Source organism: Paracoccus sp. PAR01, from assembly GCF_014851995.1.
Classification (GTDB): Bacteria; Pseudomonadota; Alphaproteobacteria; order Rhodobacterales; family Rhodobacteraceae; genus Paracoccus; species Paracoccus litorisediminis.
Window position 1 is genome coordinate 1 of the sequence record NZ_JACVAW010000020.1, and the last position, 54,661, is coordinate 54,661.

Genomic DNA, 54,661 nt, shown 5'->3' on the forward strand with positions numbered 1-54,661 from the left:
ATTCCCGAGCTGACCGAGAAGCTCTGACGCCTCCTTCCTGCGCAAATATCCCGCAGGGATCGAGGGCAGAGCCCCCGAAATGACGTTCCGAAACCGCCCGGCCGCCGGGCGGTTTTTACATTGAACGAAAGCGCGTTCTGCCCCTATCGTCGCGGCGGAGTTGAAGGGGATGGAACCATGACGATTCAATCAGTGGGCGTGATCGGCGCCGGGCAAATGGGCAATGGCATCGCCCATGTCTTTGCGCTGGCCGGCTACGACGTGGTCCTGACCGACATCTCGGCCGAGGCGCTGGACAAGGCCATGGTCCTGATCGGGAAAAACCTGGACCGTCAGGTCAGCAAGGACAAGATCTCGGCCGCCGACCGCGAAGCGACGCTGGGACGCGTCCGCACGACGGTGACGCTGGCCGAACTGGGGCAATGCGATCTGGTGATCGAGGCCGCGACCGAGCGCGAATCCGTCAAGCACGCGATCTTTGCCGAGCTTCTGCCGCATCTGAAGCCCGAAACCATCCTTGCCTCGAACACCTCGTCGATCTCGATCACCCGGCTGGCCAGCCGCACCGACCGGCCCGAGCGTTTCATGGGTGTGCATTTCATGAACCCGGTCCCGGTCATGCAACTGGTCGAACTGATCCGCGGCATCGCCACCAATGAAGAAACCTTCAGCGCGCTGATCACTGTCGTCGAAAAGATCGGCAAGACCGCGACCCGCGCCGAGGATTTCCCCGCCTTCATCGTCAACCGCATCCTGATCCCGATGATCAATGAAGCAGTCTATACGCTGTATGAGGGCGTCGGCTCGGTCAAATCCATCGACGAATCGATGAAGCTGGGCGCCAACCATCCGATGGGGCCGCTGGAGCTGGCGGATTTCATCGGGCTGGATACCTGCCTTGCCATCATGAACGTGCTGCATGACGGGCTGGCCGATACCAAGTATCGCCCCTGCCCGCTGCTGGTCAAATATGTCGAGGCCGGTTGGCTGGGCCGCAAGACCGGGCGCGGTTTCTATGATTACGCAGGCCCCGAGCCCGTGCCGACGCGCTGATTTCAACTGGGGCTGCCGGGGCGCTGCCCCGGACCCCGGGGTATTTCCGGAACGGTGAAATCAGCCCTTCTTGCCGATCCGGGGCTCGGTTCCGGCAAGGATACGGGTGATGTTGGCGTGGTGGCGGATGAAGATCAGCACCGTCATGAACGCCGTGACCGCAGCCATCAACGGCCCGTCCAGCCATAGCGCAACCAACGGCGTCAGCGCCGCTGCGACCAGCGCCGACAGCGACGAAATACGCCCGATCAAGGCAGTCAGCAGCCAGATGCCGCAGGCGGTCAGGCCAAGCCGCCAATCCAGCGCGAGCAGCGTGCCGAGGAAGGTGGCGACGCCCTTGCCACCCTTAAAACCCAGCCAGACCGGGAAAAGATGGCCAAGGAAGGCGGCAGCGCCTGCGGCCAGCGCGGCCTCGGGTCCGGCCAGTGCCCGGGCCAACAGGACCGCAATCGCGCCCTTGCCGGAATCGAGCAGCAAGGTTGCCAGCGCGGCGGGTTTGTTGCCGGTGCGCAGGACATTGGTGGCACCAATATTGCCCGAGCCGATCTTGCGCAGATCGCCCAGACCCAGCGCGCGGGTAATGACGATGCCAAATGGGATTGAGCCCAGCAGGTAGCCGATGACGGCCCAAAGGAGGACGGTCATGCCGCTTCTCCGTGGACGCGCGTGCCTGCGACCCAAGTGCCCAGCACCCGGCCCTGCATCCGCGCCCCGTCAAAGGGCGTGTTCTTGGATTTCGACAGCAGCGTGAAGCGGTCCAGCACGAAGGGCGCATTCGGATCGAACAGAACCAGATCCGCGGGCGCACCGGTGCCCAGACGTCCGGCCTCCAGCCCCAGCCGTTTCGCCGGGTTCAGTGACAACGCCCGCCACAGCTGCGGCAGGCTAAGCCCGCCGGAATGGTAAAGCCGCATCGCGGCCGGCAGCAGGGTCTGCAGGCCGACAGCGCCGGGGGCTGCCTCGGCAAAGGGCAGGCGCTTCGATTCCTCGTCCTGCGGGGTGTGGAAGCTGGCGATGACATCGATCACGCCATCGGCAACCGCCTCGACCATGGCCAGCCGGTCATCCTCGGCCCGCAGGGGCGGGGTGAAGCGGAAGAATGTCCGGTAATCGCCCACGTCGAATTCGTTCAGCGTCAGGTGATGGATCGAGACCCCGGCGGTCACGTCAAGTCCCGCCTCGCGCGCGCGCTTGAGCGCCGGAAGGCTGGCCGCGACGGTGATTTGGTCGGCATGATAGCGCGTGCCGGTCATGGCGACCAAGGCAAGGTCGCGGTCAAGACCCATCACCTCGGCCATGGGCGAGACCGAGGGCAAACCGTAAAGCGAGGCGAATTTTCCGCTGGTCGCCGCCGCCCCTTTGGACAGCATTGGCTCTTGCGGATGGCCCACGATCAACGCGCCAAGGCCCCGCGCATAGGTCATGCAGCGCGACATCAGCCGGGTGTCGGAAACGACGCGCACGCCATCGGTAAAGGCCACCGCGCCTGCATCTTGCAGGAAGGACATCTCGACCATCTCGCGGCCTTCGCGGGCGCGGGTGAGCGAGGCCATATGACGGATGTTCACCGGCGCATCCGCTGCGCGACGGGTGACGAATTCCAGCGATTCCGGCGTGTCGATCGGCGGCATCGTGTCGGGGCGCGCGATCACGGTCGTGACGCCACCAGCGGCAGCGGCCAGTCCGGCACTGCGGAAGCTTTCCTTGTGACGCTCACCCGGCTCGCCGATCTTGACACCCCAATCGACCAGACCGGGGGCCAGATACTTGCCGCCGCAATCGATCACTTCGGCCCCTTCGGGGGCCTCGGCACCCACCGCATCAATACGGCCATCACGGATGGTCAGGGTCGATTCCTCGACCGCCTGCGCCTCGGGATCGATCAGGCGGGCATTCTGGAAGTGCAGGATCATGCCATCAACTCCGAGGCTTTGGCGCCACGTTCGGCACGAAGATTGCGCGCCAGCAGGTCCATGGCGGCCATGCGGACGGCCACGCCCATCTCGACCTGATCCTGAATCACGCTGCGATTGATGTCGTCGGCAATGGTGCCGTCGATCTCGACGCCGCGATTCATCGGGCCGGGATGCATGACGATCGCATCCGGCGCGGCCAGAGCCAGCTTTTCGGCGTCGAGCCCCCAGCGGTGGTAATATTCGCGTTCCGACGGAATGAAGCCGCCATCCATGCGTTCGCGCTGCAGGCGCAGCATCATCACGACATCGGCACCCTTCAGACCCTCGCGCATGTCCTCATAGACCTCGCAGCCCCAGTCGCGGGCACCGGCGGGCATCAGCGTCGCGGGACCGACCAGACGCAAGCGGTTCTCCATCTTGCCCAGCAGGAACAGGTTCGATCGCGCGACGCGGCTATGGGCGATATCGCCGCAGATCGCCACCGTCAGGCGGTGCAGCCGCCCCTTGGCGCGGCGGATGGTAAGCCCGTCCAGCAGCGCCTGCGTCGGGTGTTCATGCCGCCCGTCGCCCGCGTTCAGGACGGCGCAATTCACCTTCTGGGCCAGCAGATCGACCGCACCCGATTGCGGATGCCGCACCACCAGCAGGTCGGGATGCATGGCGTTCAGCGTCATCGCGGTGTCGATCAGGGTCTCCCCCTTCTTCACCGAGCTGTTCTGCATCGACATGTTCATCACATCGGCACCCAACCGCTTGCCCGCCAGTTCGAAGCTGGACTGGGTGCGGGTCGAGTTCTCGAAGAACATGTTGATCTGGGTCATCCCGGCCAAGGCATCGGAATGTTTCACCGTGCGGCGGTTCAGATCGACATAGGTTTCGGCTAGGTCAAGAAGCGTGGTGATCTCGGCCGGGGCGAGAGGCTCGATCCCCAGAAGATGACGGGCTCGGAACATGGATGTGATCCCCAGGGTCTCGGATGCGCGCTATATGGCAAATGCAGCGCGATGCGGCAAGTCGCCTGTCCATCCACGCACCACCCCCTTGCCTTGACGGCGATTTTGCCGCATCGCGGAAACATGAGCGATCCGAACGGCATGGTCAGTTTCGTTTCCTCGGGGCCGGGCGACCCCGAGCTTTTGACGCTGCGCGCTATCCGCCGCCTGCAGGACGCGGATGTGGTGCTGTTTGACGATCTGGCCTCGGGTCCGGTGTTGGATCAGGCCGGACCGCAGGCCCTGCGCATCGCCGTCGGCAAACGCGCGGGTCGCCCCTCGGCCAAGCAAGAGCACGTGAATGCGCTGCTGGTCGAACATGCCAGCGCCGGTCGGCATGTGGTGCGGCTGAAATCCGGCGACTCGGGTGTCTTCGGGCGGCTTGAGGAAGAAATCACCGCCCTTCGCGCCGCAGGCATCCCGTTCGAGATCGTCCCCGGCGTCCCCTCGGCCATGGCGGCAGCGGCGATGGCGGGGATTCCGCTGACCCGACGCCTGACAGCAAGGCGGCTGCAATTCGTCACCGGTGCCGATGTCACCGGCGGCTTGCCGGGCGACCAGAACTGGGCCGCTTTGGCCGATCCGCATGCGACGACGGTGGTCTTCATGGGGCAGCGCACCTTCCCCGACATGGCCGCACAACTGGTCGCGAATGGCCTGCCGCCCGATACCCCGGCCCTGCTGGCCGAGGCCGTGGGGCACCCGCATCAACGGCTGCTGCGCACCACCGTCACCGGGCTTGCGGCCCTTCTCAAGGCGGAAGGTCCCAGCACGCATCCGGCGCTGATCCTGTACGGGCCGCTGGCCGAAATGGCCTGAGGGCTTCACCATTTCTTAAATACCCAATGTTGCGCCCACCGCAGCCGGGGCTATTCTGGCCACCTTGAAAGGGAACGCCGATGCTTGGCTTCGTCACCATCACCGACACTGCCGGTTCGGCCGACAGGCTGCTGGCCGAAACCGCCCGCGCCCTTGCCGCGCAAGGTCTCCGGCTGGCGGGGGCGATCCAGAAGAACATCGACCGCGGCCCTGATCAGGTCTGCGACATGGAATTGCGCATCCTTGGCGATGACGGACCCGAAATCGGCATCACGCAGGATCTGGGCAACTGCTCCGAGGGTTGCCGCCTTGATACCGACGCGCTTGCCCAAGCCGTTGGCCGGGCCGAGGCAGCGCTGGCCCAAGGCGTCGATCTGGTCATCGTCAACAAGTTCGGCAAGCAGGAATCCTTCGGCGGCGGCTTTCGCGACTTCATCGCCCATGCACTGGCGCAGGACGTGCCCGTGCTGCTCTCGGTCCCAACCGAGCAACTGGACGATTTTCGCGCCTTCGCCGGCGACATGGCCGAGGAGATCGTCCCCAGCGACCTGATCCCGTGGTGCCTTGCAAGGGTGCAGTCCCCGGCATGACCCTGACCATCGACGCGCGCGGCCTGTTGTGCCCCCTGCCGGTCCTGCGCCTGCGCAAGCATCTGGTGGGATTGCCTCCCGGGACGCGGGTTACCCTGATCGCCACCGATCGTGCCGCCGTGATCGATGTCCCGCATTTCTGCGCCGAATCCGGGCATCATCTGCTGTCCAGCACGGCGCTGCCCGACGGGGCCACCGAATATCTTGTCGAACGCGGCTCCGATGCTTGAGATCTTCCTGAAGACCCTGCCCTTTTTCCTGCTGATCGGAACCGGCTGGCTGGCGGGATGGACAAGGTTCTTTCCGCAGGAAGCAACCGGCTGGCTGACAAAATTCGTCTTTTACTTCGCGCTATCGGCGATGCTGTTCCGCTTTGCCGCCAGCGTCGATGTCCAGCGCCTGTTCGATCCCGCCTTTGTCATGGCCTATCTGGGCGGCTCACTGGCGGTCTGGGCGCTGGCCATGACTGTCGCGCGCTGGCGTGGCCTGCCCTTAGCCGAGGCCGCGATGGAGGCCCATACCGCCATGATCGGCAATACCGGCTTCCTGGGCGTGCCGATGCTGGTGGTACTGCTGGGCGAAAGCGCAATCGGGCCGGTACTGATGGTGCTGACGATTGACCTTGTCGTCTTCTCGACCCTGATCACGCTGTTGGTCACCGGGGCGCGGCAGGGGCGGATCACGCTGGCGACCATCGGGCCGCTGGCGCGCGGCATTGTCGCCAATCCGATGATCGTTTCGATGGTGGCAGGGCTGCTTTGGGCGCGGCTGCATCTGCCCATGCCCGCTGCCTTGGACGAATTCCTGTCGCTTCTGGGGGCCGCGGCGACGCCCGGGGCGCTATTCGCGATCGGCGCAAGCCTTGCCGGACGCTCGGCCGAGCGGCTGGGCCCGGCGCTGTGGCTCAGTGCTGCCAAGCTGATCCTGCATCCCTTGGCCGTGGCCATCGCCGCGCTGCTGATCTTTGATGTCGAACCCTTCTCGGCAGGGGTGATGATCACCGCCGCCAGCCTGCCGGTCGCGGGCAATGTCTATATACTGGCGCAATATTTCGGGGTGGCCGCGCATCGCGTCTCGACCGCCATCCTGATTTCCACCGCGGCCAGCATCGCCACGCTTCCCGCCGTCATTCACTGGATCACGAAAGGCTAGACCATGCTGGGCATCTCGGAATTGCGGCTTGAGAACCTGCTCTTCGACATCGACGACGAGGGCATCGCCACGCTGACCCTGAACCGCCCGGCCAAGCGCAATGCGCTGGACGCCCAGACAATCGAGGAGCTGATCGGCGTCTTCACCGCCCTGCCCTCATCCGGGGCGCGCGCCGTAGTTCTGAAGGCCGCAGGCCCGCATTTCTGCGCCGGACTGGATCTGGTCGAACACGGGCGCGAGCAACGCAGCCCCGCCGAATTCATGCGCATCTGCCTGCGCTGGCACGAAGCCTTCAACAAGATCGAATATGCCGGTCTGCCGGTCATCGCAGCGCTGAAAGGCGCGGTCGTCGGCGGCGGGCTGGAACTGGCGTCATCCGTGCATATCCGCGTCATGGATGAGACGACCTATTTCGGCCTGCCCGAAGGCCAGCGCGGCCTGTTCACCGGCGGCGGCGCGACGATCCGCGTGCCCGCCCTGATCGGCCGCGCCCGCATGGTCGACATGATGCTGACCGGACGCCTTTACTCTGGGGATGAGGCGGTCAGCGTCGGCCTTGCGCAATACCGGGTGCCGGACAGCGAGGCCAAGGCCTATGAGCTGGCCCGATTGGCGGCGCAAAACACGCCTTTGTCGAACTTCGCGGTCTGCTCGGCCATTTCCCACATGCAGAACATGTCCGGTTTCGACGCCGCCTATGCCGAGGCGATGGTGGCGGGCATCGTGAACACGCAGGATGCGGCCAAGGGGCGGCTGGATTCATTCGCCCGCGGCACGGCGGTCAAGATCAAGCCGGAATAGCGGCTTACTCGACCGGACGGATCAGTTTCTTTTCCAGCACGCGCAGGACATTGGCCAGGTCATGCCCGCGTTTCAGAATACGCCCGTCCATGGCGATCACCGCATATTGCCCCTGCGCCGCCCGCATCTTGGGGCGCTTTTCGATACGGTACAGCGGATGTTCGGCGGCGCGGCGAAAGACCGAAAACACCGCGACCTCGCGTAGGAAGGACATGGCATAGTCGCGCCATTCGCCCGCAGCGACCATCCGGCCATAGACGGACAGGATCATGCCAAGCTCGGCCCGGTCAAAGGCCACGCGATCTTGCGGCTGGGACATCCCAAAGGCTGCATTCATCATGACCGAATGGTGACATCGCAACCGTTGGCGATCAACGAAAAATACGTCTTCAACCCCGCGGACGGCCCGCCATGCGCTGAAGCGTGCCATCGCGCCACATGGCCTGGTGCAGGCCGACCATGACGACATGCCCCGCGATCAGCGCCAGCATCAGCCAGCCCAGTTCGCCATGCAGCGCGTCGCCGATCCCCACCATCCAGCCGATTTCGGGCTGCTGCGCGGGAAATATCTGGAACCCGAAAGGCGCAAAGACCCGCTCCGAGCCATAGGCCCGCAGGATCGCTGCCGCAGGGACGATCAGCATCACCAGATACAGCGCCATATGCCCTGCGCGCGCCGCCAGCCCCAGCAGGCCATCGCCATGCGCAGGCCGATGACGGCGATTGCCCATGGCCCAGAGCACGCGCGCCAGGATCAGCACGAAAAGCACCGTCCCGACCATCTGGTGCGACCCGGTAAAGAACGACACCAAGGGCGTGCGCCCCAGCGTCAGCTTCAGCCCCATGCCCAGAAACTGCCACAAAAGCAGTGCCGCCATGCTCCAATGCAGGATGCGGCTGACGAGCCCATAGCGTTGTATCGTGTCGCCAAGCGGCAGCGGTTCGGATTGTGGTGTCGGCATCGGCACTCCTGCAACTGGGGAATGCAGGCAAATTATGTGCTGGCGCCCCTGTCCGACAGGCAAGGGCGGCCGCGCTCACGTCAATTTGCGATGATATGCCCGTTCAGTTGGCACCGTGGCGCGTGCGGAAGGGTAGCGGAGCGACCGGTATCCCGTCCTCAAGCAGCTTGCGGGCATCCTCAAGCTTGGCCTCGCCATGGATCGCGCGTTCCGGGGCGGTGCCCTCATGCATGGCGCGGGCCTCGGCGGCAAAGGACATGCCGACATAATCCGAGCTTTCCTCGACCTGGCGGCGCAGCTTGTCCAGCGCGGCCTCCTGCGGGTTGCGAGGGCTGTGCAGGTCGGATTTCACCTCGGATACCGCGATCCCCGGCGCCATCAGCGCCTTTTCGACCGTGACCGAACCACAATGCGTGCAGGCGACCTGACCCGCCTTCTTCAGGGTCTCAAACCCCTCGGACGAGCGGAACCAACCATCGAATTGATGGCCTTTTTCGCAGCGCAGGTCATAGCGGATCATGGTCGGCTCCTTTCCCGACAGATATCAGGTGTGGGGCGGGGTTATGCAAGCCTGCCGCGCGCCAGATCCATGATCCGTCGCAGCAATGGCGCGGGATCACCGGCCCGCGCAAGCAATTGATCCCGCGCCAGCTTGCCCATGCGGCGCTGTGTTTCAGGATCGCGGGCAAGCCGGGTCAGCGCCTGAGCCAGATCCGGTCCGGAGGCAGCCATCGCCGCCCCCGCCGCGTCCAGATCGGCGTAATCGGCAGCATGGTTCGCGACATCGGGACCGTGCAGAATGGCGCAGCGCCATGCCGCGGGCTCCCACGGTGTATGGCCACCCCGGTCGGAATAGGAACCGCAGGTGATGCAGATCCCGGCGCTTCTATACCAATCAGCCATCTCGCCCAGCGTATCGGCCAGCAGGACCGCTGCTTCGGGACCGCCGCCTTGGCTGCGCCGCACGAAATCCAGCCCGCGCTGCTTGAGGATCGCGGCTACCGCATCGCCGCGCTCGGGATGGCGCGGGGCAAGGATCAGGCGCAACGCCGGCACCGCCTGCCGCGCCGCCAGATAGGCGTCGACAACCAGTTCATCCTCGCCCTCATGGGTCGAGGCCGCCAGCACCGTCAGCGCCCGCCCCGGTCCGTCCGGTCCCGGCTGAACCCGCGCCGGACCCAGCAGCTTCAGGTTCAATCGCGCGCAGACCGCCTGCGGCTGCAGGCCCAGTTGCAGCAGCCGTTCCTCGCTGCCCGCATCCTGCGCCGACAGCGCCGACAGTCGCGCCAGCATAGGATGGATCAGTCCCGGCACCTTAGCCCAACGCGCCGCAGAGCGGGCCGAGATCCGCGCCCCCACCACGACCTGCGCCACGCCCCGCGCATCGGCCTGCGCCGAACGGTTGGGCCAAAGCTCATTCTCGACGGTGACCAGAACCGAGGGCTCGACCCGATGCAAAAACCGCTCCAGCACCTGCGGCACGTCAAGCGGGGCCAGCACGGCGCCATAGCCCAGCTTGCGCGCCAAGGCCCGGCCGGTGCGGCTGTTGGTGGTGACGGTCAGCGGCAGTTCGCCCGCCAGCGACTCGATCAGCACCTGCGCTGAGTTCAGCTCTCCGACGCTGGCGGCATGCAGCCAGATCCCGCCCGGAATCACCTCGGGGCCGGTCAAAGCCAGACGTTCATGCAGATCCGGCCCCGAAAACGGCGCAGCAAGGCGCAGGGCGGAACCCGCAAGGGCTGTCGCGCCGCGCCAGATCAAAGCCGGTTTCCCTCGTGAACAGTCAGGGCCACGCCCTCCGGTTGGAACAGGGGAATCCTAGACCCCCGTCCCCGCAGGATCAACGCAAGGCGGCCTCGGCGGCAGCCCGGATGGCGCGGATGTTATCGCCGTAGGGGGTGCTGTTCGACACCGAGCCGCCCTTGAACACGGCGGAACCTGCGACCAGCACATCGGCACCGGCCTCGGCGACCAGGGGTGCGGTGGTCGGATCGACGCCGCCGTCGATCTCGATATGGACGGGACGGTCGCCGATCATGGCACGCAAGGCGCGGACCTTCTCGATCTGGCTGTGGATGAATTTCTGCCCGCCAAAGCCGGGGTTCACCGTCATGATGCAGACCAGATCGACATCATCCAGCAGACCCTTGGCCGCCTCGACCGGCGTGCCGGGATTCAGCGCCAGACCGGCCTTGGCCCCGGTCGCCCGGATCGCCTGCAAAGTGCGGTGGATATGCGGCCCGGCCTCAAGATGGGCGGTGATGAAATCAGCGCCCGATTGCGCGAAAGCGTCGATATAGGCATCGACCGGCGAGATCATCAGGTGGACATCCATCACGCCCCGGATATGCGGGCGGATCGCCTTGCAGGTCGCGGGACCAAAGGTGATGTTCGGCACGAAATGCCCGTCCATCACGTCGACATGGACCCAATCTGCGCCTTGATCTTCGACTGCGCGGATTTCCTGCCCGAAATTCGCGAAATCAGCCGAAAGGATCGAGGGGGCGATCTTGATGCTGCGGTCGAAGCTCATGGCAAATCCTTCCTGCGGCTGCCGTCAATGTCGAGCCCGCCGGAAAAGACGCGGCTCGCACGAATATCGGCCTCCGTTATCGTGGAAAGCGTTTTCGCGTCAACCACGCCCGCGCCGGAAAACAGCCGATTTGCCTGACGTAACCGCGCCCGGTCCAAGGCATTGCGGATGCTGCGCGCATTGGCGAAATGCGGCTGCTCGCGGCGCAGGCGGACATATTCGGCCATCGCGGCCCGCCCGCCCGCATCCATGACATAGCCCTGCCCCGCCAGCATCGCGGCCGAGATCCGCTCCAACTCCTCATCGCTGTAATCGGGGAATTCGATGTGATGGGCAATGCGCGAGCGAAACCCCGGATTGGCGGCAAAGAAGCGGTCCATCCGGTCGGCATAACCGGCCATGATCACCACCAGATCGTCGCGATTGTTCTCCATCACTTGCAGCAGGATCTCGATCGCCTCCTGCCCGTAATCGCGCTCATTGTCGGGCTTATAAAGGTAATAGGCCTCGTCGATGAACAGGACACCGCCCATCGCCTTCTTCAGCACTTCCTTGGTCTTGGGAGCGGTATGGCCGATATATTGCCCGACCAGATCGTCACGGGTCACGCTGACCAGATGCCCCTTGCGGACATAGCCCAGGCGATGCAGCAACCCCGCCATCTTCAGCGCAACCGTGGTTTTTCCGGTGCCGGGATTGCCGGTGAAGGACATGTGCAAGGTCGGCGTCTCATGCGCCAGACCCATCTGCCGCCGCGCCCGGTCGACCAGCAGCAAAGCGGCAGTCTCGCGGATGCGTTCCTTGACCGGAGCCAGACCGATCAGCTCGCGGTCCAGCTCATCCAAAATCTCGCGCACGCCCGAGCTTTCATACTCCGCCTTCAGATCGACCATCACCGGCGCCGCGTCGTCCATGACCCAACCCTTCTCCGTTTCGAAAATACCCTCGGGGGGTGCGGGGGGCAGACAGCCCCCCGCCCTTGACGTCATCCAACCATCTCATGCGTGTAGCGGATGCTGCGCCCATCGACCTCTTGCCGCCAGCTGCGGAAACTCGGCTCGCGTGTCGGGCGGTTGACGATAAAGGACATCATCACCGTCTCCCAGCCACGGGTGCTGTCAAAGGCGTTGATGCGGATATAGGCGTCGCCATGCGCTTTGCGGCAATCGTCCAACTCCATCATCGCGCCCTTTGCGTCTTTCAGGTCGAACATCGGATGGCCCCACATCTCCCAATAGGTGTTGCGGGGATGAGGCTCGTCGGTGAACTCGATCCCGACCGCCCATTCACGAGACAGGATATATTCGACCTGATCGCGGATCTGCTCGTCGGTCAGATCGGGCAGAAAGGAAAAGCAGCCCTGAGTGATACGCATCTTTCTCTCCTTCTCAGCTGACGGATGCGGTCGGAACGTAATCCGAGGTGTCGGTGGGCGTGTAGTTGAAGGTGATGTTGCCCCAGGTATCCAAGGCAGCCTCCAGCGGCTTGCACCACTTGGCAGCCTTGCGCAGCACTTCCGGGCCCTCGTTCTTGATATCGACGCCCTCGTTGCGGGCCAGAACCATCGCCTCCAGCGCCACGCGGTTGGCGGTTGCGCCAGCCTGAATGCCCATCGGATGCCCGATGGTGCCGCCGCCGAATTGCAAGACCACGTCGTCACCGAACAGGTCGATCAACTGGTGCATCTGCCCGGCATGGATGCCACCCGAGGCGACCGGCAGGGTCTTTTTCAGGTTCGCCCAATCCTGTTCGAAGAAGATCCCGCGCGGCAGGTCGACCTCGTTCCGGGTCTCGCGGCAGACGTTGTAGTAACCCTGCACGGTCATCGGATCGCCTTCCAGCTTGCCGACGGCAGTGCCGCAATGCAGGTGGTCGACCCCGGCCATGCGCAGCCATTTCGCGATCACGCGGAAGCTGATGCCGTGGTTCTTCTGGCGGGTATAGGTGCCATGCCCGGCCCGGTGCATGTGCAGGATCATGTCATTCTGCCGCGCCCAGTTTGATATCGACTGCGTCGCCGTCCAGCCGATGATCAGATCGACCATGATGATGACCGAGCCGAGTTCCTTGGCGAATTCCGCGCGGCGATACATCTCCTCCATCGTGCCGGCGGTGACGTTCAGGTAATGGCCCTTGATCTCGCCGGTCTGCGCAGAAGCCTTGTTCACCGCCTCCATGCAGTAAAGGAAGCGGTCGCGCCAATGCATGAAGGGCTGCGAGTTGATGTTCTCGTCATCCTTCATGAAGTCGAGACCACCCTTCAGCCCCTCATAGACGACGCGGCCATAGTTCTTGCCCGACAGGCCCAGCTTGGGCTTGGTCGTCGCCCCCAGCAACGGACGGCCGAACTTGTCCAGCCGCTCGCGCTCGACCACGATGCCGGTGGGCGGACCGGCGAAGGTCTTCATATAGGCAACGGGGAAGCGCATATCCTCAAGCCGGGCGGCCTTCAGCGGCTTGAAGCTGAACACGTTCCCGATGATCGAGGCCGTCACGTTCGCAATCGAGCCTTCCTCGAACAGGATCAGGTCATAGGCGACATAGCAGAAAAACTGCCCCGGCGTGCCGGGAACCGGCTCGACCTTATAGGCCTTGGCGCGATACTGGTCGCAGGCGGTCAGCCGATCGGTCCAGACCACCGTCCAGGTCGCAGTCGAGCTTTCACCAGCAACGGCAGCTGCCGCCTCGATGGGGTCCACGCCCTCCTGCGGGGTGATGCGAAACAAGGCAAGGATATCGGTCTCCTTGGGCTCGTAATCGCCGTCCCAATAGCCCATCTGGGCGTATTTCAGCACCCCCGCCGCATAGCGTTTCTTGGCGTCGGTGATCTCGGTCTTGGACATCTCGTTCATCGCAACTCCTCCCTGTTTCAAGCGGCTTTGGAACCGGTGATGGCCGGGTCCAACGCCCCCGACGCGTAGCGTTTGGCCATCTCGTCCATCGCGATGACCTTGATCTTGTGGGCCATGCCCGCCGTCCCGAAACGCTCGAACCGGTCGCGGCACAAAGCGGTCAATTCGTTCATCGCCGGGATCATGAATTTGCGGGGGTCGAACTCATCGGGGCGGTCGCGGGCGACCTTGCGGAAATGCCCGGTCATCGCCATCCGGCAATCGGTGTCGATATTCACCTTGCGCACGCCGTGGCGGATGCCGCGCTCGATCTCCTCGACCGGGACGCCATAGGTCTGAGGCATCACGCCGCCGGATTGGTTGATCAGATCCTGCAGATATTGCGGCACGCTGCTGGACCCGTGCATGACCAGATGCGTTCCGGGCAGGCGCTGATGGATCGCCTCGATCACATGCATGGCCAGAATGTCGCCATCGGGCTTGCGGGTGAACTTATAGGCGCCGTGGCTGGTGCCGCAGGCAATGGCCAAAGCGTCGCAGCCGGTCCGCAACACGAAATCCACCGCCTGATCGGGGTCGGTCAGAAGCTGGCTGTGATCCAGCTTTCCTTCCGCGCCCGAGCCGTCCTCGGCAGCGGCCTCGCCGGTTTCCAGAGAGCCCAGCACACCCAACTCGCCCTCAACGCTGGCACCGACGGCATGGGCGGCTTCCGCGACCTTCGCCGTCACCGCGACATTGTAGTCGTAATCCGCGGGGGTCTTCATGTCCTCCAGCAGCGAACCGTCCATCATGACGCTGGTGAAGCCGTGCCGGATCGCGGACATGCAGGTCGCGAGGTTATTGCCATGATCCTGATGCAGGCAGATCGGGATGGCGGGGTTCATCTCGGCCAAGGCCTCGACCATGCGACGCAGCATGATATCGCCAGCATAGGACCGCGCGCCGCGGCTGGCCTGCAGGATGACCGGCGCATCGGTTTCCGCCGCCGCCTTCACGATGGCGAGGCCCTGTTCCATATTGTTGATGTTGAAGGCGGGCACGCCGTAGCCATGCTCGGCTGCGTGGTCCAGAAGCTGTCTCAGCGTGATAAGGGCCATCACTTTCCTCCCCGGATCAGTTGATTGGCAAGTTCGCAAGCCGCATCGGCGGTGATGCCGAAATGGCGGTAAAGTTCGGGGGCAGGCGCCGAGGCGCCAAAGCCGGTCATGCCGATGAAGCCGTCGCCGGGGCGCAGGAACAGACCGTCCCAGCCCTGCCGGATCAGCGCCTCGATGCCGATGCGGGGGGCTTGGCCCAGAACTGCCTCGCGTTCGGAGGCGGGCCGGGCAGCGAACAGCTCAAACGAGGGGGCCGAGACCACGGCAGCCTGCACCCCCTGCGCGGCCAGCAGATCGGCGGCGGCAAGGGCAATCTCGACCTCGGAACCCGTCGCGATCAGGGTCACGTCGCGTGGGCCGTCTGTCTCACGCAGGGTATAGGCCCCTTGCCGGGTCAGGTTTTTCGACGCGGCATCCCTGACCGTGGGCAGGTTCTGCCGCGACAGGCACAGGACCGAGGGCGTGCTGGGCGCGGTCAGGGCGATTTCCCACGCCTCGGCGGTCTCGATCGCATCGGCAGGACGGAAGACCTGCAGGTTCGGGATGGCGCGAAGCGCCGCGACCTGTTCGACCGGCTGGTGGGTCGGGCCATCCTCACCCAGACCGATGCTGTCATGGGTCATGACATGGATGACCGGCACCCGCATCAGCGCCCCCAGCCGGATCGCCGGCCGGGAATAGTCGCTGAAGGCAAGGAATGTGCCGCCATAGGGGATCAGCCCGCCATGCAGCGCGATGCCGTTCATCACCGCCGCCATGCCATGCTCGCGGATGCCGTAATGGATGTAGCGGCCTGAACGGTCAGCAGCGGTCACCGCTGTCATCCCCTTGGTCCGGGTGTTGTTCGAGCCGGTCAGGTCAGCCGAGCCACCGACCGTATTCGGCAGGGTCGCGTTGACCACCTCCAGCGCCATTTCGCTGGATTTGCGGGTGGCAACCTTGGGCCGGTCGGCGGCCAGCTTGGCTACATGACCCGCAATCGCTTGGCGCAATGCAGTGGCATCGGGCGCGGCCAGCATGGCAGAAAACTCGGCTGTCAGGGGGGATCGGGTCAGCCGTTCCTGCCATGCCGCCCGCGCCGCCGCCCCTCGCGCGGAGACAGTGCGCCAGGAGTCGAGGAGAGTTTCCGGCAGCACGAAGGGTTCATGTGTCCAGCCTAAGACTGCGCGGGCAGCGGCGATTTCGGCCGCACCCAGCGGCGCGCCATGCACGTCATGGCTGCCCTGCTTGTTCGGCGCGCCAAAGCCGATCACCGTGCGGCAGGCTATCATCGAGGGGCGCTCGTCCTCGCGCGCGGCCTGAATGGCGCGGGCGACGGCCTCGCGGTCATGGCCGTCCACCGCCTGCACATGCCAACCAGAGGCCGCGAACCGCGCCCTCTGGTCGGTCGAGGTGGAAAGCTCGGTGCCGCCATCGATGGTGATGCGGTTGTCGTCCCACAGCACGATCAAGCGGCCAAGGCGCTGATGACCCGCAAAGTCGATGGCCTCGTGACTGATCCCTTCCATCAGGCAGCCATCGCCGCAGATGACATAGGTCCAGTGATCGACCAACCCGTCGCCGAAACGCGCATTCATCATCCGCTCGGCCAGGGCCATGCCCACAGCGGTGCTGATGCCCTGACCAAGGGGACCGGTGGTGGTCTCGATCCCCTTGGCATGGCCATATTCCGGGTGCCCCGCCGTGCGCGAGCCAAGCTGGCGGAAGGCGCGCAGTTGCTCCATCGGCATATCGTCGTAACCCAGCATGTGATGGATCGCGTAGACCAGCATCGAGCCATGCCCCGCCGACATCACGAAGCGGTCGCGGTCGGGCCATTTGTCGTCGGACGGGTCGATGGTGATGAAGCGGTTGAACAGCACCGCCGCGACATCGGCCATGCCCATCGGCGCGCCGGGATGGCCGGATTTCGCGGCCTCGACCGCATCCATCGCCAGCACGCGGATGGCGGTGGCCATCTGGGCCTCAAGATCGGGGTGAACGCTTGCCATCTGGTTCATCGCTTCGCTCCTTTCAGGCGCGTTTGGATTCGCTGATCATCCGCAGGATCATCGGCGTCAGGATCAGCTGCATGGCGAGGTCGAGCTTCGGCCCCGGAATGACGATGGAATTCGCACGGCTCATCCATGACCCCTGCATCATCGAGGTCAGGTAGGGGAAATCGATCCCACGCGGATTGCGGAAGCGGATGACGACAAGGCTTTCGTCATGCGTCGGTATCCAGCGCGCGATGAACGGGTTCGAGGTATCGACCACCGGCACGCGCTGGAAATTGATGTCGGTATGGGTGAACTGCGGACAGATGACATGCACATAGGCGTGCATCCGGCGCAGGATCACATCGGTGACGGCTTCCGTCGAATAGCCCCGGCTGGCCTTGTCGCGGTGGATCTTTTGGATCCATTCCAGATTGATGACCGGAACGACCCCGATCTTCAGATCGGCCAGCCCCGCAATGTCGATGCCGTCGGATTTCACCGCGCCATGCAGCCCTTCGTAGAACAGCAGGTCCGAATCCGGCGCGAATTCCGCCCATTCAGTGAAGGTGCCGGGCGGCGTACCGCGGACCGCGGCCTCGCGGTCGTCATGGATGTAATGACGGGTGCGGCCGGTGCCGGTCTCGGCATAGCTGCGAAAGACCCCTTCCAGCGTCTCCAGCTCATTCGCGTCGATGCTGAAATGGCTGAAAGTGTGGTCGCCCGCCTCGGTGCGCCGGGTCAGTTCGGCCTTCATCGCGGCTCGGTCGAAGCGGTGGAAAGCATCGCCCTCGATCGAGACGGCCTTGATCCCTTCGCGGCGAAAGATCTGGTCGAAGGTGTTCTTGATCGTGGTCGTCCCCGCGCCGGACGAGCCGGTGACCGAGATGATCGGGTGTTTCTTGCTCATTCTTGTCCCCCCTCAGGCACGGAAAAGGCCGCGATGACCGAACAGGGCCGAGACCTCGGATTCGGGCAGGTCGTGATAGGCGGCGATGCGGGCAACCTTGTCGGTCGAGCCAAAGACAATGGGCGTGCGCTGGTGCAGCGTTTCGACCCGTTGGTCCAAGATTGGCTCGCAGCCGTCGGTGGCCTTGCCGCCCGCCTGTTCGACAAGGAAGGCGATGGGCCCGCATTCATACAGCATCCGCAGACGCCCGCGCTCATAGCCCTTGCGGGCGTCGGACGGATACAGGAACACGCCGCCACGGATCAGGATGCGATGCGCCTCGGCCACCAGAGAGGCGATCCAGCGCATGTTGAAATTCGTCTCGCAGGGGCCGTCGGTCCCGGCCAGACAATCGTCGATATAGGCCCGGATCGGCCGCGCCCAATGCCGGTAGTTCGAGGCGTTGATGGCAAATTCCGACGCAGCCTCGGGGATCTCCATCCGTGCCGCGACCGGGCGGAACTGGCCCGAGCGGGGGTCCAGCGCGTAATGCTGCAACCCGTCGCCAAAGCTGACCATCATCGCGCAGCGCGGGCCATAGATGATGTAGCCTGCCGCGATCTGTTCGCGCATCGGGCGCAGGAAGCTGGCCTCGGCCGTGGCTTCGGCCGGATAGACCGAAAAGATCGTCCCGATCGAGACATTGGTGTCGATGTTCGACGATCCATCCAGCGGATCGATGGCGATGGCCATCCGACCCGAGGGGTTCATCTCGATGGCGCTGTCCTGTTCCTCGGATGCGAACCAGCGCAGCCCGGCCCGGCCCAGCGTGGTGCGGAACAGATCGTCCGCCATCACGTCCAGCGCCTTCTGGCCATCGCCGTCCGAATTCGTGCCGACCGGGCGGGCCAGATCGCCGCCCTGCCGGATCAGTTCCGAAAGCTTGACCGCAGCTTCCGAGATGGCCTGCATCAGCGGGCGGAATTCGCCCGGAATCAGCGCGGTGTCGATGCTGGTGGCGGTCATCGGCCCCTCCCGTGGCTGGTTCCCACCTCTTTGTTGACACGGGCTTACATTCAGGAACATTTAATAAACTGAAACCATCTTTCAGGAATTCCGAATGTCGCGCATCGATGCCGTCACCCTGCGCCAGCTGCGCGCCCTGCGCGCGGTCATCGACAGCGGTTCGCTGACCGGGGCGGCAACCGACCTTGGTCTGAGCCCGCCCGCGATTCATGGCCAGTTGCGCGCGCTGGAGGACCTGATGTCCGCCCCCCTTGTCATCCGGGCGGAACACGGCGCCTTCCGACCAACGGAGGAGGGTCGCGCCATGCTGGAGGCCGAGGCCCAGATCGCGGTCGCGCTGGAAACCTGCGCGCGCCGGGTCGCGGCCCTGCAAAGCGGTCATACCGGGGCAGTGTCGCTGGGCGTGGTCTCGACCGGGAAATACTTCGCGCCGCATCTGGTGGCCGTGCTGCGCCGCGCCCTGCCCGATGTCGAGGTGACCCTGCGCATCGGCAACCGCGAGGCGGTGATCCAATGGCTGGGCGCAAGGGCCGTCGATCTGGCGATCATGGGGCGTCCGCCGCGCAGCCCCGCCGTCGTGGCAGAACCCGTTGGCCCCCATCCCCATGTCATCGTCGCCGCCCCCGACCATCCGCTGGCCGATGCCGATCCCGCCTTGCCGCAGGACCTGCTGGGGGAAACCTTTCTGGCGCGGGAACGCGGTTCGGGGACGCGCATCCTGATGACGCGGTTTCTGGACCGGATCGGCGACGGCACGCCCTGGCGCATGGTTGAGATGGGCACCAACGAAACCATCAAGCAGGCGGTGATCGCGGGGCTTGGGATCGCGCTGATCAGCCTGCATACGGTGACCGAGGAATTGCGTTCGGGGCGGCTGGTTTCCGTCCGGGCGATCGGGCTGCCGATCCAGCGCAGTTGGTTCCTGCTCAAGCGCGAGGACACCCAGCTTTCGCCTGCCGGGATGCGGGTGCATGACCATATCCGCGACATGAAGGGCTCATTCCTGCCGCAGGTCTGAGCGCCCCCCCTTGGGCTTTTCGGTCCAAGCTCTATATTGGGGGCAACGCGCGCCGCCAGAAGGCCGGGTCGCGCCCCTCATTCCGAAGGACATATCATGGCTCAAACGAAGGATCTTTCCTGGGACGACAGCGTGTTGCCCTTTCAGCTTGAACTCTCGGGCGTACGTGGACGCGTCACTCGGGTCGGTCCGCTGCTTGAGCATATCCTGTCGCGTCACGACTACCCGCTGGCCGTCAGCGCCATGGTCGCGGAACTGGTCACGCTGACCGCGCTGATCGGCCCGACCATCAAGCTGCGCTGGAAGCTGTCGCTGCAAGTGCGCGGCAATGGCGCGATCCGCACCATCGCCACCGATTACTACGCCCCCGAGACCGAGGGCGGCCCCGCCCGCATCCGCGCCTGGGCCAGCTTTGACGCGGCGCGCCTCAGCAACGACCGCCCCGCCTTCGAGCAGATCGGCGAGGGCTATTTCGCCGTGCTGATCGATCAGGGCGAGGGGAACACCCCCTATCAGGGCCTGACGCCGCTGGCCGGTGGTTCGCTGTCGCATTGCGCGCAGGCCTATTTCGAGCAGTCCGAGCAGCTGCCGACCAAGTTCGAGGTGACCGTGGGTCGCTCGCGTCTGGCCGGTCAGGCCGAGGATCACTGGCGCGCGGGTGGCATCATGCTGCAGACCCTGCCCGCCCAGCCCCGCGCCATCGCCGAGAATGGCGAGGAACTGGAATCGGCCGACATCCTGCAAGGCGCGCAATCCGAGGACTGGAACCGCGCCAACATACTGCTGGCCACGGTCGAGGCGATGGAACTGGTCGATCCCGGCCTACCGCTGCCCAACCTGCTGTTCCGCCTGTTCCACGAGGAACAGCCGACCGCGTTCGAGCGTCAGGGCCTGCATTTCGGCTGCTCGTGCAACCCGGACCGGGTGCGCGGCACGCTGTCGATCTATTCGGCCAAGGATATCGGCCACATGACCACCGAAGACGGCATCGTCACCGCCGATTGCCAGTTCTGCGGCGCGCATTACGAGTTCGACCCGCGCAGCCTTGGCTTTGAGGCGACGCTGGACGAGCATGGCAAGCCGCTGCCCCGCGCCGATCAGGCGGCGCAATGACATGCTGACCGCGCCGCAATCCCTGCTGCGCGAAAGGCTGATCAAGGCTCTGTCGGTTCCGGCGGGGCCTTCCTCGGATCATGATCTGGACAGCCTGCCCCTGGCCGCGACCGAGCCGCGCCCGGCGGGCGTGCTTGCCGCATTCGACCGGCAGGGGCGGCTGGTCCTGACCAAGCGGGCCAGCGGGCTGCGCCACCATCCCGGCCAGATCGCCCTGCCCGGCGGCAAGGTCGAGCCGGGCGATGACGGCCCGGTCGGAGCGGCGCTGCGCGAGGCGCATGAGGAAATCGGCCTGCCACCCTCGCAGGTGGAAGTCCTTGGCGTGCTGCCCGCCCATCGCACCGTCACCAATTTTGCCATGACCCCGGTCATCGGCCTGATCCGTGGCGATTTCACCCCGATCCCCGAGTCCGGCGAGGTCGATGAGGTCTTTGCCGTCCCCTTCGCCCATATCGCGGACCCGGCCAGCTACCGCATCGAGCGTCGCCGCTGGCTGGGCGGCTGGCGTTCCTATTACGTGGCGCCCTGGGGTCCTTATTACATCTGGGGGGCGACGGCGCGGGTGCTGCATGCGCTGGCGCTGCGGCTGGCGCAATGACCCGGATTTCCGCACCTTTCCTTGACGATTCCGGACTGCATCGCGTGCTGGCCGCGCTGACCGGTGCGGGTCATCAGGCGCTGATCGTCGGCGGCGCGGTCAGGAACGCCCTGCTGGGCGAGCCTGTTTCCGATATCGACATCGCCACCTCGTCCCTGCCCGAACAGACCGTCACCCTGACCGAAGCAGCAGGTCTGCGCGCCGTGCCGACCGGGATCGAGCATGGCACCATCACCGTGGTCGCCGATGGTCATGGCTATGAGGTCACCACCTTCCGCCGCGATGTGGAAACCGATGGCCGCCGCGCTGTCGTGGCCTTCTCGGACCGGATCGAGGAAGACGCGCATCGCCGCGATTTCACCATGAACGCGCTTTACGCCGATGCCTCGGGCGAGGTGATCGATCCGGTCGGCGGGTTGAGCGATCTGGCGGCGCGACGTCTGCGCTTTGTCGGCGAACCCCGCGCCCGCATCACCGAGGATTACCTGCGCATCCTGCGCTTTTTCCGCTTCCACGCATGGTATGGCGCCAAGGGCGCCGCCGATCCGGAAGCGCTGGCCGCCTGCGCCGAACTGGCCTCGGGGCTTGGCGGAATCTCGCATGAGCGGATCGGGGCCGAGACGCGCAAGCTGCTGGCCGCCCCCGACCCGACCGAAGCCGTGGCACTGATGGCCCGAGCCGGTGTCCTTGCCCACATCCTGCCCGGTGCCGACACCCACGACCTGTCCGCGCTGATCGCGGCCGAAGCCACGTTGGGACTGCCCGCGGAATGGCCGGTCCGGCTGGCGCTTCTGGGTGCCGATAACGCCGCACAGGCCCTGCGCCTGTCCCGCGACGAGACCCGCTTGCAGGACCAGATCGCCACCGCCCTGACCCTGCCGCTGCCTGCCGCCGCCTATCGCTTCGGCCCCCATATCGCGCGCAGTGCCGCGCTGATCGCCACTGCGCGCGGCACGCCGCCCGCGCCCGATTGGCAGCAACAGATTGCCCATGCCGCCGATGCGCAGCTGCCCATCGCGGCCCGCCACCTGATGCCCGAACTGTCCGGTCCCGCCATCGGCGCGGCATTGCGGCAGGCCGAGACTGCCTTTATCGACAGCGGCTTCTCGCTTTCGAAACACGAGCTGCTTGCCTTGGCCCTTGGCCAGGACCGGCAGCGCAAGAGTGACTGAATGATGCATGACCGCTTCGCCCGCATGATCGACGCCTTCCGCCCGGCGGACGGGCCACCGCCGCGCACCTTGCTGGCCTTTTTCCGCTGGTGCCTGGCCGGGGCGTGGACGGGGCTGACCATTGCGGGCATCGCCTCGGCACTGGGGGGCGTTGCCGATGTGATGACAGCGGTGCTGCTGGGCTGGGTCATCGACGCGGTGGTCGCGACCTCGCCCGAGCAGTTCCTGTCCCAGCATGGCAGGCTGCTGGCCGGGTTCGTGCTGTTCTTTCTGGTGGTCCGTCCGGCCATTGGCTGGCTGTCGACCGCCAGTTCCAGCGTGATCATCAACCCCAATATCATGCCCTTGGTGCTGTCGCGGCTGCATCGCTGGACCATGGGCCATTCGGTCACCTTCTTTGACAATGATTTCGCCGGGCGCATCGCGCAAAAGCAGATGCAGACCGCGCGGGCAGTGACCGAGGTCGCATCGGAGATGGTCAACGTGGTGGCCTTTGCGCTGGCCTCGGTGCTGGGCTCGGCGGCGTTTCTGGTCTCGGTCGATGGCTGGGGGGCACTGGCGCTGCTGGTCTGGCTGGGCTCATACTTCGCGCTGATCCGCTACTTTTTGCCCCGCATCCGGCAAAGCTCGGCCGGGCGGGCCTCGGCCAGAGCGCTGGTCACCGGTCAGGTCGTCGACACGATCACCAATATCAAGACCGTCAAGCTGTTCGCCCATGCCGAGCATGAGGACCGCGCCGCCCTTGGCGCGATGGCCGGGTTCCGCGAAAGGGCGCTGGATTTCGGCCGGGTCTCGACATGGTTCCGCCTGTCGCTGATCACCGTCGCGGGCGCGCTGCCGGTCATTCTGGTGGGCGGCACGATGATGCTGTGGCGCAACGGCATGGCCACGCCCGGCGATATCGCCACATCGGGCGCAATCGCCATGCGGCTGGCCCAGATGACCGGCTGGGTCAGCATGGCGCTGATGGGGGTCTGGGGCTCGATCGGCGAGGTCGAGGACGGGATGAAGACCCTGTCCCCGCCGCATGCCCTGACCGATGCGCCGGATGCGATCGAACTGGGTCGCGTCGCGGGGCGCATCGAATTCGACCATGTCGATTTCGCCTATGGCCGCCCCGAGGGCGGCATCCATGACCTGAACCTGCAGATCGCACCGGGTGAAAAGCTGGGCATCGTCGGTGCCTCGGGGGCCGGGAAGTCCACGATGGTATCGCTGCTGCTGCGGCTTTACGACGTGGAAAAGGGCGCGGTCCGCATCGACGGACATGACCTGCGCGCGGTCACGCAGGAAAGCCTGCGCCGCAATATCGCGATGGTCACGCAGGAAACTGCGATGTTCAACCGCTCGGCCTATGACAACATCCTGTATGGCCGCCCCGATGCGACCAAGGAGCAGATCATCGCCGCCGCCCGCGCCGCCGAGGCGCATGACTTCATCCTGAACCTGCGCGATCATGCCGGACGGGTCGGCTATGACGCCCATCTGGGCGAGCGGGGCGTGAAACTGTCGGGCGGGCAGCGCCAGCGCATCGCCTTGGCACGTGCGCTGCTGAAGGATTCCCCGATCCTCGTGCTGGACGAGGCCACCAGCGCGTTGGACAGCGAGGTCGAGGCACAGGTTCAGGACGCGCTGCACCGCGCCATGCAGGGCAAGACCGTGCTGGCCATCGCGCACCGCCTGTCGACCATCGCCGAGCTGGACCGCATCGTCGTGCTGGAGGACGGGCAGATCGTGGAACAGGGCACGCATGCGCAATTGCTGGCGCAAGACGGAACCTATGCCCGCTACTGGAACCGCCAGTCGGGCGGGTTCCTTGGAACTGACGAAGACGAGACGACCGAGGCTGCCGAGTGACGATCTGGACTGTTGAGCGGCTGGGCCGCAAGGGCGATGGCGTGGCCATCACCGATGGTGCGCGCGCCTTGGCCGCGCTGACCCTGCCCGGCGAAGTAATCGAGGGCGAGGCCGAGGCCGGCCGCATCGCCGCGCCGCGCATCGTGACGCCTTCGGCTGACCGCGTTCGCCCTGCCTGCCCGCATTACCGGGCCTGCGGCGGCTGTTCCCTGATGCATGGCTCCGAGGAGTTCGTGCGGGGCTGGAAAGTCGGTGTCGTGACCGAAGCCCTGCGCGCGCAGGGGTTGGCCGCGCCAATCGCCGGAGTGCATGTGTCGCCGCCGCGCTCGCGCAGGCGGGCGGTTCTATCGGGGCGGCGCACGAAAAAGGGGGCGCTTCAGGGCTTTCACGCCCGCGCCTCGGAGGTCATCGTCGACATCGCGGATTGCCATGTGCTGCGCCCGGCGATTCAGGCGGCGCTGCCGCTGCTGCGCCGGATCGTCATCGCGGGCGGATCGCGCGCGGGTGAGCTGTCCTTGACCGTCAGCGAAAGCCTGACCGGGCTGGATGTCGCGGTGACCGGCGGCAAACCGATGGAGCCGGAACTGTTCCAGACCCTTGCCGCACTGGCCGATGAAGGCGATCTGGCCCGCCTGACCTGGGACGACCAGTCGATCACCCGCCGCCCGCCGCTGATCCCCTTTGGCCGGGCGCAGGTCACCCCGCCTCCGGGCAGTTTCCTGCAGGCCACAGCCGAAGGCGAGGCCGCACTTCTGGCCGCTGTCCGCGACATCACACGGGGGGCCGGGCGCGTTCTGGACCTGTTTGCGGGCTGCGGCACCTTCTCGTTGCCCCTGGCCGAAACCGCCGATGTCCATGCCGTCGAGGGGCTGTCCGCGCCGCTTCAGGCGCTGGACGCGGCCGCTCGACGCGTTGCCGGATTGCATCGAATCACCCATGAGATCCGCGACCTTGCCCGCCGCCCGCTGCTGCCCGACGAGCTGCGTTTTGACGCGATCGTGATCGATCCGCCCCGCGCCGGAGCCGAGACGCAGGCCCGCGAAATCGCGAAATCCGGCGTCGAAAGAGCAGCTTGGGTCAGTTGCGACCCGGTGACTTTTGCCCGTGATGCGCGGATTCTCGCCGAGTCCGGGTTGGTGATTTCCCGTCTTTTCGTGATCGATCAGTTCCGCTGGTCACCGCATGTCGAAACGGTGGCGGAAATTCGCCGAAGCTAGCGAATTATTTACCCTCGTGCTATCCAATGCCCAACGAGACCGTGCACAGGCACGCAGAGGGCAGTGAATGATACGGGCAATTCGCGCATTGATCGCGGTGGTTGCGGTTTCGCTTTTGGCGAACTGTGGGGGCGACAGCGTCCAGCCACCCAGCAGCAAGTTCAAGACCTACCATGGTCCGCCGGTCACGCAGGTCGTGGTGAAAAAGGGCGAGCGTCAGATGTATCTGATCAGCGGTCGCACCGTGCTGAAAAGCTACGCCATCAATCTTGGCGGCCAGCCCATCGGCCCCAAGATGTTCGAAGGCGACAGCCGCACCCCCGAGGGCGCGTATTTCATCGACCGCATGAACCCGCGCAGCCGCTATCACCTGTCGGTCGGGATCTCCTATCCCTCGACCGAGGATGTGGCGCGGGCCGCGATGATGGGCCTGCGTCCGGGCGGCGACATCATGATCCACGGGCTTGGCCCCGAAGGGCGTGCGCTGAACCGCCCCGACTGGACCGCCGGTTGCATCGCCGTCACCGATCAGGAGATCGAAGAAATCTTCGCCATGGTCCGGCCGGGCACACCGATCTTTCTTTATCCCTGACGACCCTGCCCGCCCGACATGAAAAAAGGCCCCGAAACCTCGGGGCCTTTCGCATTTCAGGACCAGATCAGAGGCCCGGAGCTTGCGCCAGCGTCATGCCGCCCGCAGCGACAGGTGCCGCCATCGAGTTCGAGCCGGTCAGCAGCACCCACCAGATCTTGCCCGACGGTTCCTGATACCAGCCGATGCCGAAATCGGTCGCGCGCGGGTCCATGGTGACGTCGCGGGTGTCGCGGTTCTGCATCCATGCGTTCAGCGTGGTGATCTCGTTCTCGTAGGTTTCCGAGATATTCTCGCCGATCAGGTGGCCCGTGTAGCCCTGACGCCGGATGCGGTCGAGCGGCGACGAGCCGTCCGAGCCGAAATGCCAGGCGCGGTTCTGGGCAGCCATGTCGCGGGCATGGGCTTTCGCGGCCATGTCCAGCATCGGGTTCTGCACCACGGCGGGCGCACCGATATTGGCGCGCAGCTGGTTGATCTGACCGGCGACGCGGCCGGGGATCTGGGCCTCTTCGCGCGGGGTGATCTTATAGGCCACGGGAATCGGCTGGCCGTCGGGACCAAGCTGGGGTTGCTGCTGCGACTGGCAGGCCGCCAGTGCCAGCACCGAGACCAGCGCGAGGGTAGAAAGTTTCAGCATGTTGTTTCTGTCCGCAAGAAATTTTGCCGCCAGCCTTACAAAAGCCACCGCCCGGCTTCAAACCCAAGATTGCGTGAGCGCAACATACTGCGGCAAGGAAGCGACAATGACGCGAGTTTGAATTGCAAGCGCCCCCGCCTGCGCGTAATTCCCCCTCGGAACACCTCAAACAAAAAACGGGCAGTGTCGGCCGCCAATCGCGGTCCACGACTTATTCAGGAGCGATACATGATCACCCCGAAAAATCCGGTCTCGCGCCGGAAGTTTCTGTCCACCTCGGTGGCGCTTGGGGCGGCCGGCCTTGCTGCACCGGCCATTGCCCAGTCGATCGATCCCTATACCGGCCAGCCCCTGCAGGGCACCGGCGGCGGCGCCACCCCGGATGCGGGCATGGTGCAATATGACAGCAACCAGGATTCGCGCCGCAACATCTCCAGCTTCCGCATGCAGGACTGGCAGCCCTATTTCAGCGACCTGAAGAACGGCGCGATTCTGGTCGACCTGACCTCGCGCGCGCTGCATTTCTGGTCCGAGGACCAGACGATCTACAAACTGTTCCCGACTTCGGTTCCGGTCAGCTCGGACCTGACCCGCACCGGCCGCACCGAGATCATCAAGAAGGTCAAGGGCCCGACCTGGTCCCCCACCCCCGAGATGAAGAAGCGCAACCCGGAATGGCCCGACTTCGTGCCGGCCGGTCCGGACAACCCGCTGGGCACCCATGCGCTGTGGCTGAGCTGGCAGTATTACCGCATCCACGGCACGCATGACACGCGCAAGATCGGCCGCAAGTCGTCGAACGGCTGCATCGGCCTGTATAACGAACACATCCAGCAGATGTATGACCTGACCAAGATCGGCACGCAGGTGCTGCTGATCTGACGCGGATCACCCCGGAATGCGAAAGGCCCCCGAGGGGGCCTTTTTCATGTCCAGCCGCCCAGATTCTCGGCGATGATGGTGGTCAGCACGTCCAGATGCGCGGGCTCGGCGTTCAGGCAGGGGATATAGGTGAATTCCTTGCCCCCGGCATGGATGAAGGCCTCGCGGATCTCGCCCTGGATTTCCTCCAGCGTCTCGATGCAGTCCGCCGAGAAGGCGGGCGAGATCACGGCGATCTCGGTGATGCCCTGTTTCGCCAGTTCGGCGACATGCTGGACGGTATAGGGTCGCAGCCATTCCTCCTTGCCAAAGACCGACTGGAAGGTGGTGTCGATCACCTCTGGCGCCCAGCCCAGACGTTCGCGCAGCAGGCGCGAGGTCTTCTGGCACTGGCAATGATAGGGATCGCCCTGCATCAGGTAGCGTTTCGGCATGCCGTGATAGCTGGCGACCAGCTTGCGCGGCGTGGCCCCGTTCAGCGCCTTCTCGACCGATCCGGCCAGCGCCTCGATATAGTCGGGACGGTCGAAATAGGCGGAGACGGTCCGGGCGGCGGGCTGCCATTTCTGCGCCATCAGGGCACGGAAGAACTGGTCATTCGCCGTGGCCGAGGTCGCGCCCGCATATTGCGGATAAAGCGGAAAGAACAGGATGCGGTCGCAGCCTGCCTTGACCATGCGATCCACCACCGACTCGGTCGAAGGATTGCCGTAGCGCATGCAGAAATCGACCATCACCCGGTCGCCCCATATCTCCTGCACCCGCTCGCGCAGGCCCGCGACCTGAGCCTTGGTGATGGTCATCAAGGGGCTTTCATCGGCCTCATTGTTCCAGACCGTCTTGTAATTCGCCCCCGAGGTGAAGGGGCGCTTGGTCAGCACGATGCCTTGCAGGATCGGCTGCCATTTCCAGCTTGGCAGGTCGATCACCCGCTTGTCCGAGAGGAACTCGTTCAGATAGCGCCGCATCGACCAGTAATCCGTGCCGTCCGGCGTGCCCAGATTGGCGACCAGCACGCCGATGCGGCGGGGGGCGGCCTTGGGGTGATCGGCGGGAACGGTCGCGGACAGGCTCATTCGTCGGTCTTCCTCAACTGGGCTAGCGCTTCGGCAAGCGGCATCTTTGCAGAACCCGGACGCAGCGGCTGTTGCTGGCTGGCATCGGGCGCCCAACCGGTCAGAAAGACCAGATCGAAGGTGGCACGGATGCGTTCGGGATCCACCGGATCGGGATGGGATTCGGCATAAAGCGTAGCTGCCCGCAACAGGACATCTCGTCGCGTCGGACGGCGCAGGCGGGCATTCAGGGCATTGCCCTCGCCCATGGCGCGCAAGTCATGCGCCAGATGGATCAGCCCGCGATAGCTGACATTCTGGCTGATCTGATCCGCAACCGGCAGGGACAGCCCCGCCCGGCCCAGAAGCGCGCCCAGATCGCGGATCTCGCCCATGGGCAGGATGCGCGGTGACAGACCGCCTGCGACCTCGGCCTCGGCGCGGGTCAGGGCATCGCGCAGCTCGAACAGGCTGCGACCGCCGGGACAGGCGGCGATGAACAGGCCATCGGGGCGCAGGGCACGGGCGCATTGCACGATCTGGCCGACCGGATCTTCGGACCAATGCAGCGCCATGGCATGGATCACCAGATCATGTGCGCCGGGTTCCAGTGCAAGATCCGGACTGTCCGCGACGATCTTCGCCTGAGGAAAGACGCCGTGCCAGAATTCCGGCATGCCGGTCACGACGGCAATATCGGTAAACTGCCTGTTAACTTCGGCCAGTCTATCCTCGATTTCGTCAGCGATAAGGCGATGCAGGAAATCGACACTACCCATGCGCTCTGCACGGGCCCGATTGCGCATAAGCGCGGCTCGGTCAATCAATTGGGGGACGGGTTTTTGATGGGCATTCATCATGGTGGCGCACAATAATGGGCTTCGTGGCATGATGAAAGGCGGTTTGCGGCTGATCTTTCCGCCGCAATGCCTATGCTGCGGCGAAGCGGTTGCCGAGGATGGCGCGCTATGCGCCACCTGCTGGTCGGATACGAGCTTCATCAACGGCTGCGCCTGTTCGCGCTGCGGTGCCCCCCTGCCCGGAGAGCTTCTGGGCGATGAGGACGATGAGGGCGGCTTTCTGATCTGCGACGAATGCCTGCACATGGTCCGGCCTTGGCTGCGCGCGCGCGCGGCGATGGTCTATGACGGGGCCGGGCGCAAGCTGGCGATGATGCTCAAGCATAATGACCGGCCCGACCTGTCCCCGATCCTTGGCGATTGGGTGGCGCGCGCCGCAGCCTCGCTGATCCGCCCCGAGATGCTGGTCATCCCGATCCCGGTCCATATCCGGCGGCTGATCGGTCGGAAATACAATCAGGCCGAGCTGCTGGCCGACCGGGTCGCCCATGTCTATGACCTCATCCACCTGCCGCACGGGTTGCGGAGGTTGCGACATTCGCCGATGCAGGATCATGGCAGCGTCGACGACCGCTTCGCCAATGTCGAGGATGCCTTTGGCATCACCCGCCGCCATGCCAGCGACATCCGGGGCCGTTCCATCCTGCTGGTCGATGACGTGATGGCCTCGGGGGCGACGCTGGCCGCGGCGGCCGAGACGCTGCGCGCTGCGGGATCAGGGCCGATCTCGGTCGTGGTTCTGGCACGCGCGGTCAAGGATACCTAGATAAGGCGGGACGGAAACACACTGAGAGTCGTGATGATGGCCAAGGTCGAAATCTATACCACCCCCACCTGCCCCTATTGCGTCGCAGCCAAGGCGCTGCTGAACCGCAAGGGCGTGCCCTTTGAGGAAACCGATGTCGCGCGCGATCCCGACCTGCGCGTCGCGATGACCCAGCGCGCCGGTGGCCGCCGGACCGTGCCGCAGATCTTCATCGACGGCCAGCATGTCGGCGGCTGCGATGACATCCACGCGCTGGAGCGCGACGGCAAGCTGGACCGGCTGCTCGGACAGGCCGCATGACGCTGGCTGCGGTCACGGCCGGGCTGGTGCAGCTTTGCGTGTCGGACGATCCGGCGCGTAACCTGATCACCACTCGCGCCCTGATCCGCGAGGCCACCGGGCGCGGCGCGGGATTTGTGCTGACGCCCGAGGCCACAAATATCCTGAACGCCGACCGCAAGACGCAGGATCGCGTGCTATGCACCGAGGACAGCGACCCCACGCTGGCCGCCCTGCGCGCAGAGGCGCGCGAGCTGGGCATCTGGCTGCTGATCGGGTCACTGTCGCTGAAGACCGGCGACCCCGAGGACAGCCGCTTTGCCAATCGCAGTTTCCTGATTGCGCCGGATGGCGGGATCGTCGCGCGCTATGACAAGCTGCATATGTTCGACGTGCGGGTCTCACCGACCGAGACCTATCGCGAATCCGCCTCGTTCCGGCCCGGCGCGACGGCGATGGTGGCCGAAGGTCCGTGGCCGATCGGGATGACGGTCTGTTACGACCTGCGCTTCCCGCATCTTTACCGCGATCTGGCCAAGGCCGGCGCGCAGGTGCTGACCGTGCCCGCCGCCTTCAACGTCACCACCGGTGCCGCCCATTGGGAGGTGCTGCTGCGCGCCCGCGCCATCGAGACCGGTTGCTACGTGTTGGCCCCGGCGCAGGCGGGTCTGCACGAAAACGTGTTGTCGCCGGGTCGCCCGCCCCGGCGCAGCTATGGGCATACGATGGCTGTCGATCCCTGGGGCAAGGTGTTGGCGGATGCAGGAACCGAACCCGGCGTCACGCTTGTGACCCTTGACCCGGCGGCGGTAGTCGGGGCACGTTCCCGCATCCCATCCCTGACCCACGACCGAGTTTACTCGGGACCATGAGAGAGCAATGCCAGGCAAGCCCGTTGAACATCAACCCTCCGGTACCGAGGGTTCCGCCGATGCATTGGCGGCGAGCCTGTTTTCCGAGGTCTTCATCGCAGATCAACTGGCGCGCGATCTGATCGGGAAATCGCTGCCCAAGGGCATGCAGATCTCGCATTTCTCGGTCCTGAACCTGCTGGCACATCTGGGGGTCGAGCGCAGCCCGGCGGAACTGGCCGAGGCGTTTCACGTGACGCGGGGGGCGATGACCAACACCCTGTCGCGGCTGGAATGGGCAGGACATATCCATATCCGACCCGACTGGGATGATGCGCGGCGGAAGTTCGTGGCCATCAGCCCGGCGGGACGCGCGGCGCGCGATGCGGCTTTGGCGGCTTTCATGCCGCGGATCGGCGATGTCGTGCGCGAAATCGGGGCCGAGCGCGTGCGCGCCGCCCTGCCGGTGCTGCGTCTGCTGCGCCGCCAGCTTGAGGAAGCCTTGCGCCCGGAAGAGCGCTGACCGCGACAGTGGCGCGGTCGGCATTGGGTATTTAGGAAACGAAGAAACTCAGGCGTCGCGAAGCGCGGTGAGCGCGTAGTTCACCGACAGGTCGCGATGCGAGAGTGACCAGCTGAAGCCCAGCGGGTTGAAGACCATGCCGCAGCGATCGACCACTTGCATGCCGGTTGCCTGGGTCATGGCTGACAGTTCATCCGGAGTGATGAAGCGATTCCAGTCATGCGTGCCCTTGGGCAGCCAGCGCATCACCCATTCCGCGCCGATAATCGCCGCGCCGAAGCTGCGCATGGTCCGGTTCAGCGTCGACTGGATCAGCATGCCGCCCGGCTTCACCAGATCACGGCAGGTGGCGATGAATTCTGCCGGGTCGGCGACATGCTCGACGATTTCCAGCGCCATGACGATGTCATAGCTGTGCCCCTCGGCGGCCAGCGCCTCGGACGTGGTGGCGCGGTAGTCGATGTCCAGGCCTTGCTCTTTGGCGTGCGGCGCCGCGATGGCGGTGTTTTCCGGCGCGGCGTCGGCACCGGTGACGGTTGCTCCCAGACGGGCCAGCGGTTCCGACATCAGGCCGCCGCCGCAGCCGATATCCAGCACGGTCAGACCTTCGAAGGGCAACGCCGCGTCGCGGTCACGGCCGAACTGCGCGGCAATCTGGGTGGTGACATAGTCCAGCCGGGTCGGATTGAGCATGTGCAGCGGCTTGAACTTGCCCTGCGGGTCCCACCATTCCTGCGACATCGCCTGGAACTTGGCCACCTCGGCGGGGTCGATGCTGCTGGTCTGCGGTCTTTCGTTCATCTGGCCGTCCTTCGTATGGCGGGCGCCTGCGGGCCGTTATATAGTCGGGGCATGGACAGATTGGCAGGGCAAATCGGAGGCAATCCGTCGCAGGGCAAGCTGCACCCGATGGTCGAACCCTTCGACCAGCGGCAGATCGACGTTGGCGATGGCCACATCCTTCACGTGGAACAAAGCGGCAATCCCGAAGGCGTCCCCGTCATCGTCCTGCATGGCGGTCCGGGCGGCGGTTGCAGCCCCTTCATGCGGCGTTTCTTTGATCCGAAGCATTATCGGGCGGTGCTGTTCGACCAGCGCGGCTGCGGGCGCTCGCGCCCCCATGCCGAGGTCGCGGCCAATACAACGCAGCATCTGGTCGCCGATATCGAGCTGATCCGCCAACGGCTGGGGCTGGGTCGGGTGATCCTGTTCGGCGGCAGCTGGGGCGCGACCTTGGCGCTGGCCCATGCGCAGGCCCATCCAGATGCAGTACTGGCGCTGGTGCTGCGCGGGGTGTTCCTTGGGCGGCGGGCCGAGCTGGACTGGTTCTATGGCGGTGGCGTTGCGCGGTTCTTCCCGGATCGCTGGGCCGAATTCCAGCGACCCATTCCCGAATCCGAACGCGACGACATGATCATGGCCTATCACCGCCGCCTGTTCGGTGGCGATCGCGGCCAAGAGATTCGCTACTCGTTGCCGTGGATCATGTGGGAAAACGCGCTGGCGGGGCTGGAGATTTCCAGCTCGGGCCATGCGCCGCCGGATTACGCCCGCGCCTTTGCCCGGCTGGAGAACCATTACTTCGCCCATGGCTGCTTTCTGGACGAGGGCCAGTTGCTGCGCGATCGTCACCGCATCGAGCATATCCCCGCCGTCATCGTGCAGGGCCGCTACGACATGGTCTGCCCGCCGCAAACCGCCTGGGAACTGGCGCAGGGCTGGGACCGGGCCGAGCTGCGGATGGTCCCGGCCTCGGGTCATGCGCTGAGCGAGCCGCGAATCGCCACGGAACTTGTGCGGGTGATGGATGGTTTGCGTGATGCGGCGCAACGGGGCGGCCGCGTCGCCTGACGGTGCAGCATGCTTTTCCTGACCTTCCTGATTGCCTGCGCGGCTGCGGCCGCGACCGGGCTGATTTTCAAACCCGACAGCTGGTATGACGAACTGGTCAAGCCGCCCTTCACCCCGCCGCGTTGGGTGTTTCCGGTGGCATGGAGCCTGCTTTACATCCTGATCGCCTGGGCCGCCGCACGGCTGGCGGTACTGCCGGGAACGGGTTTCGTTCTGGCGCTGTGGTCGGCGCAGATTGCGCTTAACACGCTGTGGACCCCGGTGTTTTTCGGAGCGCGCAAGCCTGACTGGGGCCTGGGGGTCATGGCGGCGCTGTGGGTCGTGGTGGCGGTGATGGCGATTGCGGCCTTTTGGCATGACCTGTTGGCCGGCATGGTGTTTCTGGCCTATCTGGGCTGGCTGTCCTTTGCCGCCGTCCTGAACCTGCATATCTGGCAGGATAACCGCGACAGCGAGGCGGCCTGAGCCTGCTTCGCTTTTCCTTGCAATTCGCCGTTGATGTGCGTATATGACGCTCAACAGCGGCGCAGGTGTCCACAGCCTGCCCACCGATAAGACGTGCGGGCCGCTTTGGCCCGCTTTTTGTTTTTGGGATAGCGATATGACTGACCTTATCGCCAAGACCGCCATCGACCGGCGTCTGGCCGAGCTGCTTACCCCGGTCATTGAGGATCTGGGTTTCGAACTGGTGCGCATCCGCCTGCAGGGCGGAAAGACCGCAACCTTGCAGATCATGGCCGACCGGCCCGAGGGCGGCATCAATGTCGATGACTGCGCCGATATCTCGACCGCCGTCAGCGCCTTCCTTGATGTCGAGGATCCGCTGGAGGATGCCTATCATCTGGAAGTCAGCAGCCCCGGCATCGACCGGCCGCTGACCCGGATGAAGGATTTCGAGACCTTCGAAGGCTACGAAGTGCGGTTGGAAACCAACCAGGCAATCGATGGCCGCAAGCGCTTCAAGGGCATGCTGGCCGGCATCGAAGGCGAAGAAGTCCTGTTGAATATCGAGGAAGCCGGCGAAACCCACACGATCGGGCTGAATTTCGACTGGCTTTCGGATGCCAAGCTTGTGCTGACTGACGAGTTGATCGCCGAAATGCTTCGGCAAAAGAAGGAAGCGGGCGTGCAGATCGAAAATCTGGACGAGACCGCCTTTGACGAGATCGAAACAGAATCCGGCGAAAGCAACGCCGACGCGAAGGAGTGAGGAATGGCCATTACCTCTGCCAACCAGCTTGAGCTTCTGCAGACCGCCGAGGCGGTCGCGCGCGAGAAGATGATCGACCCGGATCTGGTGATCCAGGCGATGGAAGACAGCCTCGCCCGCGCTGCGAAGTCGCGCTATGGCTCGGAAATGGACATTCGCGTCCATATCGACCGCAAGACCGGCAACGCCACCTTCACCCGCGTCCGGACCGTCGTCGAGGATGAAGAGGTCGAGAACTATCAGGCTCAGGTGACGGTTGCTCAGGCCCGCCCCTATCTGGACAATCCCAAGGTCGGCGATGAGATCATCGACCAGGTTCCGCCGGTCGAACTGGGCCGCATCGCCGCGCAATCGGCCAAGCAGGTCATCCTGCAGAAGGTCCGCGAAGCCGAGCGTGACCGCCAGTACGAAGAATTCAAGGACCGCGCCGGCACCATCATCAACGGCGTCGTCAAGCGCGAGGAATACGGCAACATCATCGTCGATGTGGGCCGTGGCGAAGCCATCCTGCGCCGCAACGAAAAGATCGGCCGCGAGAGCTACCGCCCGAACGACCGCATCCGCGCCTATGTCAAGGACGTGCGTCGCGAAAGCCGTGGCCCGCAGATCTTCCTGTCGCGCACCGATCCGCAGTTCATGGCCGAACTGTTCAAGATGGAAGTGCCGGAGATCTATGACGGCGTGATCGAGATCAAGGCCGTGGCCCGTGATCCGGGTTCGCGCGCAAAGATCGCGGTCATCAGCTATGACAACTCGATCGACCCGGTCGGCGCCTGCGTCGGTATGCGCGGTTCGCGCGTTCAGGCCGTCGTCGGAGAGCTTCAGGGCGAAAAGATCGACATCATTCCGTGGTCGGAAGATCAGGCGACTTTCCTGGTGAACGCGCTGCAGCCGGCCGAAGTTGCAAAAGTTGTGTTCGATGAAGATGCTTCGCGTATTGAAGTTGTCGTCCCCGATGAACAACTAAGCCTTGCGATCGGCCGTCGCGGTCAGAACGTGCGTCTGGCCTCGCAGCTGACCGGTCTGGATATCGACATCCTGACCGAAGAAGAAGAATCGAAGCGTCGTCAGGCCGAATTCAACGCCCGCACCAAGCTGTTCATGGATGCGCTGGATCTGGACGAGTTCTTTGCCCAGCTTCTGGTCGCCGAGGGCTTCACCAACCTCGAAGAGGTGGCCTATATCGAACTGGACGAGCTGACCTCGATCGACGGTGTCGACGAAGGCACGGCCGCAGAACTGCAGACCCGTGCTCGCGAGCATCTGGAAGCGGCGAACCGTGCCGCGCTGGAAAATGCCCGTGCGCTTGGGGCCGAGGACAGCCTGATCGAATTCGAGGGCCTGACGCCCCAGATGGTCGAGGCTCTGGCCAAGGACGACGTGAAGACGCTGGAAGACTTCGCGACCTGCGCCGACTGGGAACTTGCCGGTGGCTGGACCACCGCGAACGGCCAGCGCGTCAAGGACGAGGGCATTCTTGAGCCCTTCGACGTATCGCTGGAAGAAGCGCAGACCATGGTGATGACCGCCCGCGTGATGCTGGGCTGGGTCGATCCGACCGAAATGGAATCGGCTGACGAAGCCGAGACCAAAGAAACCGACGAAAAGGAGGCCGGGGTGTAACGCCCCGGGAGGCTGATGACACGCGGGGGCCAGACAAAGGACCGCGAGACACCGGAACGTCGCTGTATCGTGACGGGTGAAACCCAGCCCAAGGCTGGGTTGATCCGCTTTGTCGCGGGCCCTGATGCAGTTGTCGTGCCGGATCTGGCCGAGAAGCTGCCGGGACGCGGCTTCTGGGTCGTCTCGGATCGCCAGGCCTTGGACAAGGCCGCATCTAAAGGCTTGTTTTCGCGGGGGGCAAAGGCGCAAGTCTCGGTCCCTCCGGAACTGCTGGAGATGCTTGAAAAGGGGCTTGCGAAGCGCGTGACCGACACGCTTTCGCTGGCTCGGAAAGCCGGCAAAGCGGTGGCCGGCTTCGAGAAGGTCAAGGACTGGCTGGCGGGTGGCAGGGCAAAGGTCCTGCTGCAGGCCAGCGACGGATCGGACCGCGGCAAGGGCAAGCTCTGGACACCGCCCGGCGGGCGCTGGTTCGGCTGCCTCACCGCATCAGAATTGGGTTTGTCCTTTGGGCGCGATCATGTCATACACAGCGCGCTTGCGCCGGGGCGCCTGACCGACATGTTGATCAGGGACGCGAGCAGACTGACGGGTCTGCGAGGGCATGACGGCGGTGTTTCCGCCGGGAAGGATTAAAGATCGGAATGAGCGATACTGACGGAAAGAAACCCCTGGGTCTTGGTGGCGGCTCTGGCCGTTCGGGCCAGGTGAAGCAGAGCTTCAGCCACGGTCGGACCCATAATGTCGCGGTCGAGGTCAAACGCAAGCGCGTCGTCGTGCCGGGCAAACCCGGTGCGGCAGCGGGCGGTTCGCGCTCGGGTTCTGGCTCCGCCATCGGCGGCGATCCTTCCAAGCGTCCCGCCGGGATCTCGGATGCCGAGATGGAGCGCCGCCTTGCCGCGCTGCGCGCCGCCAAGGCCCGCGAGGTCGAGGAAGCCGCACAGCGCGAGGCCGAGGAAAAGGCCCGCGAGGAAGAGCGCGAGCGTCGCCGCCTTGAGATGGAAGCCAAGGAGCGCGAGGATCGCGAACGCGAGGAAGCCCTGCGCCTGAAGGCCGAAGAGGACGAGCGCCGCGCCCGCGAGGCCGAGCTGCGCGCCCAGAAAAAGGCCGAAGTGTCGAAGCCGAAGGCCCCCGAGGCCCGTCCGGCCTCGCCGGCTGATCGTGCCGCCGCAGAAGCCGCCGCGTCGCGCGCCGAGACCAAGGGCGTCAGCGCCCCGGCTCCGCGCAAGACCGACCGCGAGCGCAGCACCGATGACCGCGACAGCCGCAACAAGGCCCGCGACGACAGCCGCCGCACCGGCAAGCTGTCGGTGACGCAGGCTCTGGACGGCGAAGGCGGACGTCAGCGTTCGCTGGCCGCGATGAAGCGCAAGCAGGAAAAAGCCCGGCAGAAAGCCATGGGCGGCCACCAGCGCGCCGAAAAGCAGTTCCGCGAAGTGCAGCTGCCGGAAACCATTCTGGTGTCCGAGTTGGCGAACCGGATGGCCGAGCGTACGCCCGATGTCATCAAGTCGCTGATGCGCATGGGCATGATGGTCACCGCCAACCAGGCGGTTGATGCTGATACTGCCGAACTGGTGATCGACGAATTCGGCCACCGCGCCGTCCGCGTCTCGGACGCCGATGTCGAACAGGTCATCGATCAGGTCGAGGACAAGTCCGAGGATCTGCAGTCGCGCCCGCCGGTCATCACGATCATGGGCCACGTCGACCACGGCAAGACCTCGCTTCTGGACGCGATCCGCAAGGCCAACGTCGTTTCCGGCGAAGCCGGGGGCATCACGCAGCATATCGGCGCCTATCAGGTGAAAACCGAATCCGGCGCGCTGCTGACCTTCCTCGACACGCCCGGCCACGCCGCCTTCACCTCGATGCGGGCCCGTGGCGCGCAGGTGACGGATATTGTCGTGCTGGTCGTCGCTGCCGATGACGCGGTCATGCCGCAGACCATCGAGGCGATCAACCACGCCAAGGCCGCCAAGGTGCCGATGATCGTGGCGATCAACAAGGTCGACAAGCACGGTGCCGACCCGCAGAAAGTCCGCACGGACCTGCTGCAGCACGAAGTCGTCGTCGAGGCGATGTCGGGCGAAGTGCAGGACGTCGAAGTTTCCGCCAAGACCGGCAAAGGCATGGACAACCTGCTGGAAGCCATCGCGCTGCAAGCTGAACTGCTTGAGCTGAAAGCCAACCCCGAACGCGCCGCCTCGGGTGCCGTGATCGAGGCCAAGCTGGATGTGGGTCGTGGCCCGGTCGCGACGGTTCTGGTGCAGAACGGCACCCTGAAGCGCGGCGACATCTTTGTCGTCGGTCAGCAATGGGGCAAGGTCCGTGCGCTGATCAACGATCAGGGCGAGCGCGTCGACGAAGCCGGTCCGTCGGTTCCGGTTGAAGTGCTGGGTCTGGACGGGACGCCGGAAGCCGGTGACGTGCTGAACGTCGTTTCGACCGAAGCGCAGGCCCGTGAGATTGCGGATTACCGTATCTCGGCTGCCAAGGACAAACGCGCTGCTGCAGGTGCCGCGATCACGCTGGACCAGATGCTCGCCAAGGCCAAGGCCGACAAGAACGTCGCCGAGCTGCCGGTCGTCATCAAGGCCGACGTGCAGGGCTCTGCCGAAGCCATCGTCCAGGCGCTGGAAAAAGTCGGCAACGACGAGGTTCGTGTTCGCGTCCTGCATTACGGCGTCGGTGCCATCACCGAGTCGGATGTGGGTCTGGCCGAAGCCAGCCGCGCTCCGGTTATCGGCTTCAACGTCCGGGCGAACGCTCCGGCGCGGAATGCCGCGAACCAGAAGGGTGTCGAGATCCGCTACTACTCGATCATCTATGACCTCATGGATGACATCAAAGCGGCGGCCTCGGGTCTGCTTTCGGCCGAAGTGCGCGAGCATTTCATCGGCTATGCCGAGATCCGCGAAACCTTCCGCGTCACGGGCGTCGGCAATGTCGCCGGCTGCCTTGTCACCGAGGGTGTGGCCCGTCGTTCGGCTGGCGTCCGCCTGCTGCGCGACAACGTCGTGGTCCACGAGGGCACGCTGAAGACGCTCAAGCGCTTCAAGGACGAGGTCAAGGAAGTCCAGTCCGGTCAGGAATGCGGCATGGCCTTCGAGAATTACGACGATATCCGCAAGGGCGATATCATCGAGATCTTCGAGCGCGAGGAAGTGCAGCGCAAGCTGTGATCCCTGCGGAGAACTGATCGAAAAGGGCGGGCGCTTCGGCACCCGCCCTTTTTCATTTCCAGTCCGGCAGGACGGCCCCCGTCCGGTGCAGGTAAATGGACAAAAAAGAACGGGGCAGCCCTTCTGGGCAGCCCCGTTATCTTCTTATGAGCACTGCTGTTCTTAAGCGTGTTTCACGCCATGACCACCGGCTTGCCTTCGAAAGTCTTGGTGCCGACGCGTACAATGATGTTTCCGTTCGACACTTGACGTTCAAAGACGCCTTGGACCGAAATGCAGCTACCGATCGTAATCGTGCGAATCATGTCCAGTCTCCTCCCTCGCAGGATTTCATTTGTGCCACAAATTCGTTAAGAGTTAACTAATTTTGTGTAACAGAGCGGCAGAATGTAAATTTTGCACGACTCCGTTACCGGGCAGCCTCATATCCAATCCCTGAGGATCGGAATCAAGGGGATATCCGCGGGTGGCATAGGGTAATTGGACAATTCCGTTGCGTTAACCCAGGCCAGATTCTGGCCTTCGCATGGAACCGGAATGCCATCCCACTTGCGACATGCGTAAAGCGGCATCAACAAGTGGAAGGATTCGTAGCGGTGACTGGCGAATGTCAGCGGCGCAAGGCACGAGCTCCAGGTCTCGATTCCCAGCTCCTCGTGCAATTCGCGGATCAACGCACCCTCGGGGGTTTCCCCCGGCTCGACCTTGCCGCCGGGGAATTCCCACAGGCCCGCGAGGGATTTCCCCTCGGGGCGCTGCGCCAGAAGGACGCGGCCGTCCCTGTCGATCAGGGCGACGGCCGCGACAAGCACGATCTTCATGAGCGGTAATCGGCGTTGATGTCGATGTAGCCATGGGTCAGGTCGCAGGTCCAGACCGTGCGCTTGGCCCGTCCCAGCCCCAGATCGACGCCGATGACCAGATTGTCGCGCTTCATATAGGCGCTGGCCTTGGCCTCGTCATAGGAGGGCGCGCGCCAGCCGTTCTCGGCCAGCACCATGTCGCCGAAGCGGATGGTCAACTTGTCGCGATCCGCCTGTGCGCCGGACTTGCCGACGGCCATGACGACCCGGCCCCAGTTCGCGTCCTCACCGGCGATGGCGGTCTTGACCAGCGGCGAGTTGGCGATGGCCATGGCCACGCGATGCGCGTCGGCGGCAGTGGCCGCGCCCGTCACCTTGACCTCGACGAATTTCGTCGCGCCCTCGCCGTCCTTGACCACCTGATGCGCCAGATCCAGCATCACCTGCCCCAGCGCCTTGACGAAGGCCTTGGCCGCGGCCGAGCGCATGTCGGTGATCGGAGCGGCCGCGGACTTGCCCGTAGCAGCCAGGATCAGCGCGTCCGAGGTCGAGGTGTCGCTGTCCACCGTGATCGCGTTGAAGCTGCCATCCAACTGCTTGGACAGCATCTTTTGCAGCAGATCCGGCGCGATCTTGGCGTCGGTGAAGATATAAACCAGCATCGTCGCCATATCCGGCGCGATCATCCCCGAACCCTTGGCGATACCGACGATGTTGATCTTGCCGCCCTCGGCCTCGAAGCTGGCGGTGGCGCCCTTCGGGAAGGTGTCGGTGGTCATGATGGCGCGTGCGGCATCGGCAGCACCGCCCTCGGACAGGTTGCCCGTGAGTTCACCGATGACGGCGGTGATACGCTCCGCCGGCAGCGGCTCGCCGATCACGCCGGTCGAGGACGAGAACACGCGTTCGCGCGGGATGGACAGGGTCTGCGCGACCCCGCCCGTGACCTTGTCCACCGCCTCTTGGCCATTCTTGCCGGTAAAGGCATTGGCATTGCCCGAGTTCACGATGATCGCAGCACCTGACAGCACGTCCTGCTTCAGCGCCAGTTTGGCCTGACAGTCCAGCACGCTGGCCGCGCGGGTCGAGGACTTGGTGAAAGCCCCGGCGATCGCGGTTCCCGGTGCCAGACGCACCAGCGTGACGTCGGTGCGGCCGCGATACTTGACCCCGGCAGCCCCGGCGCCGAATTCGACGCCCGCGATGATCGGCAGTTCGGGGAAGGCCGCCGGTGCCAAAGGCGACACAAGCTTGTCTTTTTTCGTGACCGCGGCGACCACGGCGGCGACGCCCGCCTCAACCTTGCCTTCGGCACCCTGCACGACCGCCTTGAGCTTTTTGAGCTTTTTCTTGAGCTTCTTGACCTTGTCGGCGTCGTCGATCTTGGCCTTCTTTTCGGCTTTCGCCATGGCTCACTCTCCCAGAAGCTCGGTCTTTTTCAGCAGTTCGGGGCTGAGTCCTTCGGTCTTTTCGACCTTGGACTCGGCCACGCGCTTCTCGATCTCGGCCTGAACCTTGTCGCGGCGAATCTGGATGACCAGTTGGTCCTTGACCTCTTCCAGCTTCGGCGGGGTCACTTCGCGCTGATCGATCAGCTTGATCACATGCCAGCCGAACTGGGTCTCGACCGGGGCCGAGATTTCATCCTTCTTCAGCGTCTTCACAACATCGGCAAAGGGCTGGACCATCTGCTCGGGCTGGAACCAGCCCAGATCGCCCTTGTTCGGCCCCGAACCCGGATCCGTCGACTTCTCGGCAGCAATGGCGCCGAAATCGCCGCCCTCTTTCAGCTGCTTCTCGATCGCCTCGGCTTCTTCCTTGGTTTTCACAAGGATATGGGCGGCATTGTATTCGATCTTGGGCTCGGTCTCGCCGCCAAAGATCTGGTCATAGGCGGCTTTCAGTTCAGCTTCGGTCGGCTCGGCGGCGGCGACCTTTTCCAGTGCCGATCCAGCCAGATAGGCGCGGCGCTCGATCTCGAGGCCGATTGCATCGCGCTTGCTCAGATCCTTCGAGGCGACCTGCGCCACGGCGGTCTGGCGGATCATCTGGTCAAGCATCAGATCCCACAGGGCCGCATCGGGCAGACCCTGGGTCTGCTCGGCATCCAGTCCCTGCCGCATGGCGATCAGCTGGCCCAGCGTGATCGTCTCGCCATTGACAGTCGCGACCACCGTATCCGCGTCCTGCGCAAGCGCGGGCAGCGCGCCAAGCGAGACAGCGGTGAGGGCAGTAGCGGCAAGAAGCGTTTTCAGCATCGTTTCCCCTTTCCGGGACTGGTTCATTTCGGGCACGTCCACGCAGGGGTGAACCGGCGTGAGCGTTGACAGTAAGGCATCTGACGCATACATCCGGCCCAACCGAAAATGCGCGCCCGTCGCCGTTTTTCCGGCCCATGTGATAGGGCATGGCGAACGGTGGCGGCAAGTGGGCGGAACGTCCCGCGCTTCCACAGATACGCGATTTTGAAGGCTCACATGCTCGGCATCGGAAACTTGGCGAAACTGGTCTTTGGAACTCCCAACGACCGCAAGGTAAAATCTGTGCGTCCGCTGGTCGCGCAGGTCAATGCGCTGGAAGACAAATTCCGCGCCATGTCGGACGCGGACCTGATCGCCAAGACGCGCGAGCTGCAAGGCCGTGCGCAGGGCGGCGAGGATCTGGACAAGCTTCTGCCCGAAGCCTTCGCCAACTGCCGCGAAGGGGCGCGCCGTGCGCTTGGCCTGCGCGCCTTCGATACGCAGCTGATGGGCGGGATCTTCCTGCATCAGGGCAATATCGCGGAAATGAAAACCGGCGAGGGCAAGACCCTGGTCGCGACCTTCCCCGCCTACCTGAACGCGCTGGCGGGCAAGGGCGTCCATGTCGTCACGGTCAACGACTATCTGGCCAAGCGCGACGCCGAATGGATGAGCAAGGTCTTTGCCCAGCTGGGTCTGACCACGGGCGTCGTCTATCCGTTCCAGCCCGATGAGGAAAAGCGGCAGGCCTATCAGGCCGACGTGACCTATGCGACGAACAACGAGCTGGGCTTCGACTACCTGCGCGACAACATGAAGGGCTCGATCGACCAGATGGTCCAGCGCGGCCATTTCTACGCCATTGTCGACGAGGTCGATTCGATCCTGATCGATGAGGCGCGCACGCCGCTGATCATCTCGGGTCCCTCGCAGGACCGCAGCGAGCTGTACCGCACGCTGGACGCCTTCATGCCGGAACTCACGCCCGAGCATTACAAGCTGGACGAAAAGACCCGCAACGCCACCTTCACCGAGGAAGGCAACGAGTATCTGGAAAAACGCCTGCAGGCCGCAGGTGTGCTGCCGCAGGACCAGACGCTTTACGACCCGGAATCGACCACCATCGTCCACCACGCCAACCAGGCGATGCGCGCGCATAAGCTGTTCATGCGCGACCAGCATTACATCGTCCGCGACGATGAGATCGTGCTGATCGACGAATTCACCGGCCGGATGATGAAGGGCCGCCGCCTGTCCGACGGTCTGCATCAGGCCATCGAGGCCAAGGAAAACGTCCAGATCCAGCCGGAAAACGTGACGCTGGCCTCGGTCACCTTCCAGAACTACTTCCGCCTTTACGCGAAGCTGGGCGGCATGACCGGTACCGCCGCGACCGAGGCCGAGGAATTCGCCGAGATCTACAAGCTGGGCGTGGTCGAAGTTCCGACCAACCGTCCGATCCAGCGGATCGACGAGCATGACCGCGTCTACCGCACCGCGACGGAGAAATACGCCGCCGTGCTGGAAGCGATCAAGGAAGCCCATGCCAAGGGCCAGCCGATGCTGGTCGGCACGACCTCGATCGAGAAGTCGGAAATGCTCTCGCAGATGCTGGATCAGGCCGGCATCCCGCATAACGTCCTGAACGCACGCCAGCACGAGCTGGAAGCCCAGATCGTTGCCGATGCCGGCAAGCTGGGCGCGGTGACCATCGCCACCAACATGGCCGGTCGCGGCACCGACATCCAGCTGGGCGGCAATGTCGAGATGAAGGTGATGGAGGCGCTGGCCTCCGATCCCGAAGCCCATCCCGATGAACTGCGCGCCCGCATCGAGGCAGAGCACGCCACCGCCAAGCAGGAAGTGCTGGACGCCGGCGGGCTCTTCGTTCTGGCCACCGAGCGCCACGAATCGCGCCGCATCGACAACCAGCTGCGCGGCCGCTCGGGCCGTCAGGGCGACCCCGGCCGCTCGCTGTTCTTCCTGTCGCTGGAAGACGACCTGATGCGCATCTTCGGCTCCGAGCGTCTGGACAAGGTCCTGTCGACGTTGGGGATGAAAGATGGCGAGGCGATCGTTCACCCTTGGGTCAACAAGTCGCTGGAACGCGCCCAGGCCAAGGTTGAAGGCCGCAACTTCGACATCCGCAAGCAGCTGCTGAAATTCGACGATGTGATGAACGACCAGCGCAAGGCGATCTTCAGCCAGCGTCTGGAAATCATGCATACCGACGAGGTCGGCGAGGTCGCGGCAGACATGCGCAACCAAGTCGTGGATGATCTGGTCGACGAATTCATGCCGCCGCGCTCCTATGCCGAGCAGTGGAACACCGAGGGCCTCAAGGAGGCCATCATCGACCGCCTGAACATGGACCTTCCGGTCAAGGAATGGGCGGCCGAGGACGGGGTGGACCACGACACGATGCGCGAGCGCATCCAGCAATCGGTCGATGCCTACATGTCGCAAAAGGCCGAGCAGTTCGGCCCGGAAAACATGCGCCAGATCGAGAAGCAGGTCCTGCTGCAGCAGATCGACGCCAAATGGCGCGAGCATCTGGTGACGCTTGAGCATCTGCGCTCGGTCGTGGGTTTCCGCAGCTATGCGCAGCGCGACCCGCTGTCGGAATACAAGACCGAAGGCTTCCAGCTGTTCGATTCGATGCTGGACGGGCTGCGCTATGACGTGACCCAGCAGCTTGCCCGCATCCGTCCGCTGACCGATGCCGAACGCGAAGAGATGATGCGCGACTATCAGCAGCAGCTGGCAGCCTCGCAGGCGCAGATGCATCCCGAGCATGAAGAGGCCGAGGGTGGTGAGGTCTCGGGCCGCGTCGCTGGCTTCGACGAGACCGACCCCACCACCTGGGGCAACCCCTCGCGCAATGATCCCTGCCCCTGCGGCTCGGGGAACAAGTTCAAGCACTGCCACGGCGCACTGGCATGAGTTGGGGGCCTTCGGGCCCCTTTTTCATGCGCTTCGACCGCGGCACGCTTGGCATGGGTATTTGAGAAACGGTGAAAGACCGGGCGCCGTGCTCAGCTATTCACCGTTTCACAATAATGACGTCTCGACCGTCGCAAGTCTGATCAGTCAGGAACCAGCATGTAACCCGTTCCGCGAACCGTCTGCAGATAGCGCGGCTCTTTCGGGTCGGGCTCGATCTTGCGGCGCAGGCGGGTGATCTGGACATCGATGGCGCGTTCCGAGTTCTCGCCGCTGTCCTCGCCGGGGCTGCGGCCCAGATCCTCGATCAGCTCGGCCCGGCTGACAGGCTGCCGCGGCGTGTCCGCCAAGCGCCTGAGCAGCGCGTGTTCCGTTCCGGTCAGGCGCAGCGGCAATTCGCCCTGCCACAACTCGCCCTTGTCGGCGTCATAGCGCAACTGCCCGATCGACAGGAATTTCGGTCCTTTCGACTCAGAGGCAGGGATGCGGCGCAGAATGGCGGCGATGCGCAGCAGCAGTTCGCGCGGCTCGAACGGTTTCGCCAGATAGTCATCTGCCCCGCTTTCGAGGCCAGAGATCCGATCCTCGGTTTCACTTTTCGCAGTCAGAAGCAGGATCGGAACGGTGCGGCTTTGGCGCAGATGGCGGGTCAGCGACACGCCGTCCTCACCCGGCATCATCACGTCCAGCACGATCAGATCGAAATCCAGCCCGGCCAGCAGTCGCCGGGCATGGGCCGCATCCCGCGCGGTCGTGACCAAAAAGCCGCTGCGCATGAGAAAGCGACGGAGCAGGCTGCGGATGCGCTCATCGTCATCGACGACAAGGATATGGGCCAAGGGCTGGTCCGTTTGGGTCATGACGGGTCGGGCAGATCTTTCAGGGCTTTGAACTGCCGCAGCGTATCACGGTCCATCATCGCCTCAAGCACCTGTCTGAAACCCGCGACCGCTTGTGGCCCGGCAGCACGATAGGCGCTGCGCATGCGTGCGCGCTGGGTCTCGGACAGGCGCCGCTCAAGCGCCGCGCCCTTTTCGGTCAGGAACAGCTGCCTTTCGCGGCGGTCGCGATGACCGACGCGGCTTTCGACCAGACCGTCCTCGATCAGGGTGCGCAGCACGCGGTTCAGCGATTGCTTGGTCACGCCCAGCACGTCAAGAAGCGCCGTGACCGTCAGCCCCGGATCGCGATGGATGAAGTGCAGCGCCCGGTGATGGGCACGACCGTAATCCATGTCGGCAAGGATCAGGTCCGGATCGGCCGTGAAGGCGCGATAGGCAAAGAACATTGCCTCAATCCCGCGACGCAGCTGATCGTCGGTCAGGAACAGCAGATTTTCACCCGAAACGGGCGCGATGCCGACTTTGTTCTGCATGGTTCCCCCGTATTGCATGGCTCTTATTACGTCAGACTTGTTGACTTTCCAATCACCAATGGATAGCTGAAGCCCTGTGTTGCGCAACTTTATATGCGGAAACTGATTAGCTGACGCAACAATCCGAAAAAACTGACCGGCCGGAGGACAAAATGGCAGGCGCTTACGACGATCGTGACGGCAAAATCTGGATGGATGGCAAGCTTGTGGATTGGCGCGACGCCAATGTCCACATCCTGACCCATGGCCTGCATTACGCAAGCTCGGTATTCGAGGGCGAGCGCTGCTATAGCGGCAAGATTTTCAAAGGGCACGAACATTCGCTCCGGCTGATCGAGTCGGCCCGTCTTCTGGACATGACCTCTCCCTACACCGCCGAGGAAATCGACGCGGCCAAGGAAGCGGTCCTGAAGGCCAATGGCTTTACCGACGCCTATGTGCGCGCGGTGATGTGGCGCGGCTCGGGCGAGGATATGGGCGTCTCGGCTGCGCGCAATCCGGTGCGCATGGCCGTCGCCGCCTGGGAATGGGGCAACTATTACGGCGACGCGAAATGGCAGGGCGCAAAGCTCGACATCGCGAAATGGAAGCGTCCCAGCCCGGAAACCATTCCGACCGCCGCCAAGGCCGCCGGTCTTTACATGATCTGCACCATGTCCAAGCACGCGGCCGAAGCCAAAGGCTGCTCGGACGCGCTGTTCATGGACTGGGAGGGCTATGTCGCCGAGGCGACCGGCGCGAACGTGTTCTTCGTCAAGGATGGTGAGGTTCACACCCCGCTGGCCGACCGTTTCCTGAACGGCATCACCCGCCAGACCATCGTGCAGATGCTCAAGGACAAGGGCGTCGTGGTGCATGAGCGCCGCATCAAGCCCGAGGAGCTGGACGGCTTCCAGGAATGCTTCCTGACCGGCACCGCCGCCGAGGTCACCCCGGTCGGCCAGATCGGCGACTGGCATTTCCAGGTCGGCCAAACCACCCGCGATATCGCCGCGGATTACGAAAAGCTGGTCCGCGCGTAAGCCGACCTTCAGACAAAAAGAACTGGCCGCAGCGATATGCTGCGGCCGGTTTCATTTCAGGTAATGCCTCAGACGCGGTGGCCGCGATCGATCCGCGTGAATTCCGCCAGACGGCGACCCTTGGCCTCGGCAGCGTTTCTTGGCCGCTCATGCAGGATGGCGATCGACGGGTGCAGCCCGGCCTCGCGTTCCTGTCGGGTGAAGTTGCGCAGGCGGCCGGGGCCGGTTTCCTGCGACTTGTCGGCAATATGCTTGGTCATGGCCAAACTCCCCCATTTGGTGGCGAGAGCCTAGCATGGATCGGCGGGGATTTCACCCCTCAGGCAGCTTTGATCCCCGGAGCGGCGGAAAGGATCGCATGCAGCGCCACCGCATCGTCATTGGCGCGCAATTTGGCGCGCAGGTCCTGGTCACGCAGCGTGCGCGACACCAGCGCCAGAGCCTTGAGGTGATCGACGCCCGAATTCTTCGGTGCCAGCAGCGCAAAGATCAGATCCACCGGCTGGCGGTCCACCGCGTCGAAATCCAGCGGCTTCTCCAGCCGCAGGAACAGACCGACCACACGGTCCAGCCCATGCAGACGGGCATGGGGCAGTGCCACGCCATGACCGACGCCGGTCGGCCCCAGCGATTCCCGTTCCTGAAGCGCGTCGAGGGTCTGGGTCGCGTCGACGCCATAGACGCTGCGCGCCTGCTCGGCGATTTCCTGGAACAACCGCTTCTTGCTGGTGCTCTGGGTCATCGTCCGCACGGCGGAGGGTGATAGAATGTCGCTGATTTGCATGGTGCCCGAAATTGTCCAAGCCCCGGCCACGGATTGCGTGACCGGGACAATTCATTCAACCAGACTGCTTTGTCGGTCAGTCTAGCGCAAGTTGCGAGGGTCGATCCAGCCCACGTTGCCGTCGTCGCGACGGTGGACCACGTTCACGCCCCCATGTTTCTCATTACGGAACACCAGTAGCGGTGAGCCGGCCAGTTCCATCTGCATCACCGCCTCACCGACGGACAGCGTAGGAACACGCGTTTCCATCTCGGCGATGATGACGGGTTGCAGGCCATCTTCCTGCGTTTCCCATTCATCCTCATCGGCGGCCAGCACATACATGCCCGCCTGTTCGAAGGCAACCGGCTCGACCCGGTCCTTGTGGTGGTCTTTCAGCCGGCGCTTGTAGCGGCGCAGCTGCTTGTCCATGCGCTCCTTGCACTGGTCGAATGCGGCGTAGATCTCGGTCGAGGCACCCTTGGCCTGAACGGTCAGGCCGGTCGACAGATGCACCACGGCATCGCTGATGAATTCATGCGCGTTACGGGAAAAGATGACGGTCGCGTCGGTGGGACGCTGGGAATATTTCTCCATGACCCCGCCCAGTTCGGTCTTCACATGAGTCGTGAGTGCATCCCCGACATCAATCTGTTTTCCGCTGATCTGATAGCGCATGGTGGTCCGTCCTTTCGGTTGCCCGGCCGTTTCCGCACGACGCCCTCGCGGTCATGCCGCCCGGGTATGCAGAAGAGGTTCCTCTGCCTCTCCTGATATCCATTTGGTGACAGCCCTGCCCTTCTGTCAACGGGCGCGAATTGCCGCAGGCCCCGAACGGCCGATCAGTTCATGCGGAAGCTCTCGCCCAGATAGACGCGGCGAACCTGCGGATCGTCGACAATCTCGGCGGTTGTGCCGGATTTCAGGACATGGCCGTCATGCAGGATATAGGCGCGATCCACGATCTCGAGCGTCTCGCGGACATTGTGATCGGTAATCAGCACACCGATGCCGCGGCTTTTCAGGTCATGGACCAAGCCGCGAATCTCGCCCACGGCGATCGGATCGACGCCCGCGAAGGGTTCGTCCAGCAGAAGGTATGAGGGATTCGCCGCCAGACAGCGGGCAATCTCGACCCGACGACGCTCACCCCCCGACAGCGCCATGGCCGAGGCGTTGCGCAGGTGTTCGATCGAGAATTCGCCCAGCAACGTCTCTAGCCGGTCGCGGCGGTGATGCGCATCACGGCAGACCAGCTCCAGCACGGCGGTGATGTTCTGCTCGACCGTCAGCCCGCGAAAGATCGACATCTCCTGCGGCAGATAGCCGATGCCCATCTGGGCGCGGCGATACATCGGCAGCTGTGTCGCATCCTCTCCGTCGATCAGCACCTGACCGGCATCGGGCGAGACCAGCCCTGCGACGCAATAGAAGCAGGTGGTCTTGCCCGAGCCGTTCGGACCCAGCAGCGCCACGACCTCGCCGCGGTTCAGCGTCAACCCGACCTCGCGGATGACGGGCCGGTTGCGATAGGATTTGCGCAAGCCGCGAACGCGCAGGCCCTGAGAGGCGGTGTCGCTCATCAGTTGCTCCCCGGTTGCAGCACACTGCGCACCCGGCCCGAGGCGCTGGCCTGTCCAGTGCCAAGGTTCACCGTCACCGTCTCGCCCGCCAGCACATTCGCGCCCTGGGTCAGCAGCACATTGCCCTTCAGCACGACATTGCCGGATTCGACATCGTAATCGGCGGTCTTTGCCTCGGCGGCGTCGGTGCCACTGGCCAGCGTCACATTGCCTTCGGCCCTGAGCGTCTTGATCCGCTGCTGATCACCATCGGCATAGGTCACGCTGACGCGGTCGGCCGACAGCCGCATCGCACCCTGCCCGATCAGCACCTTGCCGGTGAACACCGCCTCGCCGGTCTTCTGGTCGACCTGCAGATTGTCGGCGGTCACCTCGACCGGGGCTTTCACGTCCTGCGGATTGCCAAAGCCGGTGGTCTGCGCGGCGGCCACCCCAGCAAAGGCGAGGGTCAGGACAAGGGGCAGCAGGCCAAGCCGGTTCATCAGGATTCCTTTCTGTCGCCGGCGCGCGCGGCATGGCCGGGCGGCAGCTGCATAAGCCATGCGGTTCATCGGGGTCACGGTCGATATATCAACCGGACTCCGCCCTTCAAATCAAGAATATGATCGGGCTGGTCAGGGGTCACCGGGCGCAGTTCCATCTGGCCCGCGGTAAGATCGCCAAAAGGCGCACGAACATTGACCTCGCGATCGGCGGCCAAGGTCCCGGCACTGGTCGAGGCGTGAAACTCGGGCGCGGTGACGATCCAGCCATCGGCAGTGGTCATGCGCACGCCATCCTGCAGCGCGATCTGATCGCCCTCGACCTTGCCGGTGCCAGCGCTGATCTCGGCGGCGCGGCCGTCCTTGGCACGCAGCGTCATGCGGATCGTCTGGACGGTGCCCTCATCCTGCGAGCCGCCCGGAACCGCCTCGGTCCCGGTGATCGTCAGTTGCGAACCGTTGGTGGTCACCCCGGTATAGGTCGGATTGGTGATCGCCTGCCGCTCGGCCAGATCCTGCGGGTCGACATCGGCATAGGGAATCGTCGCATTCGGCTCGGGGTGCCGTCCCAGCAGGAACAGCACCGAAAGCAGCGCCAGCGCGGTCAGCGGCAGCAGCACCCGCAACCAGGCGACGATCCGCGACCGCAGCATGGCTCAGACCATCCCGGTGCGCAGGAAGTCGTGGATATGCAGCAAGCCAACCGGGGCGTCGTCCTTGACGACGAACAGGCTGGTGATCTTGCGGGCCTGCATCTGGGCCAAAGCCTCTTCTGCAAGGCTGTCGGTCGAGATGCTGCGCGGATTTCGGGTCATCACTTCGCTGGCCTTGTGGCCCAGCAGCCCGTCCATGTGGCGGCGAAGGTCACCATCGGTGATGATCCCGGCCAGATGACCCTGCGCGTTGGTCACGCCGGTCACGCCAAAGCCCTTCTGGCTGATGACCAGCAGCGCCTCGGACATGGGCGCATCCTCGGGAACCAGCGGAATGTCCAGATGCATCATGTCGCCGACCCGCGACAGCTTCGCGCCCAGCTTGCCGCCGGGGTGGAAGGTGCGGAAATGCTCGGGGGTGAACTTGCGATGCTCCATCAGCGCGATGCCGATCGCATCGCCCAAAGCCAGCGTCATCGTGGTCGAGGTCGTCGGCACGATCCCCGAGCCACAGGCCTCGGGCACGCTGGGCAGCACCAGCGCCACGTCGGACTGGCGCAGCAGCGTCGACTCGGCCCGGCTGGCCACGCCGATCAGCGGGATGTTGAAGCGCCGGGTATGGGCGATCAGGTCCGACAGTTCCGGCGTTTCGCCGCTGTTGGACAGGACCAGCGCCACGTCGCTTTCGGTGACCATGCCCAGATCGCCATGGCTCGCCTCGCCCGGATGGACGAATTGGGCGGGCGTCCCGGTCGAGGCCAGCGTCGCCGCAATCTTGCGCCCGACGTGACCGGATTTCCCCATCCCCGAGACGATCACCCGGCCCTTGGCAGCAAGGATCAGACCGATCGCGCGGTCGAAGCTGTCGCCAAGGCTGTCAGCCAAGGCGAGAAGACCGTCGGCCTCGGTGCGGACCACCCGGCGGGCAGTATCAAGATATGCGTTCATGGTCCTCACCTAGTGATGGAAGATGTCATTTTCATCCCCCCAGCCCATCAGATCCAGATGGGCGCGGGCGGGAAGGAAGTCGAAGCAGGCCTGCGCCAGACCCATGCGGCCTTCGCGCTCAAGCCGCTTTTCCAGTTCGGCCTTCAGTCGGTGCAGATGCAGCACGTCCGAGGCGGCATATTCCAGCTGCGCATCGCTCAGCGTCTCGGCCCCCCAGTCGCTGGTCTGCTGCTGCTTCGAGATGTCGACGCCGACCATTTCGCTCAGCAGGTATTTCAGCCCATGCCGGTCGGTAAAGGTGCGGATCATCCTCGAAGCGATCTTGGTGCACCAGACCGGCGCGGTGAAGACACCAAAGGCAGCCTCCAGCGCGGCAATGTCGAAGCGGCCGAAATGAAACAGCTTGAGCACCTTGGGATCGGCCAGCATGCGCGTCAGGTTCGGTGCCTTGCGCTGACCGCGCGCGATCTGCACCAGATGCGCCGAACCGTCGCCCGAGGACAGCTGCACCAGACACAGACGGTCGCGCCGCATGTCCAGCCCCATCGTCTCGGTGTCGATGGCGACGAGCGGTCCAAGGTCCAGACCGTCGGGCAGGTCATTCTGATAAAGATGGATGCTCATGGCGCTGTCCGGCTGTGCGTGATTGGGTCCGCCGAGGCTTAACCCCATTTTCCCCTCTCATGCCAGCCCCTTGCAGGTTGATAGGCGGCTCCTGGACAGGTCACAACCTGCGGCAGATTTATCACAATTCCGACTATTTCAGTTAACAATTATCCATAATTCTTGAGTGAAACACTTGTGAATCACCGCGCGCCCTCCTTATGGTCCGCGCAGTTTTGAACCGATTACAGGGTAAGTATATGAAAATACGCAGCATTTTCTTGCTGGCGGGCGTGTCTTCGCTCGCACTCGCGACAGGTCTGTCGGCGCAGGATCTGGCGACAGCGCCTGAGACAGGCGGCATCCAGCTGGCCCCGATTACCCTCGTCGCGAATGGGCAAGAACAGGTCGAGGCCACGGGCGGTGTCACCGTGACCCCCGAGGACATCGAGGCGATGCAACCTGCGGACGTTTCCGAACTGTTCGCCCGTGACTCGGCCATCACCGTTTCGGGCGGTGCCGGTCCTTCGAAGCGGATCCATGTCTTTGGCATGGAACAGTCGAACCTTGCCGTCAGCGTCGACGGCGTGCCGCAGGGCGTCACCAGCTGGCACCATACCGGCTCGAACGTGATCGACCCCGCCTTCCTGAAGTCGGTCGAAGTCGAGGTTGGCGCTGCCGCCGCCGATTCCGGCTTTGGCGCGGCTGCCGGTGCGGTGCGCTATGAAACCGTTGGCGCAAAAGACATGCTGGCCGAAGGCCAGACCATGGGCGGCCGCGTCGGCTTGTCCTATGGCACCAACGGTCGCGGCGCGTCGGGCTCGCTGGCAGGTTTCGGCCTTTATGAGGGCTTTGACTGGTTCGTCATGCTGCATGCCGCCAATGGCGACAATTATGAAAACGGCGACGGCAAGGAAATGCCGGGCACCGAGCCCGCCACCCAAGGCGCGCTGACCAAGCTGGGCTATGAATTCGAAGGCCACCGCGTCGAACTGGCCTATGAATACAGCAAGGACGATGCCGACCGCGTCATCAAGATGAACATGGATCTTGACCACACGGACGAGGTCTTCCCGCTGAAAGTCTCGCGTAATACGCTGAGCCTGAAATACAGCTCGACCGCGCCGACCGACGCCTGGGACCCCGAGGCGATGGTCTATATCAGCCGCAACGAATACTGGCGGCCGAACTACGCGACCGACCCGCTGCGTCCGATCAACGGCGACATGGATCTGGAATCGACCACCATCGGCGGCGTGTTGAAAAACACCTACTCGATGGAGCAGGGCAAGATCACGG

The 54,661-nt window shown here is 64.4% G+C and carries 60 protein-coding genes (1 of these 60 cut by a window edge); 27 read left to right on the forward strand and 33 right to left on the reverse strand.

The window, feature by feature from the left end:
- Positions 1-177 precede the first annotated feature (177 nt).
- Complete coding sequence (locus IB235_RS20410; protein WP_192338299.1) at positions 178-1,053, forward strand: 3-hydroxybutyryl-CoA dehydrogenase; 876 nt, start codon at positions 178-180, stop codon at positions 1,051-1,053.
- A 60-nt stretch (positions 1,054-1,113) separates the two neighbouring features.
- Here IB235_RS20410 and plsY read toward each other — a convergent pair whose 3' ends face one another.
- The 3 genes from plsY to IB235_RS20425 are packed head-to-tail and all read right to left on the reverse strand — an operon-like array spanning position 1,114 to position 3,922.
- Positions 1,114-1,698 (reverse strand): glycerol-3-phosphate 1-O-acyltransferase PlsY, encoded by a 585-nt coding sequence (gene plsY / locus IB235_RS20415; RefSeq protein WP_192338300.1) that lies wholly within the window; start codon positions 1,696-1,698, stop codon positions 1,114-1,116.
- Positions 1,695-2,966 carry a dihydroorotase gene (pyrC, locus tag IB235_RS20420; protein WP_192338301.1) on the reverse strand — a complete coding sequence of 424 codons (1,272 nt, stop codon included), beginning with the start codon at positions 2,964-2,966 and terminating at the stop codon, positions 1,695-1,697. The genes plsY and pyrC overlap by 4 nt, the downstream gene beginning before the upstream one ends.
- Positions 2,963-3,922 (reverse strand): aspartate carbamoyltransferase catalytic subunit, encoded by a 960-nt coding sequence (locus tag IB235_RS20425; RefSeq protein ID WP_155041950.1) that lies wholly within the window; start codon positions 3,920-3,922, stop codon positions 2,963-2,965. Before IB235_RS20425 ends, pyrC begins: the two co-directional genes overlap by 4 nt.
- A gap of 123 nt (positions 3,923-4,045) precedes the next feature.
- Here IB235_RS20425 and cobA point away from each other — a divergent pair, with 123 nt between their 5' ends.
- The 5 genes from cobA to IB235_RS20450 all read left to right on the forward strand — a co-directional run bounded on the left by cobA (position 4,046) and on the right by IB235_RS20450 (position 7,323).
- On the forward strand, positions 4,046-4,780 hold the full coding sequence (gene cobA, locus IB235_RS20430) for a uroporphyrinogen-III C-methyltransferase (protein WP_192338302.1): 735 nt from the start codon (positions 4,046-4,048) through the stop codon (positions 4,778-4,780).
- An 80-nt stretch (positions 4,781-4,860) separates the two neighbouring features.
- Positions 4,861-5,370 (forward strand): DUF2478 domain-containing protein, encoded by a 510-nt coding sequence (locus IB235_RS20435; RefSeq protein ID WP_192338303.1) that lies wholly within the window; start codon positions 4,861-4,863, stop codon positions 5,368-5,370.
- Complete coding sequence (locus IB235_RS20440; protein WP_192338304.1) at positions 5,367-5,600, forward strand: sulfurtransferase TusA family protein; 234 nt, start codon at positions 5,367-5,369, stop codon at positions 5,598-5,600. Before IB235_RS20435 ends, IB235_RS20440 begins: the two co-directional genes overlap by 4 nt.
- The gene (locus IB235_RS20445) at positions 5,593-6,522 is read left to right on the forward strand and encodes an AEC family transporter (protein WP_192338305.1); all 930 of its coding nucleotides are present in this window, start codon (positions 5,593-5,595) and stop codon (positions 6,520-6,522) included. Before IB235_RS20440 ends, IB235_RS20445 begins: the two co-directional genes overlap by 8 nt.
- Before the next feature lie 3 nt (positions 6,523-6,525).
- The gene (locus IB235_RS20450) at positions 6,526-7,323 is read left to right on the forward strand and encodes a crotonase/enoyl-CoA hydratase family protein (protein ID WP_192338306.1); all 798 of its coding nucleotides are present in this window, start codon (positions 6,526-6,528) and stop codon (positions 7,321-7,323) included.
- Positions 7,324-7,327: 4 nt separating this feature from the next.
- Here the strand turns inward: IB235_RS20450 and IB235_RS20455 are convergent, their stop codons facing one another.
- The 12 genes from IB235_RS20455 to IB235_RS20510 form a co-directional block, all read right to left on the reverse strand.
- On the reverse strand, positions 7,328-7,642 hold the full coding sequence (locus IB235_RS20455; protein ID WP_343043173.1) for a DUF2794 domain-containing protein: 315 nt from the start codon (positions 7,640-7,642) through the stop codon (positions 7,328-7,330).
- Positions 7,643-7,712: 70 nt separating this feature from the next.
- A complete protein-coding gene (locus tag IB235_RS20460; RefSeq protein ID WP_192338307.1) occupies positions 7,713-8,285 on the reverse strand; it encodes a cytochrome b in 573 nt (190 codons plus the stop codon).
- Positions 8,286-8,388: 103 nt separating this feature from the next.
- The gene (locus IB235_RS20465; protein WP_192338308.1) at positions 8,389-8,805 is read right to left on the reverse strand and encodes a DUF1178 family protein; all 417 of its coding nucleotides are present in this window, start codon (positions 8,803-8,805) and stop codon (positions 8,389-8,391) included.
- Between the two features lie 41 nt (positions 8,806-8,846).
- Complete coding sequence (locus IB235_RS20470; RefSeq protein WP_192338309.1) at positions 8,847-10,046, reverse strand: 3-deoxy-D-manno-octulosonic acid transferase; 1,200 nt, start codon at positions 10,044-10,046, stop codon at positions 8,847-8,849.
- A gap of 79 nt (positions 10,047-10,125) precedes the next feature.
- On the reverse strand, positions 10,126-10,818 hold the full coding sequence (gene rpe, locus IB235_RS20475; protein WP_192338310.1) for a ribulose-phosphate 3-epimerase: 693 nt from the start codon (positions 10,816-10,818) through the stop codon (positions 10,126-10,128).
- A complete protein-coding gene (gene cbbX / locus IB235_RS20480; protein WP_192338311.1) occupies positions 10,815-11,732 on the reverse strand; it encodes a CbbX protein in 918 nt (305 codons plus the stop codon). Before cbbX ends, rpe begins: the two co-directional genes overlap by 4 nt.
- A 71-nt stretch (positions 11,733-11,803) precedes the next feature.
- The gene (locus IB235_RS20485) at positions 11,804-12,193 is read right to left on the reverse strand and encodes a ribulose bisphosphate carboxylase small subunit (protein WP_192338312.1); all 390 of its coding nucleotides are present in this window, start codon (positions 12,191-12,193) and stop codon (positions 11,804-11,806) included.
- A gap of 13 nt (positions 12,194-12,206) precedes the next feature.
- A complete protein-coding gene (locus IB235_RS20490; RefSeq protein ID WP_370576961.1) occupies positions 12,207-13,661 on the reverse strand; it encodes a form I ribulose bisphosphate carboxylase large subunit in 1,455 nt (484 codons plus the stop codon).
- A 26-nt stretch (positions 13,662-13,687) separates the two neighbouring features.
- The gene (gene fba, locus IB235_RS20495) at positions 13,688-14,767 is read right to left on the reverse strand and encodes a class II fructose-bisphosphate aldolase (protein ID WP_155041936.1); all 1,080 of its coding nucleotides are present in this window, start codon (positions 14,765-14,767) and stop codon (positions 13,688-13,690) included.
- A complete protein-coding gene (gene tkt, locus IB235_RS20500; protein WP_192338313.1) occupies positions 14,767-16,767 on the reverse strand; it encodes a transketolase in 2,001 nt (666 codons plus the stop codon). The genes fba and tkt overlap by 1 nt, the downstream gene beginning before the upstream one ends.
- A gap of 13 nt (positions 16,768-16,780) precedes the next feature.
- Entirely contained in the window at positions 16,781-17,653 is an 873-nt protein-coding gene (locus tag IB235_RS20505) for a phosphoribulokinase (protein WP_192338314.1), read from the reverse strand.
- A 12-nt stretch (positions 17,654-17,665) separates the two neighbouring features.
- On the reverse strand, positions 17,666-18,658 hold the full coding sequence (locus IB235_RS20510) for a class 1 fructose-bisphosphatase (protein ID WP_192338315.1): 993 nt from the start codon (positions 18,656-18,658) through the stop codon (positions 17,666-17,668).
- A gap of 94 nt (positions 18,659-18,752) precedes the next feature.
- On the opposite strand from IB235_RS20510, the gene cbbR reads away from it, so the two are divergent.
- From cbbR to IB235_RS20545, 7 genes are all read left to right on the forward strand, one after another.
- On the forward strand, positions 18,753-19,676 hold the full coding sequence (gene cbbR, locus IB235_RS20515; RefSeq protein ID WP_155041933.1) for a LysR family regulator CbbR: 924 nt from the start codon (positions 18,753-18,755) through the stop codon (positions 19,674-19,676).
- A 96-nt stretch (positions 19,677-19,772) separates the two neighbouring features.
- A complete protein-coding gene (locus IB235_RS20520; RefSeq protein ID WP_155041932.1) occupies positions 19,773-20,789 on the forward strand; it encodes an Hsp33 family molecular chaperone HslO in 1,017 nt (338 codons plus the stop codon).
- A 1-nt stretch (position 20,790) separates the two neighbouring features.
- Positions 20,791-21,387 (forward strand): CoA pyrophosphatase, encoded by a 597-nt coding sequence (locus IB235_RS20525; protein WP_155041959.1) that lies wholly within the window; start codon positions 20,791-20,793, stop codon positions 21,385-21,387.
- Positions 21,384-22,559: a CCA tRNA nucleotidyltransferase gene (locus IB235_RS20530; RefSeq protein WP_192338316.1), complete on the forward strand. Its 1,176-nt coding sequence runs from the start codon at positions 21,384-21,386 to the stop codon at positions 22,557-22,559. Before IB235_RS20525 ends, IB235_RS20530 begins: the two co-directional genes overlap by 4 nt.
- A 3-nt stretch (positions 22,560-22,562) precedes the next feature.
- A complete protein-coding gene (locus IB235_RS20535; RefSeq protein WP_155041958.1) occupies positions 22,563-24,416 on the forward strand; it encodes an ABC transporter ATP-binding protein in 1,854 nt (617 codons plus the stop codon).
- Entirely contained in the window at positions 24,413-25,633 is a 1,221-nt protein-coding gene (locus IB235_RS20540) for a methyltransferase (RefSeq protein WP_192338317.1), read from the forward strand. Before IB235_RS20535 ends, IB235_RS20540 begins: the two co-directional genes overlap by 4 nt.
- A 67-nt stretch (positions 25,634-25,700) precedes the next feature.
- The gene (locus IB235_RS20545; RefSeq protein ID WP_155041930.1) at positions 25,701-26,225 is read left to right on the forward strand and encodes a murein L,D-transpeptidase family protein; all 525 of its coding nucleotides are present in this window, start codon (positions 25,701-25,703) and stop codon (positions 26,223-26,225) included.
- Between the two features lie 67 nt (positions 26,226-26,292).
- Here the strand turns inward: IB235_RS20545 and IB235_RS20550 are convergent, their stop codons facing one another.
- Positions 26,293-26,865: a CAP domain-containing protein gene (locus tag IB235_RS20550; RefSeq protein ID WP_192338318.1), complete on the reverse strand. Its 573-nt coding sequence runs from the start codon at positions 26,863-26,865 to the stop codon at positions 26,293-26,295.
- Between the two features lie 228 nt (positions 26,866-27,093).
- On the opposite strand from IB235_RS20550, the gene IB235_RS20555 reads away from it, so the two are divergent.
- A complete protein-coding gene (locus tag IB235_RS20555) occupies positions 27,094-27,747 on the forward strand; it encodes a L,D-transpeptidase (protein ID WP_192338319.1) in 654 nt (217 codons plus the stop codon).
- Between the two features lie 44 nt (positions 27,748-27,791).
- On the opposite strand, the gene hemH is transcribed toward IB235_RS20555, so the two are convergent.
- Both hemH and IB235_RS20565 read right to left on the reverse strand, forming a co-directional pair.
- Positions 27,792-28,823 (reverse strand): ferrochelatase, encoded by a 1,032-nt coding sequence (gene hemH / locus IB235_RS20560; RefSeq protein WP_192338320.1) that lies wholly within the window; start codon positions 28,821-28,823, stop codon positions 27,792-27,794.
- Complete coding sequence (locus tag IB235_RS20565) at positions 28,820-29,659, reverse strand: methyltransferase domain-containing protein (protein ID WP_370576960.1); 840 nt, start codon at positions 29,657-29,659, stop codon at positions 28,820-28,822. The genes hemH and IB235_RS20565 overlap by 4 nt, the downstream gene beginning before the upstream one ends.
- Position 29,660: 1 nt before the next feature.
- Between IB235_RS20565 and IB235_RS20570 the strand changes: the two genes are divergently transcribed.
- From IB235_RS20570 to IB235_RS20585, 4 genes are read left to right on the forward strand one after another with little or no spacing between them, the layout of a single operon-like run.
- On the forward strand, positions 29,661-30,428 hold the full coding sequence (locus tag IB235_RS20570) for a double zinc ribbon domain-containing protein (RefSeq protein ID WP_225612506.1): 768 nt from the start codon (positions 29,661-29,663) through the stop codon (positions 30,426-30,428).
- A gap of 36 nt (positions 30,429-30,464) precedes the next feature.
- Entirely contained in the window at positions 30,465-30,728 is a 264-nt protein-coding gene (gene grxC, locus IB235_RS20575; protein WP_155041955.1) for a glutaredoxin 3, read from the forward strand.
- The gene (locus tag IB235_RS20580) at positions 30,725-31,579 is read left to right on the forward strand and encodes a carbon-nitrogen hydrolase family protein (protein ID WP_192338322.1); all 855 of its coding nucleotides are present in this window, start codon (positions 30,725-30,727) and stop codon (positions 31,577-31,579) included. The genes grxC and IB235_RS20580 overlap by 4 nt, the downstream gene beginning before the upstream one ends.
- A 7-nt stretch (positions 31,580-31,586) precedes the next feature.
- The gene (locus tag IB235_RS20585; RefSeq protein ID WP_155041924.1) at positions 31,587-32,081 is read left to right on the forward strand and encodes a MarR family winged helix-turn-helix transcriptional regulator; all 495 of its coding nucleotides are present in this window, start codon (positions 31,587-31,589) and stop codon (positions 32,079-32,081) included.
- A 48-nt stretch (positions 32,082-32,129) separates the two neighbouring features.
- On the opposite strand, the gene ubiG is transcribed toward IB235_RS20585, so the two are convergent.
- Positions 32,130-32,882, reverse strand: a complete 753-nt coding sequence (gene ubiG, locus IB235_RS20590) for a bifunctional 2-polyprenyl-6-hydroxyphenol methylase/3-demethylubiquinol 3-O-methyltransferase UbiG (protein WP_192338323.1) — start codon at positions 32,880-32,882, stop codon at positions 32,130-32,132.
- A 51-nt stretch (positions 32,883-32,933) separates the two neighbouring features.
- Here ubiG and pip point away from each other — a divergent pair, with 51 nt between their 5' ends.
- From pip to infB, 6 genes are all read left to right on the forward strand, one after another.
- Entirely contained in the window at positions 32,934-33,932 is a 999-nt protein-coding gene (pip, locus tag IB235_RS20595; RefSeq protein ID WP_155041922.1) for a prolyl aminopeptidase, read from the forward strand.
- Positions 33,933-33,941: 9 nt separating this feature from the next.
- Complete coding sequence (locus tag IB235_RS20600; protein WP_192338324.1) at positions 33,942-34,397, forward strand: TspO/MBR family protein; 456 nt, start codon at positions 33,942-33,944, stop codon at positions 34,395-34,397.
- A 136-nt stretch (positions 34,398-34,533) separates the two neighbouring features.
- Positions 34,534-35,142 (forward strand): ribosome maturation factor RimP, encoded by a 609-nt coding sequence (gene rimP, locus IB235_RS20605; protein ID WP_155041920.1) that lies wholly within the window; start codon positions 34,534-34,536, stop codon positions 35,140-35,142.
- Positions 35,143-35,145: 3 nt separating this feature from the next.
- Positions 35,146-36,765 (forward strand): transcription termination factor NusA, encoded by a 1,620-nt coding sequence (nusA, locus tag IB235_RS20610; protein ID WP_155041919.1) that lies wholly within the window; start codon positions 35,146-35,148, stop codon positions 36,763-36,765.
- Positions 36,766-36,780: 15 nt separating this feature from the next.
- Entirely contained in the window at positions 36,781-37,398 is a 618-nt protein-coding gene (locus IB235_RS20615) for an RNA-binding protein (protein WP_155041918.1), read from the forward strand.
- 8 nt (positions 37,399-37,406) lie between these two features.
- Complete coding sequence (gene infB / locus IB235_RS20620; RefSeq protein ID WP_155041917.1) at positions 37,407-39,947, forward strand: translation initiation factor IF-2; 2,541 nt, start codon at positions 37,407-37,409, stop codon at positions 39,945-39,947.
- Between the two features lie 173 nt (positions 39,948-40,120).
- On the opposite strand, the gene IB235_RS25620 is transcribed toward infB, so the two are convergent.
- The 4 genes from IB235_RS25620 to IB235_RS20635 form a co-directional block, all read right to left on the reverse strand.
- Positions 40,121-40,252, reverse strand: coding sequence for a hypothetical protein (locus IB235_RS25620; protein WP_255524401.1), 132 nt, complete (start codon positions 40,250-40,252; stop codon positions 40,121-40,123).
- A gap of 117 nt (positions 40,253-40,369) precedes the next feature.
- Positions 40,370-40,768 (reverse strand): 8-oxo-dGTP diphosphatase MutT, encoded by a 399-nt coding sequence (gene mutT, locus IB235_RS20625; RefSeq protein WP_192338325.1) that lies wholly within the window; start codon positions 40,766-40,768, stop codon positions 40,370-40,372.
- Positions 40,765-42,159, reverse strand: a complete 1,395-nt coding sequence (gene argJ, locus IB235_RS20630) for a bifunctional glutamate N-acetyltransferase/amino-acid acetyltransferase ArgJ (RefSeq protein WP_192338326.1) — start codon at positions 42,157-42,159, stop codon at positions 40,765-40,767. The genes mutT and argJ overlap by 4 nt, the downstream gene beginning before the upstream one ends.
- A 3-nt stretch (positions 42,160-42,162) precedes the next feature.
- Complete coding sequence (locus tag IB235_RS20635; protein ID WP_192338327.1) at positions 42,163-43,008, reverse strand: peptidylprolyl isomerase; 846 nt, start codon at positions 43,006-43,008, stop codon at positions 42,163-42,165.
- A gap of 219 nt (positions 43,009-43,227) precedes the next feature.
- Here IB235_RS20635 and secA point away from each other — a divergent pair, with 219 nt between their 5' ends.
- On the forward strand, positions 43,228-45,933 hold the full coding sequence (gene secA / locus IB235_RS20640; protein ID WP_192338328.1) for a preprotein translocase subunit SecA: 2,706 nt from the start codon (positions 43,228-43,230) through the stop codon (positions 45,931-45,933).
- Positions 45,934-46,076: 143 nt separating this feature from the next.
- Here secA and IB235_RS20645 read toward each other — a convergent pair whose 3' ends face one another.
- Together IB235_RS20645 and IB235_RS20650 are read right to left on the reverse strand one after the other, a co-directional pair.
- The gene (locus IB235_RS20645; RefSeq protein ID WP_155041912.1) at positions 46,077-46,793 is read right to left on the reverse strand and encodes a response regulator; all 717 of its coding nucleotides are present in this window, start codon (positions 46,791-46,793) and stop codon (positions 46,077-46,079) included.
- On the reverse strand, positions 46,790-47,308 hold the full coding sequence (locus IB235_RS20650; RefSeq protein ID WP_155041911.1) for a MarR family winged helix-turn-helix transcriptional regulator: 519 nt from the start codon (positions 47,306-47,308) through the stop codon (positions 46,790-46,792). Before IB235_RS20650 ends, IB235_RS20645 begins: the two co-directional genes overlap by 4 nt.
- A gap of 152 nt (positions 47,309-47,460) precedes the next feature.
- Here IB235_RS20650 and IB235_RS20655 point away from each other — a divergent pair, with 152 nt between their 5' ends.
- Positions 47,461-48,330 (forward strand): branched-chain amino acid aminotransferase, encoded by an 870-nt coding sequence (locus IB235_RS20655; protein WP_155041910.1) that lies wholly within the window; start codon positions 47,461-47,463, stop codon positions 48,328-48,330.
- A gap of 68 nt (positions 48,331-48,398) precedes the next feature.
- On the opposite strand, the gene IB235_RS20660 is transcribed toward IB235_RS20655, so the two are convergent.
- From IB235_RS20660 to IB235_RS20695, 8 genes are all read right to left on the reverse strand, one after another.
- Positions 48,399-48,590: a hypothetical protein gene (locus IB235_RS20660; RefSeq protein ID WP_192338329.1), complete on the reverse strand. Its 192-nt coding sequence runs from the start codon at positions 48,588-48,590 to the stop codon at positions 48,399-48,401.
- A 59-nt stretch (positions 48,591-48,649) separates the two neighbouring features.
- Entirely contained in the window at positions 48,650-49,114 is a 465-nt protein-coding gene (locus tag IB235_RS20665) for a PTS sugar transporter subunit IIA (RefSeq protein ID WP_155041908.1), read from the reverse strand.
- A gap of 81 nt (positions 49,115-49,195) precedes the next feature.
- Positions 49,196-49,771 carry a ribosome hibernation-promoting factor, HPF/YfiA family gene (hpf, locus tag IB235_RS20670; RefSeq protein ID WP_155041907.1) on the reverse strand — a complete coding sequence of 192 codons (576 nt, stop codon included), beginning with the start codon at positions 49,769-49,771 and terminating at the stop codon, positions 49,196-49,198.
- 164 nt (positions 49,772-49,935) lie between these two features.
- Complete coding sequence (lptB, locus tag IB235_RS20675) at positions 49,936-50,676, reverse strand: LPS export ABC transporter ATP-binding protein (protein ID WP_155041906.1); 741 nt, start codon at positions 50,674-50,676, stop codon at positions 49,936-49,938.
- Positions 50,676-51,158 (reverse strand): lipopolysaccharide transport periplasmic protein LptA, encoded by a 483-nt coding sequence (gene lptA, locus IB235_RS20680; RefSeq protein WP_155041905.1) that lies wholly within the window; start codon positions 51,156-51,158, stop codon positions 50,676-50,678. The genes lptB and lptA overlap by 1 nt, the downstream gene beginning before the upstream one ends.
- Positions 51,159-51,232: 74 nt before the next feature.
- Positions 51,233-51,811: an LPS export ABC transporter periplasmic protein LptC gene (gene lptC, locus IB235_RS20685; RefSeq protein WP_192338330.1), complete on the reverse strand. Its 579-nt coding sequence runs from the start codon at positions 51,809-51,811 to the stop codon at positions 51,233-51,235.
- A 3-nt stretch (positions 51,812-51,814) separates the two neighbouring features.
- The gene (locus tag IB235_RS20690; RefSeq protein ID WP_192338331.1) at positions 51,815-52,759 is read right to left on the reverse strand and encodes an SIS domain-containing protein; all 945 of its coding nucleotides are present in this window, start codon (positions 52,757-52,759) and stop codon (positions 51,815-51,817) included.
- Positions 52,760-52,768: 9 nt separating this feature from the next.
- On the reverse strand, positions 52,769-53,383 hold the full coding sequence (locus IB235_RS20695) for a ribonuclease D (RefSeq protein WP_192338332.1): 615 nt from the start codon (positions 53,381-53,383) through the stop codon (positions 52,769-52,771).
- Between the two features lie 239 nt (positions 53,384-53,622).
- Between IB235_RS20695 and IB235_RS20700 the strand changes: the two genes are divergently transcribed.
- Positions 53,623-54,661 carry the 5' portion of a TonB-dependent receptor domain-containing protein gene (locus IB235_RS20700; RefSeq protein WP_192338333.1) on the forward strand. 962 nt of this gene lie beyond the right edge of the window, so the window shows 1,039 of its 2,001 coding nt (coding positions 1-1,039); it begins with the start codon at positions 53,623-53,625; the stop codon falls past the right edge of the window.

Bases quoted from the DNA above. Each gene is read 5' to 3' on its own strand.
- IB235_RS20665 (WP_155041908.1), bottom strand. From the start codon at position 49,114: ATGCAAATCAGCGACATTCTATCACCCTCCGCCGTGCGGACGATGACC.
- fba (WP_155041936.1), bottom strand. From the start codon at position 14,767: ATGGCCCTTATCACGCTGAGACAGCTTCTGGACCACGCAGCCGAGCAT.
- IB235_RS25620 (WP_255524401.1), bottom strand. From the start codon at position 40,252: ATGATTCGCACGATTACGATCGGTAGCTGCATTTCGGTCCAAGGCGTC.
- rpe (WP_192338310.1), bottom strand. From the start codon at position 10,818: ATGAGCTTCGACCGCAGCATCAAGATCGCCCCCTCGATCCTTTCGGCT.
- IB235_RS20425 (WP_155041950.1), bottom strand. From the start codon at position 3,922: ATGTTCCGAGCCCGTCATCTTCTGGGGATCGAGCCTCTCGCCCCGGCC.
- infB (WP_155041917.1), top strand. From the start codon at position 37,407: ATGAGCGATACTGACGGAAAGAAACCCCTGGGTCTTGGTGGCGGCTCT.
- mutT (WP_192338325.1), bottom strand. From the start codon at position 40,768: ATGAAGATCGTGCTTGTCGCGGCCGTCGCCCTGATCGACAGGGACGGC.
- IB235_RS20440 (WP_192338304.1), top strand. From the start codon at position 5,367: ATGACCCTGACCATCGACGCGCGCGGCCTGTTGTGCCCCCTGCCGGTC.
- IB235_RS20600 (WP_192338324.1), top strand. From the start codon at position 33,942: ATGCTTTTCCTGACCTTCCTGATTGCCTGCGCGGCTGCGGCCGCGACC.
- lptC (WP_192338330.1), bottom strand. From the start codon at position 51,811: ATGCTGCGGTCGCGGATCGTCGCCTGGTTGCGGGTGCTGCTGCCGCTG.
- IB235_RS20525 (WP_155041959.1), top strand. From the start codon at position 20,791: ATGCTGACCGCGCCGCAATCCCTGCTGCGCGAAAGGCTGATCAAGGCT.
- IB235_RS20435 (WP_192338303.1), top strand. From the start codon at position 4,861: ATGCTTGGCTTCGTCACCATCACCGACACTGCCGGTTCGGCCGACAGG.
- IB235_RS20650 (WP_155041911.1), bottom strand. From the start codon at position 47,308: ATGCAGAACAAAGTCGGCATCGCGCCCGTTTCGGGTGAAAATCTGCTG.
- IB235_RS20535 (WP_155041958.1), top strand. From the start codon at position 22,563: ATGCATGACCGCTTCGCCCGCATGATCGACGCCTTCCGCCCGGCGGAC.
- IB235_RS20455 (WP_343043173.1), bottom strand. From the start codon at position 7,642: ATGTCCCAGCCGCAAGATCGCGTGGCCTTTGACCGGGCCGAGCTTGGC.
- IB235_RS20450 (WP_192338306.1), top strand. From the start codon at position 6,526: ATGCTGGGCATCTCGGAATTGCGGCTTGAGAACCTGCTCTTCGACATC.
- grxC (WP_155041955.1), top strand. From the start codon at position 30,465: ATGGCCAAGGTCGAAATCTATACCACCCCCACCTGCCCCTATTGCGTC.
- IB235_RS20635 (WP_192338327.1), bottom strand. From the start codon at position 43,008: ATGCTGAAAACGCTTCTTGCCGCTACTGCCCTCACCGCTGTCTCGCTT.
- pip (WP_155041922.1), top strand. From the start codon at position 32,934: ATGGACAGATTGGCAGGGCAAATCGGAGGCAATCCGTCGCAGGGCAAG.
- IB235_RS20555 (WP_192338319.1), top strand. From the start codon at position 27,094: ATGATCACCCCGAAAAATCCGGTCTCGCGCCGGAAGTTTCTGTCCACC.
- IB235_RS20655 (WP_155041910.1), top strand. From the start codon at position 47,461: ATGGCAGGCGCTTACGACGATCGTGACGGCAAAATCTGGATGGATGGC.
- IB235_RS20510 (WP_192338315.1), bottom strand. From the start codon at position 18,658: ATGACCGCCACCAGCATCGACACCGCGCTGATTCCGGGCGAATTCCGC.
- hpf (WP_155041907.1), bottom strand. From the start codon at position 49,771: ATGCGCTATCAGATCAGCGGAAAACAGATTGATGTCGGGGATGCACTC.
- IB235_RS20585 (WP_155041924.1), top strand. From the start codon at position 31,587: ATGCCAGGCAAGCCCGTTGAACATCAACCCTCCGGTACCGAGGGTTCC.
- IB235_RS20545 (WP_155041930.1), top strand. From the start codon at position 25,701: ATGATACGGGCAATTCGCGCATTGATCGCGGTGGTTGCGGTTTCGCTT.
- argJ (WP_192338326.1), bottom strand. From the start codon at position 42,159: ATGGCGAAAGCCGAAAAGAAGGCCAAGATCGACGACGCCGACAAGGTC.
- IB235_RS20550 (WP_192338318.1), bottom strand. From the start codon at position 26,865: ATGCTGAAACTTTCTACCCTCGCGCTGGTCTCGGTGCTGGCACTGGCG.
- IB235_RS20410 (WP_192338299.1), top strand. From the start codon at position 178: ATGACGATTCAATCAGTGGGCGTGATCGGCGCCGGGCAAATGGGCAAT.
- plsY (WP_192338300.1), bottom strand. From the start codon at position 1,698: ATGACCGTCCTCCTTTGGGCCGTCATCGGCTACCTGCTGGGCTCAATC.
- IB235_RS20660 (WP_192338329.1), bottom strand. From the start codon at position 48,590: ATGACCAAGCATATTGCCGACAAGTCGCAGGAAACCGGCCCCGGCCGC.
- lptA (WP_155041905.1), bottom strand. From the start codon at position 51,158: ATGAACCGGCTTGGCCTGCTGCCCCTTGTCCTGACCCTCGCCTTTGCT.
- IB235_RS20570 (WP_225612506.1), top strand. From the start codon at position 29,661: ATGGTGGCGCACAATAATGGGCTTCGTGGCATGATGAAAGGCGGTTTG.
- IB235_RS20645 (WP_155041912.1), bottom strand. From the start codon at position 46,793: ATGACCCAAACGGACCAGCCCTTGGCCCATATCCTTGTCGTCGATGAC.
- cbbR (WP_155041933.1), top strand. From the start codon at position 18,753: ATGTCGCGCATCGATGCCGTCACCCTGCGCCAGCTGCGCGCCCTGCGC.
- lptB (WP_155041906.1), bottom strand. From the start codon at position 50,676: ATGAGCGACACCGCCTCTCAGGGCCTGCGCGTTCGCGGCTTGCGCAAA.
- tkt (WP_192338313.1), bottom strand. From the start codon at position 16,767: ATGAACCAGATGGCAAGCGTTCACCCCGATCTTGAGGCCCAGATGGCC.
- IB235_RS20690 (WP_192338331.1), bottom strand. From the start codon at position 52,759: ATGAACGCATATCTTGATACTGCCCGCCGGGTGGTCCGCACCGAGGCC.
- IB235_RS20505 (WP_192338314.1), bottom strand. From the start codon at position 17,653: ATGAGCAAGAAACACCCGATCATCTCGGTCACCGGCTCGTCCGGCGCG.
- IB235_RS20565 (WP_370576960.1), bottom strand. From the start codon at position 29,659: ATGAATGCCCATCAAAAACCCGTCCCCCAATTGATTGACCGAGCCGCG.
- hemH (WP_192338320.1), bottom strand. From the start codon at position 28,823: ATGAGCCTGTCCGCGACCGTTCCCGCCGATCACCCCAAGGCCGCCCCC.
- IB235_RS20695 (WP_192338332.1), bottom strand. From the start codon at position 53,383: ATGAGCATCCATCTTTATCAGAATGACCTGCCCGACGGTCTGGACCTT.
- pyrC (WP_192338301.1), bottom strand. From the start codon at position 2,966: ATGATCCTGCACTTCCAGAATGCCCGCCTGATCGATCCCGAGGCGCAG.
- IB235_RS20490 (WP_370576961.1), bottom strand. From the start codon at position 13,661: ATGTCCAAGACCGAGATCACCGACGCCAAGAAACGCTATGCGGCGGGG.
- IB235_RS20580 (WP_192338322.1), top strand. From the start codon at position 30,725: ATGACGCTGGCTGCGGTCACGGCCGGGCTGGTGCAGCTTTGCGTGTCG.
- IB235_RS20445 (WP_192338305.1), top strand. From the start codon at position 5,593: ATGCTTGAGATCTTCCTGAAGACCCTGCCCTTTTTCCTGCTGATCGGA.
- IB235_RS20530 (WP_192338316.1), top strand. From the start codon at position 21,384: ATGACCCGGATTTCCGCACCTTTCCTTGACGATTCCGGACTGCATCGC.
- ubiG (WP_192338323.1), bottom strand. From the start codon at position 32,882: ATGAACGAAAGACCGCAGACCAGCAGCATCGACCCCGCCGAGGTGGCC.
- secA (WP_192338328.1), top strand. From the start codon at position 43,228: ATGCTCGGCATCGGAAACTTGGCGAAACTGGTCTTTGGAACTCCCAAC.
- IB235_RS20615 (WP_155041918.1), top strand. From the start codon at position 36,781: ATGACACGCGGGGGCCAGACAAAGGACCGCGAGACACCGGAACGTCGC.
- rimP (WP_155041920.1), top strand. From the start codon at position 34,534: ATGACTGACCTTATCGCCAAGACCGCCATCGACCGGCGTCTGGCCGAG.
- IB235_RS20520 (WP_155041932.1), top strand. From the start codon at position 19,773: ATGGCTCAAACGAAGGATCTTTCCTGGGACGACAGCGTGTTGCCCTTT.
- IB235_RS20465 (WP_192338308.1), bottom strand. From the start codon at position 8,805: ATGATCCGCTATGACCTGCGCTGCGAAAAAGGCCATCAATTCGATGGT.
- IB235_RS20460 (WP_192338307.1), bottom strand. From the start codon at position 8,285: ATGCCGACACCACAATCCGAACCGCTGCCGCTTGGCGACACGATACAA.
- cobA (WP_192338302.1), top strand. From the start codon at position 4,046: ATGAGCGATCCGAACGGCATGGTCAGTTTCGTTTCCTCGGGGCCGGGC.
- IB235_RS20485 (WP_192338312.1), bottom strand. From the start codon at position 12,193: ATGCGTATCACTCAGGGCTGCTTTTCCTTTCTGCCCGATCTGACCGAC.
- nusA (WP_155041919.1), top strand. From the start codon at position 35,146: ATGGCCATTACCTCTGCCAACCAGCTTGAGCTTCTGCAGACCGCCGAG.
- cbbX (WP_192338311.1), bottom strand. From the start codon at position 11,732: ATGGACGACGCGGCGCCGGTGATGGTCGATCTGAAGGCGGAGTATGAA.